At 47.1% G+C, this 57,671-nt stretch carries 43 protein-coding genes and 1 rRNA gene (1 of these 44 running past the window's edge); 14 read left to right on the forward strand and 30 right to left on the reverse strand.

Going from position 1 to position 57,671, the window contains the following annotated elements; translation table 11 throughout:
- Positions 1–325 precede the first annotated feature (325 nt).
- A 5S ribosomal RNA gene (gene rrf / locus ACXAGX_RS04485) occupies positions 326–441 on the forward strand.
- A 74-nt stretch (positions 442–515) separates the two neighbouring features.
- Here rrf and ACXAGX_RS04490 read toward each other — a convergent pair.
- The 16 genes from ACXAGX_RS04490 to ACXAGX_RS04565 all read right to left on the reverse strand — a co-directional run bounded on the left by ACXAGX_RS04490 (position 516) and on the right by ACXAGX_RS04565 (position 21,325).
- Positions 516–1,106 (reverse strand): EF-hand domain-containing protein, encoded by a 591-nt coding sequence (locus tag ACXAGX_RS04490; RefSeq protein ID WP_474836832.1) that lies wholly within the window; start codon positions 1,104–1,106, stop codon positions 516–518.
- 317 nt (positions 1,107–1,423) lie between these two features.
- Positions 1,424–1,642, reverse strand: coding sequence for a hypothetical protein (locus ACXAGX_RS04495; protein ID WP_474836834.1), 219 nt, complete (start codon positions 1,640–1,642; stop codon positions 1,424–1,426).
- A gap of 161 nt (positions 1,643–1,803) precedes the next feature.
- Positions 1,804–4,176, reverse strand: coding sequence for a DNA polymerase II (locus tag ACXAGX_RS04500; protein ID WP_474836836.1), 2,373 nt, complete (start codon positions 4,174–4,176; stop codon positions 1,804–1,806).
- Positions 4,177–4,181: 5 nt separating this feature from the next.
- Positions 4,182–6,074, reverse strand: coding sequence for a tetratricopeptide repeat-containing diguanylate cyclase (locus tag ACXAGX_RS04505; RefSeq protein WP_474836837.1), 1,893 nt, complete (start codon positions 6,072–6,074; stop codon positions 4,182–4,184).
- A gap of 86 nt (positions 6,075–6,160) precedes the next feature.
- Positions 6,161–7,435 (reverse strand): ATP-binding protein, encoded by a 1,275-nt coding sequence (locus tag ACXAGX_RS04510; protein ID WP_474820417.1) that lies wholly within the window; start codon positions 7,433–7,435, stop codon positions 6,161–6,163.
- A complete protein-coding gene (locus ACXAGX_RS04515; RefSeq protein ID WP_474820421.1) occupies positions 7,435–8,019 on the reverse strand; it encodes a chemotaxis protein CheC in 585 nt (194 codons plus the stop codon). The genes ACXAGX_RS04510 and ACXAGX_RS04515 overlap by 1 nt, the downstream gene beginning before the upstream one ends.
- The gene (locus ACXAGX_RS04520) at positions 8,016–8,381 is read right to left on the reverse strand and encodes a response regulator (protein ID WP_070126318.1); all 366 of its coding nucleotides are present in this window, start codon (positions 8,379–8,381) and stop codon (positions 8,016–8,018) included. The genes ACXAGX_RS04515 and ACXAGX_RS04520 overlap by 4 nt, the downstream gene beginning before the upstream one ends.
- Positions 8,382–8,678: 297 nt before the next feature.
- Positions 8,679–9,725 carry a protein-glutamate methylesterase/protein-glutamine glutaminase gene (locus ACXAGX_RS04525; RefSeq protein ID WP_474820428.1) on the reverse strand — a complete coding sequence of 349 codons (1,047 nt, stop codon included), beginning with the start codon at positions 9,723–9,725 and terminating at the stop codon, positions 8,679–8,681.
- Between the two features lie 10 nt (positions 9,726–9,735).
- Positions 9,736–10,350, reverse strand: a complete 615-nt coding sequence (cheD, locus tag ACXAGX_RS04530) for a chemoreceptor glutamine deamidase CheD (RefSeq protein WP_070126320.1) — start codon at positions 10,348–10,350, stop codon at positions 9,736–9,738.
- On the reverse strand, positions 10,343–11,179 hold the full coding sequence (locus tag ACXAGX_RS04535) for a CheR family methyltransferase (RefSeq protein WP_070126321.1): 837 nt from the start codon (positions 11,177–11,179) through the stop codon (positions 10,343–10,345). The genes cheD and ACXAGX_RS04535 overlap by 8 nt, the downstream gene beginning before the upstream one ends.
- A 15-nt stretch (positions 11,180–11,194) precedes the next feature.
- Complete coding sequence (locus tag ACXAGX_RS04540) at positions 11,195–14,116, reverse strand: PAS domain-containing protein (RefSeq protein ID WP_474836840.1); 2,922 nt, start codon at positions 14,114–14,116, stop codon at positions 11,195–11,197.
- 4 nt (positions 14,117–14,120) lie between these two features.
- Positions 14,121–14,618: a chemotaxis protein CheW gene (locus ACXAGX_RS04545; RefSeq protein ID WP_070126323.1), complete on the reverse strand. Its 498-nt coding sequence runs from the start codon at positions 14,616–14,618 to the stop codon at positions 14,121–14,123.
- Positions 14,615–16,552 carry a chemotaxis protein CheA gene (locus ACXAGX_RS04550; protein WP_474836842.1) on the reverse strand — a complete coding sequence of 646 codons (1,938 nt, stop codon included), beginning with the start codon at positions 16,550–16,552 and terminating at the stop codon, positions 14,615–14,617. The genes ACXAGX_RS04545 and ACXAGX_RS04550 overlap by 4 nt, the downstream gene beginning before the upstream one ends.
- Positions 16,553–16,572: 20 nt before the next feature.
- A complete protein-coding gene (locus tag ACXAGX_RS04555) occupies positions 16,573–16,938 on the reverse strand; it encodes a response regulator (RefSeq protein WP_474820441.1) in 366 nt (121 codons plus the stop codon).
- A gap of 79 nt (positions 16,939–17,017) precedes the next feature.
- Positions 17,018–18,187 (reverse strand): methyl-accepting chemotaxis protein, encoded by a 1,170-nt coding sequence (locus ACXAGX_RS04560; protein WP_474836844.1) that lies wholly within the window; start codon positions 18,185–18,187, stop codon positions 17,018–17,020.
- A gap of 573 nt (positions 18,188–18,760) precedes the next feature.
- Positions 18,761–21,325, reverse strand: coding sequence for a TonB-dependent receptor plug domain-containing protein (locus ACXAGX_RS04565; protein WP_474836846.1), 2,565 nt, complete (start codon positions 21,323–21,325; stop codon positions 18,761–18,763).
- A 464-nt stretch (positions 21,326–21,789) separates the two neighbouring features.
- Here ACXAGX_RS04565 and ACXAGX_RS04570 point away from each other — a divergent pair, with 464 nt between their 5' ends.
- Positions 21,790–22,764, forward strand: a complete 975-nt coding sequence (locus ACXAGX_RS04570; protein WP_474836848.1) for a LysR family transcriptional regulator — start codon at positions 21,790–21,792, stop codon at positions 22,762–22,764.
- On the opposite strand, the gene ACXAGX_RS04575 is transcribed toward ACXAGX_RS04570, so the two are convergent.
- The 3 genes from ACXAGX_RS04575 to ACXAGX_RS04585 form a co-directional block, all read right to left on the reverse strand.
- The gene (locus tag ACXAGX_RS04575) at positions 22,740–23,489 is read right to left on the reverse strand and encodes an endonuclease/exonuclease/phosphatase family protein (protein ID WP_474836851.1); all 750 of its coding nucleotides are present in this window, start codon (positions 23,487–23,489) and stop codon (positions 22,740–22,742) included. The genes ACXAGX_RS04570 and ACXAGX_RS04575 overlap by 25 nt on opposite strands.
- A complete protein-coding gene (locus ACXAGX_RS04580; RefSeq protein ID WP_474836853.1) occupies positions 23,477–25,675 on the reverse strand; it encodes a VTT domain-containing protein in 2,199 nt (732 codons plus the stop codon). Before ACXAGX_RS04580 ends, ACXAGX_RS04575 begins: the two co-directional genes overlap by 13 nt.
- A 308-nt stretch (positions 25,676–25,983) precedes the next feature.
- Positions 25,984–26,574, reverse strand: a complete 591-nt coding sequence (locus ACXAGX_RS04585; RefSeq protein WP_474836855.1) for a porin family protein — start codon at positions 26,572–26,574, stop codon at positions 25,984–25,986.
- 406 nt (positions 26,575–26,980) lie between these two features.
- On the opposite strand from ACXAGX_RS04585, the gene ACXAGX_RS04590 reads away from it, so the two are divergent.
- From ACXAGX_RS04590 to ACXAGX_RS04600, 3 genes are all read left to right on the forward strand, one after another.
- The gene (locus tag ACXAGX_RS04590) at positions 26,981–27,859 is read left to right on the forward strand and encodes an alpha/beta hydrolase (RefSeq protein ID WP_474836857.1); all 879 of its coding nucleotides are present in this window, start codon (positions 26,981–26,983) and stop codon (positions 27,857–27,859) included.
- Between the two features lie 310 nt (positions 27,860–28,169).
- Complete coding sequence (locus ACXAGX_RS04595; protein WP_474836859.1) at positions 28,170–31,211, forward strand: TonB-dependent receptor; 3,042 nt, start codon at positions 28,170–28,172, stop codon at positions 31,209–31,211.
- Between the two features lie 62 nt (positions 31,212–31,273).
- Entirely contained in the window at positions 31,274–35,614 is a 4,341-nt protein-coding gene (locus ACXAGX_RS04600) for an alpha-1,6-glucosidase domain-containing protein (protein WP_474836861.1), read from the forward strand.
- Between the two features lie 85 nt (positions 35,615–35,699).
- Here the strand turns inward: ACXAGX_RS04600 and cyoE are convergent, their stop codons facing one another.
- From cyoE to ACXAGX_RS04630, 6 genes are all read right to left on the reverse strand, one after another.
- The gene (cyoE, locus tag ACXAGX_RS04605; RefSeq protein WP_070126333.1) at positions 35,700–36,596 is read right to left on the reverse strand and encodes a heme o synthase; all 897 of its coding nucleotides are present in this window, start codon (positions 36,594–36,596) and stop codon (positions 35,700–35,702) included.
- A gap of 48 nt (positions 36,597–36,644) precedes the next feature.
- Entirely contained in the window at positions 36,645–36,983 is a 339-nt protein-coding gene (cyoD, locus tag ACXAGX_RS04610) for a cytochrome o ubiquinol oxidase subunit IV (protein ID WP_070126334.1), read from the reverse strand.
- A complete protein-coding gene (gene cyoC / locus ACXAGX_RS04615; RefSeq protein WP_474820487.1) occupies positions 36,983–37,585 on the reverse strand; it encodes a cytochrome o ubiquinol oxidase subunit III in 603 nt (200 codons plus the stop codon). The genes cyoD and cyoC overlap by 1 nt, the downstream gene beginning before the upstream one ends.
- Complete coding sequence (gene cyoB / locus ACXAGX_RS04620; protein ID WP_474820489.1) at positions 37,582–39,570, reverse strand: cytochrome o ubiquinol oxidase subunit I; 1,989 nt, start codon at positions 39,568–39,570, stop codon at positions 37,582–37,584. The genes cyoC and cyoB overlap by 4 nt, the downstream gene beginning before the upstream one ends.
- Before the next feature lie 2 nt (positions 39,571–39,572).
- Positions 39,573–40,511 carry a ubiquinol oxidase subunit II gene (gene cyoA, locus ACXAGX_RS04625; protein WP_070126363.1) on the reverse strand — a complete coding sequence of 313 codons (939 nt, stop codon included), beginning with the start codon at positions 40,509–40,511 and terminating at the stop codon, positions 39,573–39,575.
- A 183-nt stretch (positions 40,512–40,694) separates the two neighbouring features.
- A complete protein-coding gene (locus ACXAGX_RS04630) occupies positions 40,695–41,105 on the reverse strand; it encodes a hypothetical protein (RefSeq protein WP_070126337.1) in 411 nt (136 codons plus the stop codon).
- Between the two features lie 737 nt (positions 41,106–41,842).
- Between ACXAGX_RS04630 and asd the strand changes: the two genes are divergently transcribed.
- Positions 41,843–42,964, forward strand: coding sequence for an aspartate-semialdehyde dehydrogenase (gene asd / locus ACXAGX_RS04635; RefSeq protein ID WP_474820496.1), 1,122 nt, complete (start codon positions 41,843–41,845; stop codon positions 42,962–42,964).
- Between the two features lie 65 nt (positions 42,965–43,029).
- Here asd and ACXAGX_RS04640 read toward each other — a convergent pair whose 3' ends face one another.
- Positions 43,030–43,272 carry a TIGR03643 family protein gene (locus ACXAGX_RS04640; protein WP_474820500.1) on the reverse strand — a complete coding sequence of 81 codons (243 nt, stop codon included), beginning with the start codon at positions 43,270–43,272 and terminating at the stop codon, positions 43,030–43,032.
- A 185-nt stretch (positions 43,273–43,457) separates the two neighbouring features.
- Between ACXAGX_RS04640 and ACXAGX_RS04645 the strand changes: the two genes are divergently transcribed.
- The 3 genes from ACXAGX_RS04645 (at position 43,458) to ACXAGX_RS04655 (ending at position 46,203) form a co-directional block, all read left to right on the forward strand.
- On the forward strand, positions 43,458–44,498 hold the full coding sequence (locus ACXAGX_RS04645) for a PLP-dependent cysteine synthase family protein (RefSeq protein WP_474836863.1): 1,041 nt from the start codon (positions 43,458–43,460) through the stop codon (positions 44,496–44,498).
- A gap of 65 nt (positions 44,499–44,563) precedes the next feature.
- Entirely contained in the window at positions 44,564–45,790 is a 1,227-nt protein-coding gene (locus tag ACXAGX_RS04650) for a hypothetical protein (protein WP_474836865.1), read from the forward strand.
- A complete protein-coding gene (locus tag ACXAGX_RS04655) occupies positions 45,790–46,203 on the forward strand; it encodes a hypothetical protein (RefSeq protein WP_474820511.1) in 414 nt (137 codons plus the stop codon). The genes ACXAGX_RS04650 and ACXAGX_RS04655 overlap by 1 nt, the downstream gene beginning before the upstream one ends.
- A 36-nt stretch (positions 46,204–46,239) precedes the next feature.
- Here ACXAGX_RS04655 and ACXAGX_RS04660 read toward each other — a convergent pair whose 3' ends face one another.
- On the reverse strand, positions 46,240–48,321 hold the full coding sequence (locus ACXAGX_RS04660) for an EAL domain-containing protein (protein ID WP_474836867.1): 2,082 nt from the start codon (positions 48,319–48,321) through the stop codon (positions 46,240–46,242).
- A gap of 399 nt (positions 48,322–48,720) precedes the next feature.
- On the opposite strand from ACXAGX_RS04660, the gene cspE reads away from it, so the two are divergent.
- The 3 genes from cspE to dld all read left to right on the forward strand — a co-directional run bounded on the left by cspE (position 48,721) and on the right by dld (position 52,128).
- Entirely contained in the window at positions 48,721–48,930 is a 210-nt protein-coding gene (gene cspE, locus ACXAGX_RS04665; protein WP_474820519.1) for a transcription antiterminator/RNA stability regulator CspE, read from the forward strand.
- A 97-nt stretch (positions 48,931–49,027) separates the two neighbouring features.
- Entirely contained in the window at positions 49,028–50,338 is a 1,311-nt protein-coding gene (locus tag ACXAGX_RS04670) for a DEAD/DEAH box helicase (RefSeq protein ID WP_474836869.1), read from the forward strand.
- A gap of 56 nt (positions 50,339–50,394) precedes the next feature.
- Complete coding sequence (gene dld, locus ACXAGX_RS04675) at positions 50,395–52,128, forward strand: D-lactate dehydrogenase (RefSeq protein WP_474836871.1); 1,734 nt, start codon at positions 50,395–50,397, stop codon at positions 52,126–52,128.
- A 474-nt stretch (positions 52,129–52,602) separates the two neighbouring features.
- Here dld and ACXAGX_RS04680 read toward each other — a convergent pair whose 3' ends face one another.
- Positions 52,603–53,016 carry a Dabb family protein gene (locus ACXAGX_RS04680; protein ID WP_474836873.1) on the reverse strand — a complete coding sequence of 138 codons (414 nt, stop codon included), beginning with the start codon at positions 53,014–53,016 and terminating at the stop codon, positions 52,603–52,605.
- A 245-nt stretch (positions 53,017–53,261) separates the two neighbouring features.
- Here ACXAGX_RS04680 and ACXAGX_RS04685 point away from each other — a divergent pair, with 245 nt between their 5' ends.
- Positions 53,262–54,584: a mechanosensitive ion channel family protein gene (locus ACXAGX_RS04685; protein WP_474836875.1), complete on the forward strand. Its 1,323-nt coding sequence runs from the start codon at positions 53,262–53,264 to the stop codon at positions 54,582–54,584.
- 69 nt (positions 54,585–54,653) lie between these two features.
- Here ACXAGX_RS04685 and ACXAGX_RS04690 read toward each other — a convergent pair whose 3' ends face one another.
- Both ACXAGX_RS04690 and ACXAGX_RS04695 read right to left on the reverse strand, forming a co-directional pair.
- Positions 54,654–56,165 (reverse strand): acetyl-CoA hydrolase/transferase family protein, encoded by a 1,512-nt coding sequence (locus ACXAGX_RS04690; protein ID WP_474836877.1) that lies wholly within the window; start codon positions 56,163–56,165, stop codon positions 54,654–54,656.
- Between the two features lie 242 nt (positions 56,166–56,407).
- Entirely contained in the window at positions 56,408–57,412 is a 1,005-nt protein-coding gene (locus ACXAGX_RS04695) for an alpha/beta fold hydrolase (RefSeq protein WP_474836879.1), read from the reverse strand.
- 197 nt (positions 57,413–57,609) lie between these two features.
- Between ACXAGX_RS04695 and ACXAGX_RS04700 the strand changes: the two genes are divergently transcribed.
- On the forward strand, positions 57,610–57,671 hold the start of the coding sequence (locus tag ACXAGX_RS04700) for an SDR family oxidoreductase (protein ID WP_474836881.1). Its footprint extends 589 nt past the window's final position; only the first 62 of its 651 coding nucleotides appear in the window; it begins with the start codon at positions 57,610–57,612; the stop codon falls past the right edge of the window.

The raw sequence follows: 57,671 nt of genomic DNA on the forward strand, positions 1-57,671 counted from the left end.
CAACGTTGATAGGCAGGATGTGGAAGTGTTGCAAGGCATTAAGCTAACCTGTACTAATTGCCCGTGAGGCTTAACCATACAACGCCTAAATAGCTTTAGACTTTTTACCTCGCTACGCGAGAGTCGTGAAAAATGTCTTAAACGGAAGGGAACCTTCCTGAACATTTTTCTACTCGCTAAAGGGGTAGATTGATTAAGCATTAGTGTGTTGAAGTTAATGACTGACTAATTATGTAAGTTAGAGTAGCGTTACTCTGATTGATGAAAATATCGTTTTCCAGAATTGTTAATTCATTGATGGCTACATCAGTGAAAAAAGTTTTTGCCTGACGGCAATAGCGACGTGGTCCCACCTGATCCCATTCCGAACTCAGAAGTGAAACGCGTTAGCGGCGATGGTAGTGTGGGGCTTCCCCATGTGAGAGTAGCACACCGTCAGGCTCCCAATTCGAAAAAAAGCCCGCTCATCTGAGCGGGCTTTTTTTGTTTCTGTATGTTGTTTGGTCGACAAAAAGTTATTCTTCAGTAAACTCTTCGATGTAATCTGAATATTCCTGCTGCGTTATCTTCTCATTGTCATCAGAGTCCATATCAGAGAAGTCCAAATCCATTTCACTTTGCATTGCTTCGGCTTTTGTCAGCATACCATCCTGATTTGCATCCAACAGTTCAAACTCAGCAGAAGCGACTATTTCTGATTTAGTCCCTGGCTGTTTCATTACCATTTTCTTAGGCGGAACGGCAGTAGCATCTATATTACGCGTATCAACCAAGTCTTCAGTATAGGTCGTGGTTTCCATTGGCTCGTTGAGACCATCCATCTTGCGGTCTGCTTCCATCTTATCGAATACTTTATTGGTAAACATATCCGGGTTACTAATTAAGAAAGAATCAAATTCAGCCTGGGTAATCGATTTGTCACTGTTTTTATCGATAGCAATCATTTTATCAGCCAGTTGCGTCGTCTTGATTTCAGCGGACATCAGCTTACCATCATTATTTGTGTCCAGCTGACTGAACGTCTTAGCTATCTTGGATGGTGCGTCACTGGCAAGAGAAGCTGTAGAAATCGAGGCAATAGCAGCTGTAATCAGTAGTTTCTTCATGATCAAACTCCAGTAATTATAAATTATTTGTTCATATTTACTGGATACAGTTTTTATGCCGATAGCTAACTTACTACCTTTAATAGGATTTTTTGATTTCTTACTAATGTGTGGGGTAAGCGCTAGGAAAAGTATCCTCAGAAAATGTAGATGCTACACAGCGCATACAAGGTTTAACCAGCTCTGCTTAAATAAAGAAAAAATCAGAGATGTTAGAGCGAAACAACCGCTCTGTGACATCAAATATTTAAGAGTTGAGTGTGCGTTGAAACATCTTCAGTTCTTAATATTAAATATAGAAAAATGAGCTAGAGTGATTATTGATTCAGTTTGTGACCTTGTAAACTTTTGTGCTGGTAGTACACCCACTCTAAAGAAATAAATGCGAGTAAAATGGTCAAAGGAATTTGTGTGGTGCTGATAAAACCCATACCCTTGAAAAGGATGCTGGCAACGAATGCGAATGCCAGAAGGGTAAAGTGTTTGACGATAAAACTCAGTTCACTTGTCTTCGCTAATGCGTTTTTGTTATGCACATATCCTCCTGAACAAATCTAATACTAAATAGTTACATACATACGCTAGTGTTTGTAAGAGACGTTATAGCTTAAAGTTGGTGTGGTTAAAATTGTTCTGCGGTTGAAGTGCTGAAAGTGTCGGCTAAATACGGTCTGTTGCGTTGCGCATACAGGGAGGATCAGAAAAGACCGAGTTGCTGGTTATCGATATCTTCGAAGCGCAGTCCTACGGCGGGAAGTATGCTGTCGGCTATTGGGCGGATTTGCTTTTCCACATAGTGCTCATAGTCCAACGGCTGGTTCACTGACTCCACGGTTTGTGGGCCACCTAATGTCATCATATAGCGAACGGTTGTTCGATGTTGATAACGTAGTTTCTTTCCTGTTGCTATGTTAATTTCATCGGCCTGCCTGGCTGCTTTTACATGCGGCGGCTGACTTCGTGTGTAGCTCGATAGGGGCTTTCTGAGGCGTCTTGCATAAACCAGTTGCTCATCTTTTTGTCCTGCTCTAATTGCAGCAAGTAGATCCCTAATGTAGGTTTTCACAGGCTCATCAGCGAATATGCGGGTGTAGAGATCTTCCTGAAATTTTCGGGCTAATGCCGTCCAGTCTGAACGGACATTTTCTAACCCTTTGAATACAACCGTCTCCTCGCCATCTCTATCAATGAGCCCTGCATAGCGTTTCTTACTGCCTTCTACTGAACCACGGATAGTGGGCATAAAGAAGCGTCTAAAGTGCGTCTCAAATTCAATTTCCAGATGACAGGGTAGATTAAACTCCGCCTCTAAACGTTGCTGCCATTTTGTGTTGATAAGAGTCTGTAGTTGTAAGCCTATTTTTCGAGCTGCGTCGCTGTTGTGGTTATCGCCTATAAATACGAAGGTAGAATCGGTATCACCGTAAATTACCTCGTAGCCTTCGTCTTCAATCCATTTTGCTGTGGTTTGCATGATCTCATGCCCACGTAATGTTATAGAGCTGGCTAAACGCGGATCGTAAAAAGGACATCCGCCACTCCCCAGAACACCATAAAAGGAATTCATCAAAATTTTTATTGCCTGGGAACGGGCTGCATCTTTTTGGCGTTTAGCTTCATCACGCTGTCGCCATAGATTAGCAATAATGTCTGGCAAGAAGTTCTTCTGTCTGGAGAAACGCGCGCCACGGAAGCCCTCTATGGCATTTTCCGGGTGTAACAAGCCTTCGGCGAGCCCTAACGGGTCGATAAGAAAAGTGCGAATTATTGAGGGGTACAGGCTCTTAAAGTCGAGTACCAGTACATTGTCATACAGTCCCGGCTTCGATGACATCACGTATCCACCCGGGCTGGCCAATCCGCCGTTTTCTGGCCGTACCCCGCACACGTAACCAGCGCGGTGCAACTTTGGCAAATACACATTAATGAACGCGGCAACTGAGCCACCTGGTCGGCTCATATCGAGACCAGTCAGCGTGCTGCGTAGCATTAGGAAGTCGATAAACCCGGTTTGTTGCGCAATGCGATTAACCAGTACGCAATCCTGATAATTGTATGCCACCAATTGCTCTGGCTCATCACGATAGAGATACTTAATTTCTTCTAGTCTATCGTCACTCTCTATGAGCTTACCTTCTCCAAGCAGTGCATGAGCTACGTGATCAAGGGTGAAACGCTCAAATTGATAAGTCATGGTTTTAAGCGCTTCAATGCCATCAATAATACAGCGTCCGGGGATCTCTGCGATCACCTGGGCACCGTTATCCCACTCTCTGATACTCAGAGGTTCATTCCCTCGGCCTAAACGAAGTGAGACCCCCAGTCTTTTCGCCATACTGTTTAACACGGCCAAATCAAATTGTTTAACGTTCCAACCAAGAATTACATCGGGGTCGATATCTTGTATCGCATTGGAAAATGCCTCCAACACTGATTTTTCATCCGTTAAGTTTATTACATCAAATCGCGGGTCAATTTTTTTGACTGTAGCGGTTTCTGCGGTGTTGAGAAAGACACAGTTAAGTTTTTCAGAGGCGATTGCAATGGAATACAAACAGTGATGCTCATCGCACTCAATATCGAATGAGATAGCATTCAAAGTAGTGCGAAAGGGCGCGCCTTTTACTTTTGCATCTTCGATGGTACTCCCATGGCGTGTACCCTGAAAGCGGACGCTACCATAGGCAAAACGCTCCATTAAAAAGCGATCGACAGATTTGATGTCACCTTCGTAAAGTGGAATATACTGAGCTTCTGCGGCGCGGCGAAGTTTACTTTGGGTGAGATCGAGGTTGCTGCGAATTAACGTAACGGGTTTTTGTTCCAGTGTTTTAACTGAAACTGTTTCATAGGTAACGTTAAGGTTTTGCTGTAAGGCGATTTGTTTTATCTGGTCAACATGGTCGTTACACACAAAGCAAACGTTGCTCTGTGGTTCTGACAACAACCGTAGTGGGCCCGTTTCAGTGGCAACCCACAATTCAATACGTTCTACATTACCTTGCCGTACAGTACGTCGGGTTAATACGAAACCGTATCCTGTTTCTGTTCGCGTTGTGTGTAGTGCCATGTTGTTCAGGATGAGGTTTCAGTGCTGGCCTTTTTGCCTGTCACGATTTTATCTCGGCCGGTGCGTTTCGCTTCATAAAGGGCTTCATCGGCTTCGGCAATTATCTGGGTAAGACTTCGATAGTGCTGAGCATCGACAATGCCCACTGACAGCGTTACAGATAATGAGGGGATTTCCAGGCGCGAGGGCAGTTTTCTGATTTTATCAGCAAAACGCTTGAGCATATCAATCGATGCTTCGGTATCGGTATGAGGAAATAGGAAGAGAAATTCCTCGCCGCCAATTCGGCCTAACACGTCGGTTTTACGGAAATGCTTCTGCGCACAATCGCCGAACTCTCTAAGTACATCGTCACCAACTTGATGGCCAAACTTATCGTTTATTTGCTTGAAAAAATCCAGGTCGATCACTGCTGCAGTAAGATGATTACCATGACGGTGGGCAAGTTGATATTGTTGCTCAGCGTCTTCCATGGTTTTTCTGCGTGTCATGAGCCCGGTAAGACCATCGAAGTTCGCTAACTGCTCTAAACGATGTTTTTGCCGCTTACTGTTAAAATAAAGCCAGGTAAGCAGAATGCAAACTACAATCAACAGAGCGATAACCGCAATGGTAAATTGTTGAATTCGGTTTTCGTTAATTAACTGGTTTTGTTGCCTGAGGTTTTGCTCTTCTAATAACGCGTTTTTTGCTCGCTGCTGTTCTAAGTCAAACTGCGCCTGTAGCTCTAGAATACGACGTGAGTTTATCTCTTTTTGCAGCGTTGCCCGGTTTTGACGGTTTTGCAGTAAAACCGCATAGGCTGATTGATGATTCCCTTGCGACGCATAGGCACGGGCTCGGCTATCAGCAATGGCAATGCGTTGCGGTAGAAATGAGTCTCCTACAGCTAATGATGATGCTCTGTCGAGAAATTGTTGCGCAATTTCGGGCTGCGCTCTTTGCAGGGCGATATGGGCTTCTTCAATCAGCACCTTAATTTGCATAAAGGGGTTTGCCCCCTGAGTGAATAACACGAGTGCTTCATCAAGGTAAGACATGGCCTCATCAGACCTGCCTAAATCGATAAGCTCAGATGCGACGGCTTCGTAACTGAAAGCTGCACCTTGCAAATCACCTATGGAAAGGGCTATGCGGGCAGATTCTTCTAACAATGCAATGCCTTTTTCACTGCTGCCGGTAGCGAGTGTTGTTTTACCTAAGCCGAACAGTGTGTTGGCGAGTTCCAGCTTTACATCGTGTTCACGGTACCAAGTTTCGGCTTCTCGATAGAATTGCTCGGCCTGTTCAGGCTCTTCAATATATAAGTAAACCAGTGCAAGCATACTGGCAAAGTCAGCACGACTGAACATACCAAGTGGTTTTTCGAGACGTTGGTAACCTTCCTGGAAAAATGCCTGAGCTTCACTGTACTGCGTCAGCGTAATACTCAAATAGCCATTCACGCTAATAGCGTAATTGAGAAGACGCTGATCGTTATTCTTGCGCGCCCATTGCAGTGATGCTCTAGCCTGATTTACAGCGGCTTGTGAACGTCCTAAGCCGTTCAATGCCTTGGCCTGCGCTAATCGCAAATAATGATAGAGGGATGATTCGGTATCAAGCTTTAGGCTGAGGCCAGTTTCAGCAGCTGATAGGGCCTGTTCATGCAGGGCCAGCGCACCGTTGGCCTGGCTGATTAAATAATATCGCGTCGCCAGGGCTTCGGGAGTTTGGCGTTCTGTCGCGTTGGAATCGAGGTTTTCCAGCACTTCCACAGGGTTGTTTCGGATTTGTGCCAGCATCTCCTCTGTTTCCGCACTCCAGGTCGTGCCAAGTGCAAGTGCGGAAGGCGCAAAGATTACAATGAGAATAATGCAGCTACAAAAAAACAGGGACACAAATCTGGAATACAACATCGAAACTCCAGTCGATGAATAAAGACAAGCTATCATAGCCCGATATGAATATATCAAGAAATATTTAGCACGACAGGCAATGGATTTTAAACGATTGATTCTTCTTCAGGATCAATGACAGGTAAATTTACCTCGAACACCGAGCCGACCCCCGGTTTACTGCTCACGGAAATAGTCCCCTGATGTTTTTCTATGGCAGTATAAGCAACGGATAAACCCAAGCCTTGTCCTAATCCTTCTGGCTTGGTGGTGAAGAAAGGGTCGAAAACTTTCTTAATAATATGCTCTTCAATACCGCTACCGCTGTCGATAATTTTAATTTGAACACTTTGTTCATTACCGATGACGTTTACTTTCACGATGCCTTTTTTATCGATAGATTGCGCAGCATTAATTAGCATGTTCATCAGCGCTTGTTTAAGTCCGCCTGGCTCACAAAAGATCTTAACGCATTCAGGCTGGCAGCTGAGTTTGTAGGTGGGAATTTTGTACTGCACACTGACGAGCTCAATCATTTGCGACATGGTTTCGCTCAGATCCAACAATTGCCACCCTGATGACTCCTCAATGGCAAAGCGTTTTAGGTTTTCAACGATATCCCGAACACGCTCCAGCCCTTCTCTGGACTCATCTAGTAGAGGAGTCATGTCTTCTTTCAGCAGTTCAAAATGGTTTGATTCCAGCAAGTCATTTATAAAAATCTGGCACTTTTCGTCGGTCTGCGCAGCTTTATCAGCTACGCTTTCACAAATACTGATCAGGCTCTCGGCGTAGTCTTTTAATGTATTGAGGTTAGCGGTTACGAAACCGATGGGGTTGTTAATTTCATGGGCAATACCAGCGGCAAGTTGCCCTGTAGATGCCATTTTTTCGGCCTGAATTAATTGGCTTTGGGCTGAATCGAGCTTTTTGATCAGTTTAAGTTGCTCTTCATGCTCCCGTTTCAATGCAAGAGACAGTTCTTGTTGAGCGATGAAATAGCTAGCTTGCGCGGTAACATCCTGAAGAAAAATACAGGCGAGTTTTCCATGTTCGGGGGACGTTATCGGCACAATTTCCATGTTCTGATACATTTGCGTTTCTTCACCGGTGATGGGACGGCTGCTTTTAAACGGAAATATATGCGGGCGTTGCTCCCAATAGCTGAAGCTGGGGTGCTGAAGTACAAATACCGACTTTATCCTACGGCGCAGAAATTTAGCCTGTTCGGGAAAAAGTTCGGCGATCGGTTTGTCTGTATAATCGGACCGATGATCGCTTTCCATGCGATCAATAAAGAAATCATTGAGGAACACGATGTTGTAGTTCTCGTCAACGATACAAATACCAACGGGAAGTTTACCTACAAGCTGTTGAAACATTAACCGAGTAATTCATCTATCGTATCAGTGAGTTTTATCAACGACGTCCGATCGAGGCAGAACACCACGCGCATCGAAAAGGACGACAGCTCAATATCGAACTGTACCTCCATCACCAGACTATGTTGCCAGTTTAGCTCCACAAAAGAAGCCTTGTTCGGCGAAAACAGTGTAGGCATATTTAAGTTTGTCGCCAGTTCCAGCTGGTTGGAAAGACCTGCAAGACAAGCACCCGCAAGAATATTCGACAGTTCTAAAATGGTTTCTTCAACATCACTCTTGCTGAGAGGAGCCTCATATTCCAGTAAGCTGGCAACCTCGGTAAGGCCGCTTTCTGAAACTACCGCCATCACTTCACCCTGAATATCGCCAAGAAAGGATTGACGGGTGTAGTAGGCATTTTCGCTACGGTTGATGAGCGAGAATAATTCAGACGGTGTCACCGCAGAAATTTTCGGGATTGAGATACCGATTTTGGTTTCTATTAAGTGGGCGAGAGAGTTTGCGGCCTGGCCCATAGAAATGTTCATCAATTCCTGCAGGGCATCGCGCTGATCTTCATTGAGAGAAATTGTGTTGCTCATAGGTACCCCAGCTCAAACAACGTCATCGCCAATTCTTCATTATCAAGCGGCTTTCTGATAAATTTCTTCGCGCCTAGCTCCATGACTATGCGCTGCTTTTCTGGTTGAAAATCGGCGCTAATAACAATGACGTCCGGGCGGTCAGATTTTCCCGACAGGTATTCAAGCACGCCGACGCCGTCCACCTCAGGCATGGTTAAATCAAGTAACAAAAGTTTGAAAGACGTATTTTCCAGAAGCTCAATTGCTTCTCTGCCATTGGCAGCCTCTGTGACCGAAAACTCCAGTTCAGGTGGAAGCGCTTTGATCACACTTCGTCTTGAAAGACGAGAATCGTCGGCTACGAGTAGCGGAACTGCCATGTTTACCTCCGGACAATTTCGAACCTATCTTGAGTATTTGCGATATTTTCAATCCTGCAAGTTCAGGAGCTAAGAAAATTTCACAACCTGTGTTTCGTTTAAATCATTAAATTCAGTATAGGTCTTTAGTGACATTTGCGCCTTATTCTTTAGGCGTATACTCAGTGTTCTACTTTGCGTTAAAAAACACGCTAATCGTTAATATACAGATAGATTTCAATGTCTGCGCATTGCCGACCATAATGGGATATGGGCGACTATACGTTTCTAAATTGCTTGTCTGAATATCTCTGTGCATTACAAGCGACTGCCGGCCTGCATTTTTTCTAGTTGGTTTATGAACGCTTGCGCAATAGCTTCTAGTGGCAGCACTTTTTCTGCTGCGCCGAGGCCCACTGCGACTTTTGGCATGCCATACACCACACAAGTTTCTTCATTCTGACAAATGGTAAACGCGCCTTTTTGTTTCAAGGCCAGTAAGCCATCTGCACCATCTTTCCCCATGCCGGTTAATAAACTTGCTACCACGTTGCTGCCAGCCGCTTCCACCAGTGACGTAAACATCACATCGACCGACGGTTTATGCCCGCTCACCCGGGGGCCATCGCTAAGCCGGATTCGATAATCGGCACCACTTCTTATTATTTCCATGTGTTTATCTCCAGGGGCTAAATAACCATGTCCTGGAAGCAAACGCTCATCACCTTTCGCTTCAACCACTTTAAGCTGACTGCACGCATCTAGCCGCTTAGCGTAGGTTTTAGTAAAACCTGGCGGCATATGCTGCGTTATAACCACCGCGGGGCTGTTAGCCGGTAGGGCACTTACAACCGCTTTGATTGCTTCGGTTCCGCCGGTAGAAGCACCAATAGCAATAATCTTTTCGGTACTGGAATAGCTCAGTTTCGTTGTACATTTGGCCGCTTGAGTTGGTTTCTGCTGGCGCACTTTTGAACGCGCCGCCATGCGGATTTTCGAAAGGATTAATTCACGGTAATCTTCAATACCCTGAACAACACCTAACTTAGGTTTGGGGATAAAGTCTACGGCGCCTAATTCCAGTGAGCGAATGGTGGCATCTGCCCCCGCTTCTGTCAGCGTGGAGATCATGACGACGGGAGTAGGGCGGGCCTTCATCAAAACGTCGAGGAAACGTAGTCCGTCCACTTTTGGCATTTCAATATCGAGGGTAATGACATCTGGCGAGAAATCCTTGACCATTTTCTTGGCCACATAAGCATCGGGGGCGGCGCCAACGAGTTGCATGTCATTTTCGTTTTTTATTATTTCTCCCAGCAAATTGCGGATCAATGCTGAGTCATCTACTACTAATACTTTTATCATCTTGGCTCACCTAATCGAAAGCTTCAAAGTCAGTGTGGTCAGTCCCCTGTTTCAATTTGATACGGTAAGCACTTTCGCGGTCCATAATCGTCGAGTTATTGAATTTCCTTATCCGCTTTACCAATACCTGTCCTGAATCGGGAAAGAAATAAATTTTGCGGGCGTAATTGTCGAGCAGATCACTGGCAACGATGGGGATATTTTCCCGACGCAAGAACCCTGTAACAAACTCGGAATTCATTTTGCCTACGTTAGTGACTGAGATACCCGCTACAACATTGCCTCCTCCAAATACTTTTGCTTGGAGATGTCGTTTGTCGGCACCTTGTTTCATCATCTGGTTGATGAGCAGTTCCATGGCGTACACACCGTATCGGGAGCCTGCCGAGAACTCGCCTTCACTGCCCTTGTCACTGGGTAGCAGGAAGTGATTCATCCCCGCAATGCCATTATGTAAGTCCATCAAACATGCCGAAACGCAGGAACCTAGCACCGTCACCATCAGGGTATCATTCGACGTTGAGAAGTACTCACCGGGCAAAATTTTTACGGCCTGACGCACGAATCGGGGGTCGTAATACATATTGGCCGTGTGTGCTTCACCATCCTGATAGGTTTCAGCCATACTTTTTGCCTTTCCTTGCCGGCTTGTAAATCGTTTTTCCGACAGGGATAACCAGGTCTGTCGCCTTATTAAAGTTCTCCGAATGCCCCGCGAAGTAAAGGCCGTCGTCGGGTTGCAGCGCGATCATGCGTTTCAGGATGTTATGCTGTGTCGGTTTATCGAAATAAATCATTACGTTCCTGCAAAAAATCACATCAATCGGCGCCCGAATAGGCCAGGTAACATCCATCAGGTTCAATCGACGGAACGTAACCATTCTTCGAAGCTCAGGGACAACCCTCACTTTCCCTTTGTTTTGCCCCTTCCCCCGATGCAAAAATTTTCTACACTGCACCGCCGACAATTTGCTTATTGCATCGGCGTTGTACACACCCGCTTGTGCTTTCGCCAACACATTACTGTCTATATCTGACGCGATGATCGATATCGGTGTATCAAAACTTTCAAACACCTCTGCCACCGTCATCGCGATAGAATAGGGTTCTTCGCCGGTACTACTGGCAGCGCACCAAATGGTCCGTTCACCAGGATGCGAGCGCAGGTATTCTGCTAGTGCCTCGAAGTGATGCGACTCACGGAAAAACGAAGTGAGATTGGTTGTAAGGGCATTAATAAAATTCTCATCTTCTTCCGGTGTGCGCTTCAGATAAGTCAGGTAGTCATCGAAACTATTCAGAGACAGGGCCCGCAACCTGCGGGCGAGTCTGCTGTATACCAGTGAGTCTTTCGTGTCGGTAAGGTTAATCCCTGCCTTTTGATAGAGAGTGCGCCTTACCCGTTCGAAGTCCTCTTTGCTGAACGCAAATTCTTTCTGGGCGTCTTCTTTCATACCGCCCGTTCTCCTTTAGAAACTTTCCCATTCCTCAGAATCATCCGGTGCTGGCGCAGTGACTTCTTTGATCTTTGCTGCAGGGGATTTGCTTGTGCTGACTGTTGAGCCAGGGCGTCGCGATGACTTTGATGGCAATGCCGCAATGGTGTCATCTTCCATCACCATATCGGCTGCACTTAGTTTGAAGGTTGCCACACGGTCTGACAGCGAAGATGCTTGCTGGCGCATGCTTTCAGCAGCAGCGGCGGCCTGTTCAACCAAGGCTGCATTCTGCTGCGTCATTTCATCCATTTGGGTGACTGCTTTGCTGATCTCCTGGATACCATTGGATTGTTCAGAAGAAGCCGCAGCAATTTCTGACATGATGTCGTTGACCCGTTTTATCGACGTTACTACTTCACCCATGGTGTCGCCGCTTTGTTTAACCAGCAAATTACCGCTACCAATTTTATCTACAGAATCGGAAATCAACTCTTTGATGTCTTTGGCAGCTTCAGCAGAGCGTTGCGCCAGTGTTCTTACTTCCGATGCGACAACCGCAAAGCCGCGACCTTGTTCACCGGCTCGTGCAGCTTCTACCGCAGCGTTTAACGCAAGAATATTGGTTTGGAAGGCAATGCCGTCAATGACACCGATGATGTCAGATATTTTTTGCGCAGAGTCGTTAATGCTGGCCATGGTTTCCACAACACGCTGAATCATGTTGCCACCATTCACCGCAATGGTTGATGCCTGTGAAGCAAGGCTGTTGGCTTGCTCCGCGTTTTCCGCATTCAGGCGCACAGTGCCGGTGAGTTCTTCCATAGAAGAGGCGGTTTCCTCCAGACTGGAAGCCTGTTGCTCGGTGCGACTGGAAAGGTCGGCGTTACCGCTGGCGATTTCGCCCGAGGCGCCACGTATCATTTCTACGGCGTGATTGATTCGCGAAATAGTCACGCGCATATCTTTGATGAATTGGTTTATAGACTCGCCAAGTACCTTAAATTCACCTTCAAATTCGTGTTCGATTTCGCATGTGAGGTCGCCTTTCGCCAGTTGCGTCATCACTTGTTTGATGTCGTAAACAGCAGTGGTACGTGCGGTAATATCCGACGCGTATTTCACCACGCGGAACGGTTTACCATTCTGGTTTAAAATGGGGTTATAGGAAGCTTGTATCCAGATTTCATTGCCACTCTTGCCGATGCGACGGAATTCGCCGGCTTGATAAACACCGTGTTTCAGTTGATCCCAGAAAGAACGATAATCGTTGCTGTTGCGGATCTCCTGATCAACAAACATGCTGTGGTGCTTACCTTTAATTTCCGGCAGCGTATAGCCCACAGTGTTGAGGAAGTTTTCGTTAGCATCCAGAATCATGCCGTCCATATCAAACTCGATAACAGCCTGAGACTTACCAATGGCTTCAATCTGGCCTTCAAAATACGCGGTTCTCAGTTTCTCTTCAGTAATGTTTGATGCGTATTTCACAATTTTGAAAACGTTGCCGTCCATATCCAAAATAGGATTGTAAGACGCCTGAATCCACACTTCCTCACCGGCTTTGTTTATTCGCTTAAACTCGCCAGAAAAGAACTTGCCGCGTTTGAGTGACGCCCAAAACTCACTGTACTCTTCTGAACCGCGGGTTTCTTTGTCAACAAACATACGGTGATGTTTATCTTTGATTTCATCGAGTGTGTACCCAACGGTATTCAGGAAGTTATCGTTCGCCCACTGAATAATGCCGTCGACATTGAATTCAATAACAGCCTGCGACTTACCAATTGCCTGAATTTGACCTTCAAAATACGCATTTTTCAGCTTCTGTTCGGTGATGACGTTGGCGTAACTGACTACTTTGAAAACCTTGCCGTTCATATCCAAAATAGGGTTATACGAGGCTTGGAGCCAAATCTCGTTTCCACCTTTGGCGACATGTTTGTATTCACCCGATTTAAAACTGCCCGCACGAAGCTCGTTCCAGAAATTACCGTAAGACTGGCTAATTTTCTCGGACGGTTCGAGGAACATGCTGTGATTCTGGCCTTTCACTTCGTCGAGATTGTATGCAAGCGCAACCAGGAAGTTATCATTCGCCCAGAGAATGTTGCCGGTAGTGTCATATTCAACAACTGCCTGAGACTTACTAATGGCTTCTATCTGACCGGAGTAATCGGCATTTTTCAGTTTTTCTTTGGTGATTTCAGTGGCAAATTCAACCACTTTGCTCACTTTGCCCGCCGTATCGAAAATGGGGTTGTAGGAAGCTTGGATCCAGAATTCTTTACTGTCCTTACCGAAACGCTGATATTCACCAGAGTCGAGTTCACCGCGGCGAAGTTTGTCCCAGAAGTCTCTGTAGTCGTTATTTTGCACGGATTCGGGTTTCACAAACGCGCTTTGATGTTTGCCAATAGCTTCTTGCCGGGTAAAACCTGTGAGTTTGAGGAAGTTCTCGTTCACATCTATCAGTTCACCTTCTGGCGTGTATTCGGCTAAAGCCTGGGCGCGATGCAATGCGTCAAGCATACCGCTTTTAAGCAGCAGTTCGGTTTGATCTACCCATTCCACCATGGTGCCGATGGACTCACCTTCTTCGTCTTTCATCGGGGTAAGCGTAAGCTTAAAATTGACTTTGCCCACCAGAATGCTCGACGTCATTGGCTTTTTTAATTCGGCCAGAATATTCTTCTGGTGCATCGGATTTTTGTGGAACTGATCAATGCTCTCGCCAATAAGATTATCTGCTGAGAAATGGGGCAGAGCTTTTTGTAACTCTGCTTCATTATCTTTAAGCAGTTTTTTTACCGCATTGTTGGCATAAATAATGGTGCGGTCGGCATCAGCCATCATGATGCAGCAAGTCGATGCATCTACAGCCTGGGATTTACGTAGCAACTGAATCCGGTGTTCCCGTGATGCTTCAGTGTTAATCCAATCAAACATACCCATGGAGTCAGACCTCTTCTTTCGCAAGCGTCTTATCTACCAAACCAAGTTCTCCACTTGAAATAAGCTGCTCAATATTTACTAAAATGATCATGCGATCATCAACGGTAGCCAGCCCTTTTAAGAACCGACTGTCAAAAATAACGCCAAAATCAGGGGGCGGCCGAACTTCGTCTTCGGTAAGTCGCACGACGTCAGATACACCGTCTACCACAATACCAATCACACGATTGTGAACATGTAACATGATGACAATCGTGAACTCGTTGTAGGTGGGGTTCGGAATATTAAATTTGATGCGTAAATCGATAATAGGAACAATATCACCACGAAGATTCAGTACTCCCTTAATAAACGCCGGGGCGTTGGCGATGGGAGTGACCTTTTCATAGCCACGGATCTCTTTTACCGATGTGATGTCGAGGGCGTAATGCTCGTCGCTGAGAATAAAGCTCAGATATTCCTGAACATCTTTTGCCTGCATGTGGTCGCGGCCGTTACTCATGATGCTTTCTCCTCCTCATAAACCGGACGACAAAGATCGGCAATGGCGTCAGCATCAAGGATCATGGCAACACGACCATCGCCCATAATGGTTGCCCCTGAAATGCCGGGAACCTTGCGATAATGCTGCTCAAGACTCTTAATTACCACTTGCTGTTGGCCGAGCAAGGCGTCAACTTGAATGGCAAAACGTCGCTTACTGCTTTCGAGTAGCACCACTATGCCTTCTGTTGGGTTATCGATAGCGTTGTCTACGTGCATCATTTCGTGAATGGCAATGAGTGGCCAGTATTGTTCTCGAATCCAGAGCAGGTTTTCGTTGCCAATTAACTTGAGCTGTTCAGGCAGTGGCTGCAATGATTCGATGATATTCACCAGCGGGATCACGAAGGTTTGATTACCCACCGCGGCACAAATACCATCGACGATGGCCAGTGTGAGAGGTAAGTGGATATGGAAAGCTGAGCCATAACCTTTGGTGGATTCAATCTCGATACGACCACCAATGGCTTCAATATTTCGTCTTACCACGTCCATGCCAACACCGCGTCCTGATACATCTGTCACTTCAGCGGCAGTGGAGAAGCCAGGTTGGAAAATCAGTAGCCATACTTCGCTGTCAGGCATGTCTGGAGAAACGGGAAGGCCGTTTTCAGTCGCTTTCGCCAAAATCCGTTCGCGGCTTAAACCTGCGCCGTCATCAATAATACTGATAACAATCGAGCTGCCGCGTTGTGCCGCTCGCAGAATAACCGTACCTTTCTCAAGCTTACCGGAGGCTTTTCTTACGTCAGGTTTTTCTACACCATGGTCAATACTGTTTCTCACCAAGTGAGTGAGCGGGTCGACCAGTTTTTCAATCATGCTCTTATCAATTTCAGTGTTGCCACCTTCAATAATAAGGTCGACTTGTTTACCCAGTTTGCTAGATAAATCTCTCACAACCCGTGGGAAACGGTTAAAGGTCATATTCACTGGCAGCATACGCATCGACATCGCCGATTCCTGAATTTCTCGGGTATTGCGCTGCAATTCTACGATGGCGGTCTGTAATTTCTGGCCAACCGCGCCGCTTACTTCATCACCAATCATTGAAAGCATTGATTGAGTAATGACGAGCTCACCTACCAGGTTAACCATGGCATCAATTTTTAAGGTATCGACACGAATAGAAGACGCTTCTGCTTGTTTAGCTACAGGTTTTTTGGCTTTAGGGGCCTTAGCTTTTGCCTTTTCCGCAGCTTTCGCAGCGTCTTCCTGTGCTGCTTTAGCATCTTCGTTAACCGCTTCTAGTGGTTTAAAGAAGCCATATCCGGCTTTCTCTTCTGCCGTTGCAGGTGGCGCGGGTTCGTCATCGAAAAAGCCAAATCCGTCAATGTCGTCGTCTTTTGATGCAGCTTCAGCAGCAGGAGCAGGTTGATCCTCACTGGCTGCTTCAGGTTCATCATCAAAAAAGCCGAAGCCGTCAATATCGTCATCTGCTGAGGCGCTTTCTGTCTGCGTCTCGTCTTGTGCTTCGTCTTCACTGGGAGCAGCTTGACCATCAGCTTCGGCAAGGGCTTTTTCTAATGCCGCCACACCAGTCTCAATTTCTGATGTGGGCAGTTCGCTTTCTGTTTTGTAAGCGTCGAGGATTGTTTTTAGCAGGTCGACGGTTTCAAGGAACAAATCGACGGTAGGCACACTGAGAGAAATTGTTTGCTTACGGGCTTTGTCCAGCAGGTTTTCCATGACATGGGTAAGGCCCGTCAGTGCGTCGAAGCCGAAAATTCCGCTACCGCCTTTAATCGAGTGGGCCGCTCTGAAGATGCTATTGAGTTGTTCAAGATCGGGATCTTCAACATCCAGCTCCATAAGAAGCTGCTCCATGTCATCCAGGTGCTCCTGACTTTCATCAAAGAAGACCGCGTGGAATTGTTCTATATCGATAGACATATTGACGTTTCCTGTACCAACTAACCGAGGACTTTACCTACCACAGCCAGTAACTTCGCCGGGTCAAAAGGCTTAACCATCCATCCTGTTGCTCCAGCGGCTTTCCCTTTCGCTTTCATGTCGTCGCCCGCTTCGGTGGTCAGAACAATAATTGGGGTACGCCCGTATGCTGACATGCCACGCAGGTTTTTGATCAGAGTAAGGCCGTCCATGCGGGGCATATTCTGATCCGTCAATACAAAATCGAAGCGCTTGCTCTTGCACTGGTCCAGTGCATCCTGCCCGTCTACAGCAGTGGTGACTGCATAGCTGGCTGTTTTAAGTGTTAATTCGACCATCTGACGAATTGATGGTGAGTCATCAACAATGAGAATGTTCTTACTCATAATACTCCCGGCGTTCCTAACGTTTTGCACCTTCTCGTGCGCGGACAAATATTTTCGACTTGGTAAAGTCGCACTGGCGTTAAAACAACTCGATATCACCTGCATCTACGCTACTTGCTGACACTGGGTTGTGGTCAAGGTTGGCGCGGTTCTTCATGCTGCTTTGGAAGTCGTCCAGATTTTTATTAACCTGACCTGTATTCCGCTGCCCAAGCAATGGCAGTTGTTCGTTTACTATAGAAAGCATTTCTTCTGAGTAGGTCAGGTTCTGACCGTTAATGTCGCCAAACTGCATACCGCGAATCGCTGAACCAATAGCAGCATCAAGTTGCCCCGAAATACCTTCTAAAGTAGTGGTGGTTTCGGCATCGCTTTCGGCTTTAATGATGATGGCGTCGAGCTCGCCCTGAATGTCGCGCTTGGCAGTAATAATGTAACTGGTGTCCTGCGCAGCGAGGGTTCTCACATCCTGGGTGAGTTCATCGATTTGCACACCAATGTTTTCCATCTGCTTCTTAATGACGCCGCTGAACTGCGTTGAACGATTAGATAGCGCTCGTACTTCATCTGCTACCACCGCAAATCCTCGTCCGGCCTCGCCTGCACGTGCAGCTTCAATGGCTGCGTTCAATGCCAACAAGTTGGTTTGAGCCGAAATATCGTCGATATCACCCAGGGCTTTTAATACCGTAGGCATGGTGTCGTAGATGCGGTTAACTTTTTCTAAAATAGTCGTTGTGCCTTCAGAAATTTGCTCAGTGGAGGCAAGAAATTTGTCCAGTGATTTTTCTGTTTCATCAGCAAAGGTGCGCATACGGTTAGAGTACATTTCGCCACTGTCAGAGTCGGCTTGAATAAGGCGGGTAATACAGCCATTTTGTTCACCTACCAGGCGCTGCAAATTTAAAAATGCTTCGGTGAGTGTGGTAACAGCATCGTTCTGGGTATTTAAAATGTCACCCAGGTTTTTTTCGCACTCGGTGAGTATGCCCGACATGCGATCTGCCGCACTCGACAGATCTGAATCATCAGCGGAGGAGGAAAATACAGGTTCTGAGACACTAGCCTCAGAAGGTTTTGATGCAGTAGCGGATTCGGATGCCGGTAATCGTGAAGATAAAAACACCCCCGCAGCGGCAATGACAACAGCCAGATAAGTCAGACCAACAGAAACCAGAACGAGTCCCACAATGAGACTGACTATGGCTCCAATAATTGTTATGCGTGGTGTATTTGTAAGTTCGCCCATATTTAGTCTGCTACTCATCTAAATGCTTTTTGAAGGTTCTACTGCTGCACGTTACTGGCACAATTCAGGTTATTTGAATTCATGTGCACAGATATTCCGTCAATTGCCGACATTTCGAAGTTGTCTGATTTGTCGTCAGTAGTGCGTTAATTTAGTTATAGACAAGAATTTCAGTATTGAAAGGAATGAAGAAAAAAATTTCTTATTCGTCAGGGGCGTTTTGAGGTTTATGTTTAGAACGGTTTTGGTCGAATGTTGATGTGCTGTTGGGGTCTCGAAAATTATTGATGGTATTAGGGTATGTTGAGAGTGGGCACTAACTATTGATTTTTGCTGATTGATTTAGATTTTCGATGTTAGGTATGGCAATTACACACATTTAGAACGTATGTATACGTGTTTTTTTTGAGTTAAGCATGGTGTAAAGGCATCATACTGACCCCAAATTTTCCACATGGCACTGCATGTTTTGCGCGTTTTTGGTTTTGTAATGGCGTTTAAATTTATTCTTTTGAGCAAAAAATAAGGCCGACAAACGTCGGCCTTATCGTCCATTCATTCCGTTCTTAACGATTAGAATGTGTAATTTAACTTGGTGTAGTAGTAGCCACCTTGCCAATCGACAATAGAGCTAGCGCGGTAGATCGAACCACAGCACTCGTCACCCGTGGTATCTGGATCGGGGTATTCATCAAAGATATTCCGTGCACCGGCACTCAACGACAAGCTCTCGCTAATGTGATAGGTCGCTTCTAGATCGAACTGTACTTCTGCACCGTAAGTCTGGATAAATGTGCCGCCATCAGCCATGTTTTCGTATTCACCGTAGTAGTTCATACGCGCCACAAGGAGCCAGTCTTCATAGTTATGCTTAACCGACACCACAGCGCGGGTTTCAGGCATGCTGTTTTCAAAGTCGAATCTATCAGACGCGTTAAAGAAGCCTTCTGGATCAGCATCGATAGTACTGGTGTTGTAGTTCAGTGAACCCATGATGGTGGTTGCACCAATGTCCGACTCCATGTTGTACGTTGCAACAACATCCACACCTTCGGTAGTGGTATCAAACGCGTTCTGGAAGAAGAACACACCACCAATTGAAGCGGCACCCGCTACGCCAGCATTATCTAGCGCAAGGTAGCGCTCATAATCGGAAGGATCTTCAGCATCCGGGTCGCTAGATACATCCAACGTTGAAACGGAGTTCAGGCGATCTTCCAGTTCAATGTTGTAGTAATCGACTGTTAGCGTGAAGTCACCGTATTCAGCGGTTAAACCTAGCGTAAAGTTGGTTGATTTTTCAGGCGCAAGCGGGCTTGCACCCAAGGCCTGTGCAACGTCACTACTGGCCGGGAACAGGCCCGTTGCTACTGGCAGGCCATTAGGCAGGCGTGTTGAAACGTTGGTGGTACCTTGCTGACCCGGGGTTGGGGCACGGAAACCAGTACCGTACGATGAACGTACTGCAATTTCATCAGTGATCTGATAAATCGCGGCAACTTTATAAACCAGTTCCGAACCGAAGTCAGAATAATCTTCATAGCGTAATGCTGCTTGGGCAAAAATCTCATCTGTAATGTCGCCAGAAACATCGGCGTATACAGCGTAAGAATCCCGAGTGTATTCACCTGAGAACTCTGGTGAGTATCCAGGGAAGCCGTTTGAACCCACACCAACAACAGTATAAACAGGGTCATTTTCGTCGGCACAATCAAGCCCTGCTACGGTAGCGCCCAGGTCTGTAGGAACATCGCCGTTACAGAATCCCCATGGATCGGGACCTGCATAAGGACCCGCGAAGTATGAGTCTTCTTCACCGCCAGAGATATCATACGATTCATCCAGGTAGCTTAAACCGAAAGCGAGAATGTAGTTTTCAAGATCATAGGTGAAGTCAGCTTGTAATTGCTTTTCTTCGTTAGTCAGTGAACCCGGCTTGAAGGAAGTGGGCGACTCGTTACCCATTGACGGGTTAACTGTGTTAGATAGGGTGTAGTCGATTTCACTCGAACCAATACGACCACTTACATCGTAAGTCCAGTTACCGGTCATGCCTTTAACACCGCCAACAAATGAGTAGTCGGTCATGTCACCAAAGAAACGAGGCGTAAAGCCGCCGGGGAAGAATTCCAATGGGCTCCAAACTGTACCGTCTTCAAGACGAATATCTTCAATGGTGCCGTTGCCCGGATAGCGGTAGTAGAAAGAACCATCACCTTCAGTTTTGGAATAATTACCGAACGCATATAGCTCGACTTCATCAGTAATCGTGTAGCCTGAGTTAAAGAAGAAGCGTTGACCACTGTTATTAGGTTGACCCCAAGGCTGCACCTCATCTGACCCATGTATGGCATTCGCGCTAGCCAATGCATCGGCAATATATTCATCAGATTGATCGGTTACACAAAACCACTCTTCGCAATATTGCTCACCGCGGTAAGTCGCATCGGCGTCAGTAATTTCAGCTGAAATACTCAAGAAACCATTGTCACCTAACGCGAAACCTTTGTTACCACTAATAACGAATTGATCACCGTCGCCTTCGTAGTATTGGCCCCACTCTGCAGACAATGAACCGCCTTCGTCATTGTTCTTCAACTGAAAGTTGATAACACCGGCTATTGCATCCGAACCGTATTGTGCTGCGGCACCGTCACGAAGTACTTCAACTGAGCCAATTGCAGCTGTTGGTATAGTCGCAAGATCTGGTCCCTGCGTACCAGAGCCACCAATTTCTACCAGCGCGGCACGATGGCGACGCTTTGAGTTTACCAATACCAGTGTTTTATCCGTAGGCAGACCACGCAGTGTTGCCGGACGAATAAAGGTACCACCATCGGAAATAGGCTGGCGAGAAAGTGAATAAGATGGAACGAGTGTTTTCATAACATCGTTCATATCGGAGAATGCAACGCCTTCCATATCTTCAGCGGTAAGTACGTCTACAGGAACTGGAGAACTGGTTACCGAACGCGGAGCACCACGTGCACCAACAACCGCGATTTTCTCCACGTTGGCATCAGATGCCGCATCAGGAGTTTCTGTTTCTTGCGCATAAACCGATGGCGCCATTGCCATCGCTAACGTCATACCGGTTAATCCGGCATAAATTGACGCACTTAGTCTTTTTATTTTCATGTGTGTGTTCCCAGATTTTATTGCCTGATTACTTTTCTGTTTTAGGGCGCCGTTCCGGGAGTCGGTCATCGCGCCCAACCTTGGCTCACAGCAGCACCATTTGGATGCAACCAGTTGCAGACAGCGATGTGATGCTGCTTACTGCTGTGTAAAACCAGACTAAAAAATCGCGACTACTTCTAGGAAGAAAAAAGAATATTGAGGGCTATCGTAAAAATATTGAGCTAACTAAAAATCTTATATAAAACAGCGACTAATTAATGAGCGCTGCTTTTGAAAAAAATTTTCAGAGCGACACTAGCAACGAAAAGTTAACAATTTATATCTGTCTATATCTCGATTGGTGGCATGTAAGTTGCTGAACTATAAGTAAATATGCATGGTCACTTTTTGTCTAGCATGGAGTTAAACAAATAGGAGATGGCAAGGCGGTTTGTTCTTAGTTAGGTGTAAATAGGCACGTCATGAATTCTAAGCAATTACAGTATTTTCTGACCACACTACAAAAAGGAAGTATAGCGGCTGCTGCGAGAGAACTGGATATTGCGCAGCCTGCCATTAGCCAACAACTGGCAAACCTCGAACGCGAAATGGGTGTTTCCCTGTTACGTCGAAGTTTTAAAGGGGTATCGTTAACTGAAGCCGGGGAGTTGTTTGCAACCCATGCTCGGCGGCTGGTGGACGACATCAACGCAGCAAAAGCCGAATTACAACACCTGATTGCTGAGCAGTCAGGCGTTATCAGGGTAGGTATGTTGGCGTCTATGAGCAATGTGTTGTCTATGTCGCTACTTTCTGAAGTAAAACGGTCAGCCAGTAAACTTAAATTGGATATTAGCACTGGCCCGTCGTATTCGGTAAAGGGCTGGTTAGAATCAAATCAAGTAGATATCGCAATCACCTATGAACAGGATGTTGATCCTAAGTTGATGGTCTGTGAGCCACTCATTGAGGAATACATGCATTTGGTGGTGGGTATCAATGAGCAATCTGATACTTACCAGAAGCTTAAACATCGCGATGCGATTAAGTTTTGGGAATTAAGCCAATTTGAGCTTCTCACGCCGGGAGAAAGAGATGCGCTCGGTAAACTGATTCATGAATATGAGAAAATTACCGGCGTGGCGTTGTGTCACAATACCGCCTATTCCGGCCATTTAATGACAGGCTTACGTCAGCTATTGCAAGGCGAAGGGGCAATGATATTACCAACATCCGCCATTTTTCACTTAGAAGAAAGCGGGTTAGTGAAAGCGCTAAAAATTGAAGAGCCTGAAATGCGTCGAACCGTAACAATGGCAACAAATCGGAGTGCGTCATTAACCGATGCGAACTTGAAGATGCAGGAAGTCATTAGACGGGTGACGGCAATGGAGCAGAAGCTTCAGCATTGGCGAGGAGACTTGAAATGCCGTCAGCCTGCCATTGCTTGTGCTTGAGCGGTTTCTGGTGATATTTCCTGTTCAGGTAGTCTGATATCAATACAAACGGGCAAGTGGTCTGAGAGCAGGCGAGTTTGGTGATTCTTAAGTCGCTTCACCCTTCGGGTTTTTATATTCGCCGAAGTCCATACTCTGTCGAGAGAGAAGATAGGGAAGTTACTCGGAAATGTAGCGCCTACTTTGTGTTGAATCAAAACTTCATCAATCGCTTTGAATGCCTTGGTGAAAAACTGCCATTCGTTAAAATCACCGGCGAGCACCAATGGCACTGGGCGGTCTGTAATACGTTTTTCAATATATTCGTGAAGCTTGGCGAACTGCGAGCGACGCTCCTGTTTTTTTAGCCCTTTATGCGTGTTAATGACAGTAAGCGGGCCAGACGGTGTCAGCAGCTCAACGGCCTGAACATTCCGCGGTTGAAAACCATCCATGCTTACATCCAGCGTTTCGTTACTAATAACCGGGAAACGCGTGAGTACGGCGTTACCGTACCACCCGCTTTCCAATTCAATGGCTGGTGAGGGAACTAATTCAAATACCTGGCTGGCACATATATCTCGTACATCTGTGCTGATATCCCGATGTTCAGGACGAGTATCCATTTCCTGAAGCAATACGATATCTGCGCCAATCTCAGCCAGGTAACTTCCTATTCTGCGATAGTCATGCTTATTATCTCTTCCCACACCGCTATGAATGTTATAGGTAACTATGCGACACATTCTTCACCCTTAGTTTTATCTACTTGCTGCTGCTTACGAGCCTGATAAGACTTTGCCAGTTTTTGTGACCCCCAAATCATCAGGCCCCACAAAACGATACCGCCGACCAGGTAGCTGATGGTCTCAGGAGACGGGTTGCGGAAAATTTGTGTGATGGAATCTCCCACCAAACCTTTAGCAATCATGGGTGGGAACATGCCAAGGAAAGTACCTACCAAAAATTGCATCAGACCGATGGATGATATTCCTGCGACTAAATTAACTAAGCTAAACGGAGCGATAGGCAGCATACGGATGGCTGCCACTCCGACAATGCCACTGGTTTTCAGTTTGGCATCTACCGCTTCAACTTTAGGGCCGCCGATTTTCCGCAGACCAGCGTTACCGGCTACTTTACCAACACCGAACATGCTGGCTGAACTGAGGAGCGCACCGAGGATGCCATACAGCGGCCCCCAAATAGGACCAAATATGGCTGAAACCGCCAAGGACATAACGGTAACAGGGAAGAAGAAGAATCCGCCGACTACGTACACCATCAGTACGGTAGGCAATGCGAAGTAGGTGCCTCGACTTTCTTCTAGAAAAGCGTTGATATTGTCGGTAGACAGCCACGGAATGAAGTGGCTAGCGACGACCAAGGCCGCAGCTAACGCGGCAATCACCATCACGCCGATGCCAATCATAATTGTACGACGACGAGGGTTACGTATTGGCATGGCTTCACCGCCCAATGTTGGAAGAGGGGGAATGAGCGGTTCTTCCGGATCGGATAAACGAGAAAAGAAATTTTGCCCGGTTTCCTGATCAGTGAAGATTTCATCGTGAACCTGCGTAAGCACATAACCATGAGCAAGTTGGCCCTCCATCAAGGCCCTTACTGGGTTAGGTTCTTCCATGAGTGCTGCAACCTGATTAACCGTACGACCGGTATGTTCAGCCAATAGATCGTTGCGGATACGAGCCACTTCACGGCGATTCTCTTCATTGTTTCCAAACAGTACCATATCAATTTCGGTATCCAGTGACATTGAACGGTTACTGATGTTTGACGACCCAATCACTGCGTAGCGGTCATCGATAGTCATCACTTTCGAGTGGATACGTTTGGTTGCATGTTGGCCGTGTTCGTCTGTGATTGAAGAATAGGTCATCACCACACGTTCAGGATCGACACCTTTCTCTAAGATTTTCTTAAATTCAATACGGCCAGCCCAGAACGCCTCGCATTCAAACTTACCCTTAGGCTCGTAAGAACTCACGATCACAACGTGTAAATCTGGCTTTTCTTTCATGCGACGGTTCAACGCTTCCGCAATTTCTTGCCGCGAAGTGAACTGGTTTTCGATAAAAATAATGCGCTCTGCTTCGGAGATTAGATCCAGCAGCATGTGGCGTACTTCCTGAACAGGCTCTACCTCGTCCATAAAAGGAATGGTACGGGCAAGCGCACAGTCGACTTTGCGGAACCATGGCTCATAATCTTCTGGCCATGCTTCGGGAAGGGGAGAATCGATATCCGTTTTCGCATTTTCACGTATGGTAATGGGCTTTTCTTCTGCAACACGTAGCCAACGCCAGCGCACTAATTCGCTAAACCGCGCAACCACAGGCCCAGCAGAGACAATTTGAACATCGTGAAGAGGCGTATAAGGGCCATCAGGTCCGTTACGTTCTTCACTTTCAATGGGATGGTCGCGGGTGTCCCAGCGATTGGTGGAAATGTCCATGCCGCCAGAAAAAACCAATTCATCATCAATGACGATGATTTTCTGGTGCTGGCTGCCTCCCATGGGGATGGTGTCATCTAATTCCGTAAGCACGTTATCGGGCGTTTTCTCGTCCCAGACTTCTTTTGCCCACATTTCTCGTTGCGCAAAAAACGCCAGCGATGAATCCCAGCGTAATAGATAAATTTTCATGTCCGGGTTTTGCTCAGCCTTCCATGCAAGCAAGTCACTCACTACCGAAGGCGCTTCTGAATTTGCTTCATCTTCGCCACGCAGTAATCGAATGCGGCTATCGATATCCCAGCCGACAATAAAGATGCTGTGTTTCGCCTTCAAAATGGCAGAGTGAAGGGCTTTGTAGTAATTACCACAGTCAATCAATGGGGTCGCAAAGCTCGCCTGACTGGTTGCCCAGCAGTTTTCTCCCTGCTTGAATATAGAGTTAGTTGCTGACATTGTTCCTCCTCATGCCAACCCGGAATGAGTGTTTCAATTACAAATGAGTGGAAGGTTGCAGAATATGTTCCAGTTTCGAGAACACACAAAAGAAGTGTAAGCTGCTGAATTATCGTGACTAAATTATTTTAGTGAAAGTGTGCAGCGCGGTTCGATCCCGTAGGCAGGGAAACTTTTCTGCAGCGTTTGTAGAATTTGCTTACTGAAATTGTATTAGGCTGAGTAGTAAAAAGCGGGAAAAGTGTGGGAAGGTTAATTGCGGTTAAAACGAAAACAGGCCAGCGATGCTGACCTGCTTGATTCTACTATTAGAACCGGTACTCAACACCGACACTTGCCTGATTCAGATCTGTGTCAAAGTCGGTATCACTAAAATTATCCGCCAACTCTCCGGCGTCTAAATCAGCGTCATAAACGGTGTATTCAGCATTTACCAGGAAGTTCTTGGTAATGTTGTAGGAAAGACCTGCGCCAATGAAAAGACTTTCGTCATCATAGCTGCCAGAAACGCCACCGACGTTGTAGTCTGACTCCCACCACAGTTGCCCTGCTTTGGCATAAACAGAGAAGCGATTGGTAATTGGCAAGATACCCTTTACGGCTGCTGTGTAACCGTCTGAGTCTGCCCGTGACAGGTTGTTACCATAGTCACCGAAATCAATGTAAGAGCCTTCAACAGCGATGTAGCGGTTAAATCGATAGCCAACTAAACCCTGCCATACATCATTGTCATCGTCGAAATCGTCGTGACCATCTACGTTCAGATAACCGTAGTTACCGCCAACATAAAAGCCGGCGTCGTCTTGCCAGGGCGTATCCAAAGATTGTGCCTGAGAGCCGAAAGTAGCCAGAGAAGTGAGTGCAGCGATACCCGCGATTGCTTTTAATGAAATTTTCATTATCTATGTCCTCAAAATGAATGTAGCAGAAGGAATGCGCTGTAGTGATCCCAGAAAAATAAGAAGGATCAGAGAATGTCGTAAAGGCAAAAAGCGCAATCCAGTATCACTTAAACAGTATCAAGTACTGTGCCATACACCGATGTATGTAAAATGAACGATTTTAACCGTTAAACAACACTTCTTGTTTGCTTTGTGAACATTTGCGGTATTTCTAATGAAACTGCTTCAAACCAGATTGTATCTATTACAGGGAACATCCTTCCGTATTTGAAACAAATCTGCCATTGCTTTATTTTTCTCATTCAGATGATGCAGAATGCGCATATACCTAATCACGGACGACCTGCCCATGAAACGACTCTGCTTTTTTATATTGTTTCTTCACCTGAACGGAGACCTTGCGTTGGCTGATAATTGGACCCGCACTGAAATCGATTTATATCCAACGGCGATCCCCGGAGAAATTAGTCACACGACTTCTGAATATGTTGGCAGGCAAACGGTGGGCGATCAGTCTGTCGTGGCGGTGGACAAACCTGAATTGACAATGGTTGCTCCACAGCCGGAGGCCCGTAATGGTACGGCGGTGTTAATCATGCCGGGCGGCGGTTACCAGCATCTTGCTATCGACAAGGAAGGCTTTAAGGTTGCTGAGCGTTTTGCTGAAGTTGGTATAACCGCATTTGTTTTAAAGTATCGCATGCCTCTTGCGGCCAACATGGAAAATCCGTCAACCGGACCATTGCAAGATGCACAGCAGGCTATGACGCTAATTCGCAAAAATGCGGAAAAATGGGGGCTGAATAATGAACGAATTGGCGTTATGGGATTTTCAGCCGGTGGACATCTGGCATCTACCGTTGCAACACATTTCAAGAAACCGGTACAGGCGGTTCATAGCCGAAAGGGATTGCGTCCGGATTTTCAAATTCTGATATACCCGGTAGTTTCAATGACTGATGGCGTTACCCATGAAGGTTCAAGAACCTCACTGCTAGGTGACAACTACGATAAAGGAATGATTCAACGCTTCTCTGCTGAGATGAATGTAACGACTAATACGCCTCCCGCTTTCATTGTTCACGCTAACGATGATAAAGCGGTGCCAGTAACCAACGCACTTAATTATCACCGAGCATTGATTAACAAACGTGTTCCGGTGCAAATGTTACTCTTACCAGACGGCGGCCATGGCTTTGGAATGCGTCATCCCATCGACTGGTTTGAAGCTATGCTTTCCTGGATGAAAGCGTATGGCATTTTCGATGAGAAAAACTCTTAAACTACGCTCAGAACATCCAGTGCTTTTAAAATATTAAGTCGGTTAAGTTGTTAACCGACACCTTCTATTTGTTTTTCAGAACCCTCATCCAATAGGTTAATTCCCGGTTGATACCAACCCATTCGCCAATTTTTACGATTCTAAGACGCACAAATCAAGAAGTTAAAAATGTAAAATTTAAGTTATGAATACGTATGCATGATGTTGCTCTAAATTTCACCACAAGGATAAGATTTAAGCTGGAATAAAAAGTAGTGTCCGGAAATGTTCGCTGGTTTCCGGGTAAAAAATAACTATTGGAACGCCCAGCATGAAAATATTTAAACCTAACATAATTACCCTCGGCCTATTGGCCAGCGGTCTCATCCTCTCCAGTTCTGCGTTGCACGCTCAGCAGGCTGAAGAGTCCGAAACAGCCAATGACGATGAAACCATTGAGCGTATTGAAGTACGCGGTTTTAGCTCGAGTCTGATCCAGTCCCTCAATCAGAAACGGTTTAGTGATACGGTCACCGAACAGATTTCTGCCGATGACTTAGGGGGATTACCCGACGTGTCAATGGCCGATGCGCTGACTCGGTTGCCGGGGATTTCGGCTGTACGAACCGGTGGTCAGGCGGCAGAAATTAACATTCGCGGTTTGTCTGGTGACTTTGTTTTCTCAACATTAAATGGCCGTGAACAGATTTCTACCAGTGGTAGTCGCGCCATTGAATTTGACCAGTATCCTTCAGAATTAATTAATTCAGCGGCGGTGTATAAATCGCCAAAAGCCTCACTGATAGAAGGCGGCGTGGCCGGTACCGTAGAGCTGCAAACCGCGAGTGCGCTGGCTAATGAACAGACTCACACGTTTAATGCGAATGTTCGTGGCATGTTCAATGACAGGGCCAGCGAGATCCCTGATGCAGAAGAATATGGTCATCGCATTAGCTTTTCCTATCAGGGAAAGTTTATGGATGACACCGTAGGGGTATCGTTAGGTTATGCACGTTTGTTTCAGCCTAGCGTTTCAACCCAATTTATTGGTTTTGCCTACAATGGCGCTGTCGACGTAGATGGTATCGAAGGTGACAACGATGCCGCCGGTACTGACTGCCCTGAGTGCGAATACATTTCCGAAGGATTTGAAATGCAGCACAAAGGGGGAGAAGAAACCCTTAACGGTTACATGGCTTCAGTAGAGTGGGCGCCTACCGACAACTTTAAACTGAAAGCTGACGCCTTTCTCTCTAAATTTGACTCAGAAGCGTTCGCCCGTGGTTTCCGGGTAAAACTCGGCGGCATCAATGCCAATATTATCAATCCCGTGGTGGTAAATAATAGTGTGATCGGAGGCACATTTACCCGCTCTGATAGCAGCTTTACCCGGGTAGAGCTGGTGAATGATGACAACCAGGACTTCGATCAGGTGGCAAGTTTCGGCATTAAAGCTGACTGGCAGATAACGGATAATCTAAGTGCCCAGTTTGACGTGTCTAAATCCACCGCAGAAAGCGATTTTCGTAATGGTTTGCTTTGGTCTCTGGTTGCGGAAGACGCGAATGCCGCCAATCCCACCTTCGATGAAAACGTGCAAATCAGCTATTTGCTGAATGGGCTCAACCTGCCTGATCTCGCGTTCAATCAAACTGATGCGTTTACCGATTTAAATCGGGCGATGATCAGTAAATACGGGATTTATCCGTATGAGAACGAGGATGATTTGGATGCTTACCGTGCAGATTTCCAATACTTTCTCGACTTGCCTGTCTTATCTGGTATCGAGTTTGGCTATCGCTATTCGGATCGCGAATTCAGTAACGATCGCGCTATTTTCGAGTTCGGAAACGATGGCGGATTCTCAGTGAGTCAACCGCCTCTGAACATAACGGAAGGGATGTCTGAGGTAGTGGACTGGTCTGGTGCCTTTTCGTATTTCCCAAGCTACCTTTCTATCGATTTAAATTCGGCACTGAACGCCTGGTTTCCTGACGGTATTCCACAACCCGCGCAAACCTGGGGCCCTGGTGCCGCGGGTGTGATCAATGGCGATGGTACAAACGCCGCGTCGGCCTGGACGATACAGGAAAGTGGTGAAGTATTCGAAACTGTAAACGCTGCATATTTGATGGCGAAACTGGACACGGAATTGTTTGGCATACCCATGACCGGAAATGTGGGTGTCCGCTATGTTCGCACTAAACAAGCTTCAACAACGCTTCAGCGCGCAACACGCCTGGTTACCGATCCCGAGACCGGTGTGAGTGAGGAAGTCAGTGACCCTACCGCCGGCGCGCAAAACATTACAGATGAGTTGGGGCTGATTAATAACTTCTATCGCCCAACCATTCTGACCCATGAATTTACTGATGTATTGCCGTCGATAAACTTAAATTTCAAGCTGACCGACAATTCCCAGTTACGGGTTGCTGCCGCGAAAGTCATGGGGCGTGCGCCAATCAACCGTTTCGCAGCCAATGCCTCTACTACCGTGGAAACCATTACCGCGACGATGGACAGAGACTCAGGGGAAGTTACCTTGTCTCAACCTACCGCCCGGGTAAACGGTTCAGCACGCAACAGCCCTTATCTTGAACCGTTTTACGCGACCCAATATGACTTGTCTTACGAGTATTACTTCGACGAGACCGATGGTGCGCTGGTGGTAGCTGGCTTCTATAAGAACATCGAGTCATTCATCGAGAATATCGCCGTTGAACCCTACGACTTTGAAGGAAATGGATTCACCGTACCAGACTCGGTGCAGGTTCCCGTATACCTGGAAAGTGAATTTAGCGGGCAGGAGCCAGAGCTGGCATTGGATGCGGCCGGTGATCCGTTGTTTGTGACCGTGCCAACCGAAAATGGCCGTTACGAAACGGCAATTAACAATGCGGAAGGCGGTTATATTCGTGGTGTCGAAATTGCCTACACCGAGATCTACAGCATGTTGCCTGGCATGTGGTCTGGATTAGGTATGAGCGCCAGCTATTCGTTCACAGAAAGTGAGATTCAGCGCACATTGAGCGAAGGCGTGTTTGCCAGCCAATTGCCTGGACTCTCTGAAAACGTGATAACGGCGACGCTGTTCTGGGAGTACGAAGGTTTCGAAACTCGGGTGTCTGCCCGCTATCGTGATGCCTTCGTATCGCAGCAGGTAGCGGTAAATGATCAAACCGTAAACTTCGACGATGAGCTGGTGATTGACTATCAGGCCTCCTACGAAATTAACGACAATTTGAGCATGCTGTTTCAGGTAAACAACCTCACCGACGAACCTACCCGAAGCTATTTCTCGACACCGGAGCAAACAGGCACGCTGCAATTCTTCGGTACCCAGTATTACCTCGGTCTGACCTATTCACTGTGAGAACAATAATCATGAACAAACTGAATAGCGCCAAAGCGAATAGACCTAAATGGACATCAGATATGACCAGACTTACCAAACAGGTTAGCGGGCTGCTGGCCTGCATACTGACACTTTTTGTATTAACCGGTTGTGGCGGCTCGGATATTGAATCGGGTAGCAATAACCTGCTCACCTGCGACTCGCCGCTGATCCCAGATTCAACGGGTACACAGTGCGTCGCGCCGCCTCCCATCGAGTGCGACCCGCCAACCGTACCGAACGAAACCAATAACGCTTGCGTGGTGGGGGCCGATCCCACGTTACCTGCACCGGCATTCTTTCCAGGTGAATATCAGGCGGTGCTTTACTACAACCGCGGCTCTGTGGATGCCGATAACATTCCCAACGACCCGGCTTATGACGGCTGGCGTCTGCATACCTGGAATGATGAAACCTGTGATGCCTATGCCGATGCAGATACCGACTGGGCCAATGGCCGTCAGCCAACTGGCATCGATCCGAATTACGGCGCCTACTGGGTACTTGAGCTAAAAGGAAATTATGGCACCTGTCATAACTTCATTATCCATAAAGGCACCGATGATGCCGGAAAGGAAATGGGAGGAAGCAACTACGCAGGTTCGCTGGTCCAGGACGACGAAACGTTCACCCGCATGAACTTCACACTGTCTGGTGAAGCAATCATTTTCGAATTTCCGATTATTTCTTTAGGTGAACAACCCGTCGATGTTGAAGGTCTCGGAGCACATTGGCTGGATGTGAACACCATTCTGTGGAACGCGCCAGAAGGTGTAGAAACCGTTGAATTGCATTACAGCGAAACGGCAGGACTTGAATCTACCCTGGAAGATGGCCTTAACGGTGCGGTGCTGACGCTGACTGAAACCACCCTCACGGATGAGCAAATCGCGCTGGCGCCTCATCTGCAATCCATGCAGGCATGGCAAGGCGACTGGGATGAAGCTGCGGTGAAAGCGGTACTGAAAACCCAGACTGCAATCGGCGGCTACAACGATGAAGGCAAATTGGTTGCTGCAACGGGTATTCAGCTAGCTAACGTGCTGGACGTGCTATACACCAGCGGCGATGATGATGCCAACGAAGCCTCGCTGGGACCGGTTTATACCGACACCGGCATTTCTGCCGTGGTATGGGCCCCCACTGCACAACAGGTCAGCCTGCTGAGCTACTCTGACAGCAAGTCGCTGCAGAATACGTATCCGATGACGCTGGATGAGAATACCGGGATCTGGCGCTACGATGGCGACATGTCACTGGATCGTACCTTGTATCGCTTTGAAGTTACCGTCTATCACCCTGTTACCGGCGAGCTTGAAACCCTGGAAGTGACCGACCCGTATTCGGTTTCTCTCTCTACCAACAGCCGATTCTCACGTTTTGTGAATCTGTCAGATGACGATCTCAAGCCTGACGGTTGGGATACTCAATCGATTCCGACCATTGCCGATCCGGAAGATGCGGTGATTTACGAAGGTCACATCCGCGACTTCAGTATTCTTGATGAATCCACATCAGAAGCGAACCGGGGCAAATACCTTGCGTTCACGGAAGAAGGTACTGCACCGGTTGCGCACTTGCAGAAGCTGGCTAATGCCGGTATGACCCACTTCCACATGTTGCCTGCCAACGACATTGCCAGCGTGGATGAGAACCCAGCGAATGTGGTGAATATCAACGATACGATTGGCGATCTTTGTCGCCTAAACCGCAACGCAACCATTTGCGAAGAGGAGCCGGAAGGAACAGTAATTAAAGATCTGATGGAAAGCTACGATCCGGCCTCTGAAGGCGGTAAAGCCCAGGCGCTTATCGATCAAATGCGTGGCTATGACTCGTTCAACTGGGGTTACGATCCGTATCACTTCAATGTGCCTGAAGGCAGCTATGCCTCTGACGCCGAGGGTGTTCAGCGTATCGTTGAAATGCGCGCAATGAATATGGCCTTACATGAGATTGGTCTGCGGGTCGTGCTGGATGTGGTGTACAACCACACCAATGCTTCAGGCGTATATCCACGTTCAGTGCTGGATAAAGTGGTACCGGGCTATTATCACCGTTACGACGTGGAAACCGGCGCAATGGTACAGGAAACCTGTTGTGAAGATACCGAGCCCCGTCAGGCGATGATGGAAAAGCTGATGCTGGATTCGCTGCTGTTGTGGACCGAGCAGTATAAGTTTGACTCCTTCCGCTTTGACATCATGAGTCAGGCTACGGTTGATACCATGGTGCGTTTGCGTGATGCTGTTCAGGCTATAGACGAAGATAACTATTTCTACGGCGAAGGCTGGCTGAAAGAAGACAGAGGTTACGAGCAGGCCAACCAGATCAATATGGGCGGCACCCAAATCGGTACTTATAACGACCGCATCCGCGACGCTATCCGTTACGGTCATCTGTTTAACCCTGAAAGTGACGAAGCGCTGAGTGCACAGGATCGTCTCAAAATGGGCATGGCCGGTACACTCACCGACTATGTACTGGAAACGTCCGGTGGCTCTGCTACCACAACCAGTAGTCTGGGTGGTTACGGTCAGGACCCAGCCGACGTTATCAACTATGTGTCTAAACACGATAACGAAACCCTGTGGGATCAGTTTAACTACTCACTGCCTATGGATCTCACCCTCGAAGAGCGTGTTCGTGCACAGAACATCGGTATTACCTTACCGCTGATGTCACAAGGTATTCCGTTTCTGCAAATGGGGGGGGACTTCCTGCGCTCTAAGTCTATGGATCGCAACTGTTACGATGCCGGTGACTGGTTTAACTATGTGGACTTCACCTTCAATACCAATAACTGGAATATTGGTCTGCCGCTGGCAGTGGATAATTCCGCGCGCTGGGATGAAATGAGTGCGTTTATCTACGATGCTGAGCGTGCCGCCAGCATGGGGGAAATTGAATTTGCTTCCACGGTGTTCGATGAATACCTGATGATCCGCTCTGGCAGCAAGTTATTCCGCCTGACCACCATGGACGACATCATTCAGCGCGTGGGGTTCCATAACATCGGAGCCCGTCAGCAAGTGGGTCTGGTGGCCATGAGTATTGATGATGGCGTCAATGAAGGCAGTGAAACACCACTGACAGACATCGATCCTGCCGTTGATGCCATTATGGTTATGGTGAACACAGGCTACGAAGAAAAATCCATTACTGTCGCTACGGCAACCGGGTTTGAATTACATAATGTGTTGATGAACTCAGTAGACAATACGGTTCGTACCGCCACGTTCACGGAAGGGACCGGCGATGACGAAGGCAACGGTACCTTTACCGTGCCCGCACTGACCACTGCGGTATTCGTAAAACCGCAGATGGGGGCGCAAGGCTATGGCTTGTCAGCTTACGCCACTGCCGGTGCGCCGGATATTGTACCGTTCGGTGATACTGTTGCCTATTTACGAGGTGACATGAACGAGTGGGGCACAGAGTCACCGTTTACTTATCAGGGCGACGGCGTGTATACGGTTACGGCAACGCTAACTGCCGGCACCACCTACGGGTTCAAAATGGCCTCAGAAGACTGGGATACAGTGAACTTTGGTGCTGCGGACGGTTCTGATGGTATTGTCGCTCTTGGCGACGACATGGTACTGGGTGTAAGCAATACCAACCTGAGCTTTACGCCAGCAGAAACGGCACTGTATGAATTCCGTGTGGATGGTTCAGATACCAGCGTCCCAATCCTGACTGTCAACTATGACGAGCCATTTGCACCCACCACCGTTTATCTGCGTGGCGATATGAATGGCTGGGGAACGGACGATGCCTTTAGCTACCAGGGCGATAAAGTATACACTTTTGCTACTACGCTGGAGCCGGGCACCTATCAGTTCAAGATTGCGTCGGAAGACTGGTCTACGGTTAATCTGGGCGGAATGACAAATAACGAGTCAGATACTGCCGTTAACGTGGGTACAACCCAGTTCCTTGCCGCGACTAACGAAAATCTGGTGCTGACCATTGAGGCGAACAACAGCTATGTGTTTGTGCTGTCAGCGCGAAATGGTGAAATACCTACCATTGGTGTTTTCGAAGAGCAATTCTTTGGCGCAACGCCAGTATTTATTCGTGGCGGCATGAATTCATGGGGCACCGACAACGCACTGACGTGGCAGGGCGATGGCACCTATACGGCGGATATCGTGCTTAGCGGTGGTGCAACGGAGTTTAAGGTCGCCTCAGAAGACTGGAGCACGGTGAACTTCGGTAATCCAGATGGCGAAGCCTCAAACGAGGTGATGGTAGATGTTCCCAAAGTGCTAGGGGTCAGTAATAACAACCTGATGATTAATGCTGAAGCCGGCACCTACCGCTTCACGGTGTCAGGGCCAGATGGCAGTAAGCCTGTGATAACGGTAACGGTGCTCTGATATGTATCGATGATTCAGAGTGATTAGTGAGTTACCAAAACAAAAGGGCCGCTCAATTGAGCGGCCCTTTTTCGTATTTACTAGTCTATAGCGCTAAGGCGAACAGTTTAGGTGCTACATCGTGGTAGTCTACCGCCATGGCAATGCTGAGGATCGTGATGTTCAGTATGGAGAAGCCGAACACCTGACGCGCCCAGCGTGTCATGTCGATATCAGGGCGATAACCACGCAGTGCCATCAGCAGCCACCAGAAGCTGGTGGTACAGGCGACGGCCAGGAAACCAATACCTGTGTATCCTGCAATCGACAGCATCATGGTCACAATCGCGTATACCGCAATGTAAAGCACGATATGCAGTTTGGCTTTTTCGATACCTTCTGCAACCGGCAGTACCGGAATATTCGCCGCTTCATAATCTTTGAAACGGAAAATAGCGATGGCGTAAGAGTGGGGCATTTGCCACAAACTAAACATCACCAGCAGAATGGCAGCGGCAGCATCGAACTGGCCGCTTACCGCGCAGTAACCCACAACCGGGGGAACCGCACCAGACAAGCTACCAACCAGTGTGCCGTACACAGAGTTACGTTTCATATACAGGCTATAAACGCCCACATACACCACATAACCCAGTGCAGCGAAAAACACCGCAGTGGCGTTGGTGTACGCCACCAGCAGAGCAAAACCCATCACACCCAGCACAATGCCATGCCAGAATGCGGCTTTCAGCGACATTTCCCCGGTCACGGTAACCCGGGAGCGGGTACGTTGCATCTTGGCATCAATATCCCTGTCAATGCAGTTATTAATTGCACATCCGGATGCAACAACCAGTGATAAGCCAATCAGCGTTGCCGCCATCAGCATAAAGTCAACATCACCCCGAGATGCCAGCAGAAAACCACCGGCGACAGAGATTAGGTTGCCCATAATAATGCCGGGCTTAGTCACGGTTAAATATCGACGAAATACAGGTTTCATATTTCCAGTTTACCTCGCGTACGCTCAGAAAATGTACCAGCCAGCAGGCTAGTACATCATCATCGCGTTAGACTCGTAAATGATCCAGACAGACAGACCGACTACCATGAAGATAATCAGGGCACTGAACAGGAACGAGAACGTGCTTGCACGGCCATCTTCGGTAACGAAGTTCAGGTGCAGGAAGTATTTGAGGTGAACCCAAATCTGTACCAGACCTAAAGTAACGATACTCCAAATAGTGGTGCCTTTAGAGAAGTCGCCTTCCATAACCATCCAGAAAGGGATGACTGTCAGGATAACCGACAGAACAAACCCAATCACATAGGATTTCACATCACCATGGTCGTTTGCATGGCTAACAGCGTGAGAATCGTGCTGACTCATTACAGTGCTCCCATCAGATAAACTACGGTGAATACGCAAATCCAGACGATGTCCAGGAAGTGCCAGAACAGGCTTAAGCAGCTCAGGCGCGTAACAGTTTGATCTTTCAGACCACGACGCATCACTTCGATGATCATGATGGTCATCCAGATCAGACCAGAAGTTACGTGCAGACCGTGCAGACCAACCAGCGAGAAGAACGCTGTCAGGAAGGCACTGGTATCCGGGCCGTGGCCGTTTACGATCAGGTGATGGAATTCATAGATTTCCATACCGATAAACACCGCACCGAAAACCCAGGTCACAGCCAACCATAACAGCGTGCCGCCTTTGTTTTGCTTGTGCGCTGCAATCATGGCAAAACCGAAAGTAATACTACTTAACAGTAGTGCCGCGGTTTCAACTGCAACGAAGTCCAGCTCAAAGATGTCTTTACCAGACACGCCACCGGCAGTGTTCATAAACAACACTGCGTAGGTTGCGAAGAACGAGGCAAATAACAGACAGTCGGTCATCAGGTAAACCCAGAAGCCGAAAACGCTATTACTCTCGTGATGCTCGTGGTCGTGATCGTGATGCATATCAGTAGCTACTGAGCTCATGCGTTCACTCCTTTAGCATTAGCAGATAAATGCTCTGCTTCGATTTTCTCTACTTCATCAACCTGTACGTAGTAATCTACGTCGCTGGTGTAACAGCGCTTGATGAATACTGCGATACCGGCGATGAAACCAACAGCGGCCAGCCACCAGATGTGCCAGATAAGTGCAAAACACATTACCGTGAAGCTCATGCTCATGAAGAAACCAGCAGAGGTGTTCTTAGGCATGTGGATTGGGGCATATTTTTCAGGCTTCTGATACGCTTCGCCACGTTCTTTCATGTCAGTCCATGCATCAATGTCTTTGATGTGAGGAATAACAGCGAAGTTGTAGTACTGAGGCGGAGACGCAGTTGACCACTCTAGCGTGTGACCATTCCACGGATCACCCGTAGTATCTTTAAGTGCTTCTTTGTTCTTAAAGCTGATGAACAGTTGCAGCAACTGGAAGAAGATACCTGCAGCGATGATGAATGCACCACCCGCAGCAATGTACAGCCAGATGTTCCAGTCCGGGTTGTCAGTGTGGTTCAGACGACGGGTCATTCCTAAGAAGCCCAGTACGTACAGTGGCATGAACGCTACCATGAAACCAATCTGCCAGCACCAGAATGCTGCTTTACCGGTTTTCTCATCCAGTTTGAAGCCCATCGCTTTCGGGAACCAGTAAGCAAAACCTGCCAGGTAACCGAATACCGCACCACCGATGATGGTGTTGTGGAAGTGAGCAATCAGGAACAAGCTGTTGTGCAGTACATAGTCAGCACCTGGGATAGCAAGCAGTACGCCTGTCATACCACCAATGGTGAAGGTAACCATGAAGCCTAACGTCCACAACACAGGTGTTGTGATAGTCAGACGGCCACGGTACATAGTGAACAGCCAGTTAAACAGTTTAACCCCGGTCGGTACGGCGATAACCATCGTCATGATACCGAAGAAGGCGTTAACGTTTGCGCTGGAACCCATTGTGAAGAAGTGGTGTAACCAAACAATGAAGCCCAGGATTGCAATTGCACCCGACGCGTAAACCATTGACTTATAGCCAAACAGACGCTTCGCAGTGAAGGTAGAAATGATTTCCGAGAAGATACCAAATGCTGGCAGAACCAGAATGTAAACTTCAGGGTGACCCCATGCCCAGAACAAGTTGATGTACATCATCGAGTTCCCACCTAAATCATTGGTGAAGAAGTGGAAATCAAGATAACGGTCAAGCGTAAGCATCGCCAGTACTGCAGTCAGAATAGGGAATGACGCAGCAATCAGGATGTTACCCCAGGTACATGTCCAGGTGAAGATAGGCATTTGCATCAGTTTCATGCCCGGCGCACGCATCTTGAATACAGTTACCAGGAAGTTAACCCCGGTCAAGAGCGTCCCGAGCCCCGATATCTGCAAGGCCCATATATAGTAATCAACCCCGACACCCGGTGAATACTCCAGACCCGCCAGTGGCGGATAAGCAACCCAACCGGTTTTCGCAAACTCACCCACACCTAAAGACAGGTTGATAAGAATTGCACCACCAGCCGTCAGCCAGAAGCTCAGGTTGTTCAGGAACGGGAAGGCAACGTCACGTGCACCAATCTGCAGCGGAACGATGATGTTCATCAGACCCACCATAAATGGCATTGCCATAAAGATGATCATGATAACACCGTGCGCGGTGAAGATTTGGTCATAGTGTTCTGGCGGCAGATAACCTTCTGCGCCGTTTGTTGCCGCAGCAAGCTGCGTACGCATCATGATGGCGTCGGCAAAGCCACGCATAAGCATGATAAGTGCAAGCAGGATATACATGATACCCAGGCGTTTGTGGTCGATGGACGTGATCCAGTCGCGCCACAGCGGGCCCCATGCTTTGTATTTGGTGATCAGACCTGCGATCACCAGACCAAGTACTGCAACTACCCCAAGCGTAACCATTACGATTGGCTCGTGGTACGGTACAGCCTCAATAGATAATTTACCTAAAAAAGACATACTTACTCTTCAACCCCCATGTGATGGCCTTTGTGCTGCATCGCTTCGGCTTTTACGCCTGTAGCAGCATTAGCTGGCTTACCATAGAAATCCATAGAGCCATGATCTTTCATGTACTTCATGATGATTTCGTGGAACAGACCGTCGCTGACCGTGCTGTAATAAGTGACAGGGTGGTTTTCACTATCTTCAGCTAATTGCGTAAAGTTCTCAGAAGTCAGTGAACCGCCTTCTGATTTCACTTTCTGAACCCAGGCATCAAAGTCAGCTTCAGTTGGCGTTGCAATGGTGTCGAACTTCATACCAGTGAAACCTGCACCGCTGTAGTTTGCAGAAATACCTTTATAGGTACCCGGCTCATCAGCAATCAGGTGTAACTGAGTTTCCATGCCCGCCATTGAGTAGATTTGGCTACCCAACTGAGGAATGAAGAACGAGTTCATTGTGCCTTCAGAAGTGATTTTGAATGAAACTGGCTTGTTAGCCGGAATCACCAATTCGTTTACCGTTGCAATGCCTTGCTCAGGATAAATGAACAGCCATTTCCAGTTGAGTGAAACCACTTCAACGGTCATGTGCTCGCCTTTATCTTCAAGCGGAGCGTATGGGTCTAAGGCGTGGGTTGATTGCCACGTGATAATACCCAAAGCAATGATGATCAGAATTGGAATAGACCAAACAGTGGCTTCAATCTTGGTAGAGTGAGCCCATTTTGGTGTGTAGACTTCAAAATCGCGGCTTGCGCGGTATTTCCAGGCGAAATACAGCGTGAGTACAATTACCGGAATAACAACGATAAGCATGAGAATCGTACACAGAATAATCAGGTTCTTTTCTTCAATACCTACCTGTCCTTTCGGATCAAGTACGCCACCGCTACAACCGGCCAGTAACAGCACGATTGTGGCAAGAGCTAGTTTAGAAAGGTTACGAATAGACAAAAGCATTTTCCTATAACCCGGGTTCAACGTTATTGCCGCTGTGAGGCGACACGCGTAATTTTCCGATAGTGACTATCGAAGTTTTTCGAACAAGCGAACGCGACAGGAATCAACAATTGTAGTGACACGTGGCGCGCCGTTGATTACAGAGGTACCCGCAGGCACGTCTGTAATCACCAGAAATCACTTGTCAGAAGGTGGTGCTCGACTGCCGAACTGTTGCACAAACGGCTGTCGGTAGTCGTCATTAACGACCTTTAGCATTTGTCGGGACGTCACGATGCTCGCGCGGGTAAATAGCCCGGGACGAACAGGAATGCCCAACAAACATATAAGCAGGATTGCTGAAAAGAAGAACAACGACAGCGCTTCGTCCATCATTGCAAATGAATGGGGTTCAACAACTAGATTATCGTGCAAGGCACCGACGAACTCTGATGAGTCAGCCATGATGCCGCTAATAATAAGTGTAACGTTGAAAAGGAGAACCAGCGTCGCCAACCATAACACCACGCCAACACTTTTCGTGCTGTCGATTGCCGTACGGTTTACGAAAACCGCCAAGGCGTTTGTGGTGAAAGTAGAGGTGGCCATACTGTTAAATGTGTCCTCGTTTGGTCCGACGTAGTGTCGACAGAAAAATTCCATCGCACATAAAATTAGGTCTTCGGGCGTAGGAGAGTAGAGAAAAAATCGGTGCGACTCAAGAGGGGTAAAATGAAGATTCAGTAACGAAATAGTGTGCAGGTAGCTAGTGCATAAAACCCATTAACATTTTGTTTTCAAAAGTGACAATTTTGATCTGTATCAAAAAGTGTCAATGTGGATGATTTTTGACCATTGCTTCAACTAAAGTCCCATTGTATCGTAGCAAAAGCTAACCAAATTGCGAAAAGCCTTCCCCTTATAATCCTCACTTTTGTTAAGGGATTTACAACTGTGAAACAAAAGTTAAATGGTCTAAATAATCAGATAATCTTCTGAACCCTCCCAAATGAAACGCATAAGTCTGTTCAAAAAACACTCGTTAGTAAAGGTTTTGTGTTTGTTCCACGATTTTCATTATGAATTTGAGCGAGGACCTTCTTCGGTAGGTGGGTACGCAATCTTCCGAAATTGGCAGCTAAGTGGCATCTAAGTACTGCCGCAAACCCCCGTTCACCTGAATCTGTGAGCCAGGTAATAAAAAGCTACTGGCAAAGCGTAGACTTTCTTTATAGACTGCGGCCTTTACAACAGGTTTCCGATGAATGTAGCAAACGCATAAAGAGCCCATAAAGAGGTTTTGCTACAGGACAGGCATCGGAGAGGAAATTTAAAAGGGTTCGAGAATGTCTCAAAACAAAGTTGGTTTAGTTGGCTGGCGCGGTATGGTCGGCTCGGTGTTAATGCAACGAATGCAGGAAGAAAACGATTTCTCATTCATTGAGCCAACCTTTTTCACGACCTCTCAAAAGGGTCTGCCAGCGCCGGATTTTGCCGGTAAAGATTGCGGTGTGTTGGAAGATGCTTCCGATATTGAAGCGTTGGCGGCGCAAGACATTATCATTACCTGTCAGGGTGGCGACTACACCAAAGACGTTTACCCGAAACTGCGCGAAGCAGGCTGGCAAGGATACTGGATTGATGCGGCGTCTGCGCTGCGCATGAAAGATGACGCCGTTATCGTACTGGACCCGGTAAACCGCGGTGAAATCGATAAAGGCCTGGAAAATGGTGTTAAAACCTATGTGGGCGGTAACTGTACCGTTTCTTTGATGCTGATGGCGCTTGGTGGTCTGTTTGAAGCCGATTTGGTTGAATGGGCAACGCCAATGACCTATCAGGCGGCGTCTGGTTCTGGTGCCAAGCACATGCGCGAGCTGTTAAGTCAGATGGGCGCCGTGCATGGCAATGTAAAAGAGCTTGTGGAAGATCCGTCATCAGCGATCCTGGACATTGATCGCAAGGTTGCTGAATTTATCCGTTCTGACGACAACCCGACCGAACAGTTTGGTGTGCCGCTGGCAGGCAGCCTTATTCCGTACATCGATACGCAGTTGCCTTCTGGTCAGAGTCGTGAAGAGTGGAAAGCGCAGGCGGAAGCCAACAAGATCCTTGGCACTGAAGCGTCGCCTGTGCCGGTAGATGGTTTATGTGTTCGCGTTGGCGCCATGCGCTGTCACAGTCAGGCAATTACCCTGAAGCTTAAAAAGGACATCAGCGTTGAAGAAATCGAAGCGCTGCTGGCTAAGCACAACGACTGGGTAAAAGTGATCCCGGACGATCGCGATATCACCATGCAGGAACTGACACCAGCCAAAGTAACCGGCACATTGTCTATTCCGGTTGGTCGTATTCGTAAACTGACCATGGGGCCAGAATACATTTCAGCGTTCACTGTGGGCGATCAACTTTTATGGGGCGCAGCTGAACCCTTGCGTCGTATGCTGCGTATTCTGCTTGGCAAATAAACGCGGATGTAAATAAACGAAAGGCGATGAGGTTTCATCGCCTTTTTTGTTTGTATTGGCAAAACTCAGCGTTTGTATTGGGTAGGGCAATACGCTCGGGTAATGCCCGGTGGGCGGATTTTCAGATGTTTGGTTTGTCTTCCACTCATTCGCTTACGCCACATTCTGAACGACGATGACTTCATTTCTTTGCGCATCAGCTTAACCACCGCTGATTCATTCAGGCCGTACAATCGCTCAATAGCCTCAAATGGAGTGCGGTCCTCCCACGCCATTTCAATGATTCTGGATATGTCTGATTCTGTCATCACATTTTTCCGCGCCGAAAAAACAAAAGCATAATAAAAGCCGTTGCTGATTTCTGCAGCACTGAGCAAGGTTTAATAAAATTTAAGCTTTAACGAGACAGCACGGAATGAATATGGGGTAGAGTGCGGGCATTCCAATAAGGATGGCTTTATACTGCCGCCAGATTGATCAAAGGGAAGTTACTATGAGAGCCTGGGTTGCCGACGCCATCCAAAAAATTAATGCTGATTTTCAGCGTTCTGCAGACACACATCTAATTAAACTGCATGGCCTGAAATTAAACGGCATCGATATTTACCTGAAAGACGAAAGTACGCACCCTACAGGTAGTCTGAAGCACAGATTGGCGCGCTCTCTATTTTTGTACGCGCTCTGCAACGGCAAAATTAATCAGGGCTCCACTATTGTTGAAGCCTCATCGGGAAGTACCGCTGTTTCCGAAGCGTATTTTGCCCGCATGCTGGGTATTCCTTTTATTGCCGTTATGCCGAAATCTACTGCACAGAGTAAAATTAACCTGATCACCCGTTTTGGGGGACGTTGCCATTTTGTTGATTGTCCTACTCAGATGCATGATGAGGCACAGCGTTTAGCCGATGAATGCAACGGCTATTTTATGGATCAGTTCATGTTCGCAGAGCGGGCTACCGACTGGCGGGGCAATAACAACATTGCGGAAAGCATCTTTGGACAAATGTCTGCCGAGCCTCACCCAGAACCGCACACCGTGGTGATGAGCGCCGGAACGGGCGGGACGTCCGCCACAATAGGTCGGTTTATTCGTTACCGCGGTTTGAACACCCGACTTGTGGTAGTCGATCCCGAACATTCCGTTTTTTATGACAGTTATCGCACCGGCGATAGAACGTTGACCAGCGACCGTGGCAGTAAAATTGAGGGAATTGGCAGACCTAAAGTGGAAGCCTCGTTCCAGCCCGATGTGATTGACGACATGATAAAAGTGGATGACAGAGCGAGTATTGCCACCATGAGATGGCTGGCAAACATTGCGGGCATTAATGCCGGCGCCTCCACAGGCACCAATTTATGGGGCGCGTTACACGTTGCCGCTGAAATGGAAAAGAAAAATGAAAAAGGCGCTATTGTTACGCTCATGTGTGACAGTGGAGAGCGCTATACCGATACTTACCACAATGCCGATTGGGTTAAATCAACCTTCGGCGATATCACTGAATTCGAACAGCAATTAGCAAAATTCGCCTGAGCCGACTGGCAAAATCTACACTTTAGACAATACTCTTTTTCATAAGCGGTTATTAGAATAATTGAATGAACAGAGAGTTGAACAAGGTGCGAAGGGCGATTTTTTTCGTCAGCGTGGTAGTAACAACCATGCTGACGCCGTGCGCGAGCATGGCAAGTGAAGATTCCTCTATTGAGTTTTCTGGCTTTGCCCGGGTCGTTGCCGGTTACCTCGATACTGATCAAGCCTACTTTGAAGGCTATGAAGATGAGCTCACTTTTACTGAAAAATCCCTGGTCGGGTTTCAGGCAGATTACATTGTCACCGACAAAGTCTCTCTTTCAGGACAATTACTACTCCACTCAAACAGTGATTTCCAATCTGGTCTGGAATGGTTGTATCTGAGTTATGAACCGACACCCGACTGGCAATTGAAGTTAGGACGTCTGCGTACGCCTTACCTTAAGTATTCTGACGTTTTCGATGTGGGTTATGCTTATCCCTGGATTTCAGCACCCAGACAACTCTACGGCAGCTATCTTTTTTTTCCTCGCTATGAGGGTGTCAATCTACGTTACCGCTTCAGCATCAAAGACGTTTATATCGATGTAGAAGGATATTATGGTGAATTTACCGACGATATTATTGTCAATGGTGAGAGCTTCCATGTAAATGCCAAAGATATGTACGGTGGTATTATTGAAGCCAATTACAATGGCTGGCAGTTCCGTGTCGCAACTTTTGACGTCGCTTCTGTAAAGGCCGGCGCAACTGGGCTGGGGGATTTAAGAGATGGCCTGCAACTAGCTGGTTTTCCCGCATTGGCAGAGTATTTCAGTATCAACGGAAGTACTGATGCCATTTTGTATGGAGTAACTTACGATAGCCTTGACTGGTTTACCACGGCTGAATACGTCGATGTGGAATCCGATATTCCCATTCTGGCGGGAATTCAAAATTACTATGTCACCGTCGGAAAATACTTCGGTGACTATCAGTTACTAGTGACATACGCAAAAGCTGATCAAACTCTCACTGAACTTGATAATACGATTCCTGGCGGCGTTGACCCATTTCTCGATTTGCTTTCTTTGGGGGTCGATCAAGCGGCCGCTCGTTTTCCCACTGATGTACTGGATTCTGTAACGGTAACCGGCCGCTGGGATTTTAGTCCAGGAGTGGCTTTTAAAGCGGAAGTCTCTTTTCTCAACGGCGAGTCAGATAAAACATCTCTGTTTCAGTTAAAGTCAGGTTCCGAAGATTTCGACAGAAAAGCCGTGCTTTATCAGATTGGTGTGGAGTATGTATTCTGATGAAGCTGATTAATTTCTCATTACTTCTTTCTATGTTGATTGCTTCGTCACCTTTAGCCGCATCGGAAGAAATCGTTGTGGTTGCAAATCTGTCGGTCCCCGCGAAAATGGAAAAGCACGAAATCCGTAATTTATTTATGGGTGGAGCGTCGTCGGAATTTGAACCGGTCACACTTAAACCTGGGTCTCACGAGCGTCTCATTTTTAATGCAAGGGTCGTCGGCTTAACAGAATCCCGTATTCAGTCTTACTGGGCACAAATGCGTTTTAGTGGAAGAAATAAAGCACCTGTACAGGTTTCTACTATTGAAGCTATGAAGCAATTTTTGCTCGAGAATGAGGGAAGTGTAGGTTATTTACCTGCCGATGCTAAAGTACCTGAAAATCTAACTGTGCTTTATACATCGGGTTAAACTTTCGTGTGAGTGAGCGATATCCGAGTTTTAGAACTAGGTCGAAGTGAGTTCGGGCAATAGATTAATATCTGCCGCAAGCGTACTGATTGGTTCCGGTTTTCCGTAATAATAGCCTTGTAAGGTTTGGCATCCGTGCTCAATAAGGAAGGAGGCCTGCTCAAGTGTTTCCACGCCTTCAGCGCAAACCGTCAGCTTAAGGTGTCGTGCCATTTCAAGAATAGTCACAGTAATGAGTTCTGAACGCTGAGAAACCCCTATCTGACTAACAAATTGGCGGTCTATTTTAAGGGTGTCGATATTAAACTCGGTGAGGTAGCTTAAGGATGAATAACCTGTACCAAAATCATCCAGTGCGATTTTGCATCCGTACGTCCGTAAATCTTCGAAGAACTTATTACCAGCCTGAAAGCTTTTAAGGTAAGCCGACTCGGTAATTTCAAACTCAATGGCACTGGCGCGCTTACCTAACAGCTTGATTTTCTCCAGAACAAACCCGGTGACAGAGTCATCTTTTAAGTCATTGGCAGACAAGTTGAGCGATATTGAAGTGGACTCACCATATTGCCCAAGAATTTGATCGATATCGTTGCAGACTTGCTGCACAACCCACTGTGTGATGGCCGATACCTTGTTGCTTTGTTCGGCGATGGGAATGAACTCTGCCGGTGATACAATACCGAGGTGTGCGTTGTACCAGCGAATTAGTGCTTCGAAAGCGACGATATGACCGGACTGATTCACTTTAGGTTGGTACACCAGATAAAATTCATCGTTTTCCAGCGCGCTAATAATGCTGGTGGAAATGCGGATTATCCGATGGTTGTCGTCCTGCATCATGCGGGTGAACAGCGTGAATTGTCCGCGTCCATTTCTCTTTGAGTGATACATGGCAATGTCTGCATTACTCATCAATGTGGTGAGGTTATATTCACAGTCTTTCGCCAACGCCACACCAATGCTCGCCCCGGTTTCGAGCCGCCACTGATCAACAAACTGCTCTTCATTAATAACTGATACTAATCGATTCGCCACCTCTTCAACTTGTTCAAATGTGGTTTCCGAAGACAGAATAATCACGAATTCATCGCCACCTAAGCGGCCAACAATATCGTCCGTGCGTAGGTTTTCACTAACCAAGTCGGCAATTTTACACAGGAGTTTATCGCCAACATCGTGACCGAATGAATCATTAACCATCTTGAAGCCGTCGAGGTCGAGGAACAAAAGGGCAACATTACTGTTTTCCCGCTTGGCCCGTGATAATTCGATGCTCAGGCACTTCATCAGGAACTGACGGTTTGGCAAACCGGTGAGCGTATCGAAATTCGCTAGCTTCTCCATTTGTTCTTGTTGCCGAGTTAGCAGCTTGTTTTTCTGTCGATTCAGTTCGGCTTGCTTATTGATGTCTGACATCATGCTATTGAAACCGTGAGTTAAGGCCTTAATCTCCGTTTTGCCCTCAACATTGACTTCCACCGCGTAGTCCTTGGTTTCTTCTATGCGTCGCATCTCATCTATTAGTTCAAAAAGCGGAAGCAGGCTACGCCGTTGCAATTCAATCACACAAAACACGGCGGCAAGCAAAATGAAAATCACGAACGGCACAATGGACGAAATAAAGCGTTGCTGACTCGCTTTTAGTGACTGCTCTATCAAATAGGATATGACAAGCTTGCCCTGGGGAAGGGCAGGGTCGCCGATTATTCTTACCACTCTAATATGGCTTTCTTCTACAAAAAGGCCGTGCTGCAAAGAAAACAGTTGTCTATCAAAGGCCGGGTCGCTTTCGGACTGTTGCACCGTATGTTCATCTGATGCACTGCCAACATAAGCGGTGAGTAATTCGCCTTGCTGAGAAAAGACCTTGGCAAACTCCACGTTGTCGTATTCGTCTAGTTTCAGAAGAATGCTCAGTAAAGAAAATGTGTCCTCAGAACTCGACATAAACGGCAGTAAATCGTTAGCAAGGTTTTCAGAAAGGGCGTTCAGTTCCTTAGACACAAAATCTTCGTACAACCCTTCGTACACGCGAATGGAGACCCACATAACTAGTGCGCTGATAACAGTAATCGAAATGAGTGTGATGGCCGCAATTTCTGTACGAAGACTCTTCAATTTAACTCCGGAGGTAACGCGTTTTATTTTTTATTTATATTTTTCAGTATAGTCATTTGTGCAGGACTCGCCCGAAAGGGTGACTTTTTAATCGTTAATTTTTTGAGAAACTTAGCCGCGCTAATCCTTACGGATAATTGTTGTATGTCTAACAGACAAAAGCGGCGTTTTTAGCAGAATGATTAAAAAATAAACTGGCTATTCCCGACAACTACTGCTAACATCTTTTCTGCCTTTCGAAGGTTCTATTCAATTTGTAATGCTATATCTTTAAGTTCTTTGTAAGTCTTCCAAGCATCACTTCCAGAAATCTACAGATCTACGCTTGTTCCAAACCTGATAGCCCTTCTGTGCATCATGGGTTTTTTACCCACAATTTTTAAATTTCTGGAGTATTTTATGTCTACAGCAACTGGTACTGTAAAGTGGTTTGACGAAGCTAAAGGTTTTGGTTTTATTTCTCAGGCTGACGGCGGCAAAGATGTATTCGTACACTTCCGTGCGATCAAATCTGACGGTTTCCGTACTCTGACTGAAGGTCAATCTGTACAGTTCAGCATTGAACAAGGCAACAAAGGTCCGCAAGCTGCTGACGTTGTTGTACTTTAATTAAGTCACCACTTAATTAAAATTACGGGAGCTCTTATGAGCTCCCGTTTTTCTTCCGTAATACCCTTCTTCTCTATCTATTTTCTCTGAGGTTTACATGCAGTTTTCCCAACTGGGTTTAAGCGCGCCGTTACTTAAAGCGGTCACCGCTCTCGGTTATACAACTCCGTCTCCCATTCAGGAGCAGGCGATTCCAGTTATTTTGTCTGGCAAAGATGTGCTGGCAGCCGCTCAGACCGGTACTGGTAAAACCGCAGGCTTTGCCCTGCCCATTATGGAAAAACTGGCAGCGAGTAATAAGCCTCGTGGAAACAGCGTACGCGCACTTATTCTAACGCCCACCCGTGAACTGGCGGCGCAGGTTGAAGACAATATTCGTGGCTTTAATCAGTTTCTGAATCTGAAAACCACCGTGGTATTTGGTGGTGTAGGAATTAACCCGCAAATGAAACGACTGCGTGGTGGTAGCGACATCCTGGTGGCCACACCTGGCCGTTTGCTCGACCTGTATCAGCAGAACGCAGTGAAATTCGACCAGCTTGAAGTATTGGTTCTTGATGAAGCCGATCGTATGCTCGATATGGGCTTTATTCACGATATTAAGCGAGTACTGAAATTACTACCAGCGAAACGTCAGAATCTGATGTTCTCTGCTACGTTTAACCCAACAGTTACCGCACTGGCAGAATCTATTACGCAGTCGCCGGTTAAGATATCGGTGACGCCGCCGAACACGACGGTGGAAGAAGTACAGCAGCGAATCGTGAATGTGGACAAAACCCAGAAAGTGGGTGCGCTTACTGCATTAATAAAACGTAATGCATGGTCGCAGACGCTGGTTTTCTCCCGTACGAAACATGGTGCAAACCGTATTGCCGACAAGCTCACTCGCGCCGGTATACCCAGTGCAGCGATTCATGGCAATAAAAGTCAGGGCGCGCGTACTCGGGCGTTATCTGAATTTAAAGACGGTACGGTAAAAGCACTGATTGCCACCGATATTGCCGCTCGCGGTATCGATATTGCCCAACTTCCGGTGGTGGTAAATCTGGATTTACCGAACACCGCCGCCGATTATGTTCACCGTATTGGCCGAACAGGGCGCGCCGGTGCTAGCGGTCAGGCATGGTCACTGGTCAGCGCTGATGAACTGCAGGAGCTGAAAGACGTGGAAACACTCATTCAACAGCTACTGCCAAGAGAAACCCTAGAGGGATTTGAGCCGTCAGCAAAACTGGCTGAAACCAAGCTTTCTGCGCCGAAAAAACCTAAAAAGCCAAAGAAACCGAAACAACCTGGGGTAAAGAAAGAAGGCGGTGAAAAGCGCGCTGACAATGCTAGACCAGCACGTCGCAAACCGGCTCGCAGACGCCCGCAGCGTGCGGCTACTGGTTCGCACGCCAACTAAATTAGTGTATAGTGCGTGGCCTGAAATTTAGTCAGTAACCCTTTCCAGAGATCTCTATGAGCGGACAAATCGATACCCAATCTTTGATTGCCTCTATGGGCGATGTCGTCGGACAAAGCTATCTGCTAACCGATACCGAGAAAAAACAGCCTTACACCAAAGGATTCCGGTTTGGCTCAGGCGAAGCCCTCGCCGTAGTGCGACCTGCAACCTTGGTTGAAATCTGGAAAGTACTGAAGCTTTGTGTTGAAGCCGATGTTGCGGTTATCATGCAAGCTGCAAACACCGGTCTTACCGGTGGATCTACGCCAGACGGCAAAGACTACGACAGGCCGCTAGTGATCATCAGCACCATGCGTATCGACCAAATTCAGCTTATCGACGAAGGTAAGCAGATTGTTGGTCTGGCGGGCAGCACGCTGTTTGGTCTGGAAGAAAAATTGGCCCCCTATGGTCGTGAACCCCATTCGGTGATTGGTTCATCCTGTATCGGTGCATCCATCGTGGGTGGTATTTGTAATAACTCTGGTGGCGCGCTGGTAAAACGTGGTCCGGCATACACTGAATTGTCGTTGTTCGCGCAAATCGATGAGAGCGGCAATCTGTCACTGGTGAATAACCTCGGCATTGAGCTGGGCGATTCGCCGGAGGAAATACTCGCTAATCTAGAGCAGCAAAATTATGCTGCAGAAAGCGTGCAGTTCCCAGAACTGCGAGCATCAGACAACGAATATGATGAGCGTGTACGGGATGTAGATTCTGACACACCGTCACGGTTCAATAACGATGGTCGCCGCCTGCACGAAGCCTCAGGCTGTGCCGGAAAGCTGGCTGTATTCGCTGTGCGCCTGGACACGTTTCCTATTCCTGATAAAAAGCAGGTGTTCTACGTAGGGTCGAATGATTCTGCGATGTTCACTAAAATCCGCCGCGATATTCTGTCTACGTTTAAGAATCTGCCAGATTCCGGCGAATATCTGCACCGCGACTGTTATGACGTATCCCGTAAATACGGCAAAGACATGTTTATTGTGATCAATAAACTAGGCGCGAAGTTTATTCCTAAACTGTTTGCGTTCAAGCGTAAGTTCGACGCATTTACCGACAAGTTTGGCTTTTTGCCGAATAAAATGTCTGATCGCGTGATGCAATACATGAGCTATCTATTCCCTGGGCATCTGCCGGCGCGCATGGAAGTGTACCGCGATAAATATCAGCATCACTGGATTCTGGAAATGAGTAACGATGGGGTAGACGAAGCCCGCGCGTATCTCACCGAGTTCTTTAAAACCAACGAAGGCAGCTTCTTCGAATGTACCGAAGATGAAGCCGACAAAGCGATTCTTCACCGCTTCGTGGCGGGGGGCGCTATTGGCCGTTATCACATCATGAACAGTAAAGATGTCGGCGCCATGATGACCATCGATGTGGCGTTACGTCGTAACGATCCGGACTGGTTTGAAGTGTTGCCGAAAGAGATTGATGAGCAGATCGACACCAAACTCTACTATGGTCACCTGTTTTGTCACGTCATGCACCAGAACTACGTGTTGAAAAAAGGTGTAGACGCGAAGAAGCTGAAAAACCAGATCCTCGATACCTTCGATGCTCGCAACGCCGAATATCCTGCTGAGCACAACGTGGGTCACGAGTATTTCGCGAAAGACGCATTGAAGTCGTTCTATCGTTCACTGGATCCGACGAATAGCTTCAACCCAGGCATTGGTAAAACTACCAAGTTGAAAAACTGGGTTGAGCATAGCGATGGTTGCTGTGGCGGGCATGATTAATTGTCCTAATGGCTCTACTGAGTAGAAAATCCAACGGATCTTGGACATGCAGACAAACTGATAGTGGCGTGGCATGCACACAGAGGTAGAATTTAACCATGATCTATATTAATACCTTTCCGTACATATATTTTTTGATAGTTGTAGATATTTTTGTTATCTCTCTCAGTTTATATTTTTCAAAAAATAGAATGGCTGATTTATTACTCGTTTTTCTACTGTCAACAATCTCTAATTTCTTCTTTCCACCTTTGGGTTGGTATTACTGTTGGCATTTGTATAAAAAGAATAAAGATAGACAAATACAAACGTTCTAGACGCAAGAATGGACGGTTTCAATCACTTAACTTTATTTAGTTATTTAGCTGGATTAAGAATTTGATTGATAATATTCAAAGCTAAGTAAATCTCGTTAAAAAACAAAGGCGAACCAGTTGGTTCGCCTTTATTTTTCTTTCAGGCCGCTAAGCGGGGTTAAACTATCAGCGAATCATGCACCACCACTTTTTCCCAAAGCCCAGAGCACTCTTCCACAAACTTCAGATGCAGTGGATGAGTCTGATAAGCATCCTGATCTTCAGTGCTGTTAAACATCATCAGTTCAGATACATGAAAACTGTTGTCGATGACATCACGCACCATGGTGGATGCGGGTACGCCAACGAACAGTTTTTGTACCTGAGGAATGCCTACCAGCGTTTTTAATCCTGCAATAAGCTTGTCTCGATCGCTTTGAGATTCAGGATTGGCAAGCCAAAAGTAAACCATATGATGCACCTTCGGCTTATTGTGACCGTCTGGTGAGGCTTTGGCTGAGGCGGGTAACGCAGCAGTAACCGCCAGGGCGCCGCCCGTTGTCATTAATTTTCGGCGTGTAATATCGGTCATCATTGGTCCTTATTATTGGCTCCTGGCGTTCAGAGGTACTCTGCGATACGGGCTTAAACGCCTAAAATTTCACCTAGCCTGCTTTTTTCGCTACATTTCGCAATACTAACGAGGCAAACTGGTGATTCATCGACATAAATGGTCGTAGGGATAAAATTTTATTATCGTAAAAACGAAGATAAAGCTTTACGACAAATATAAATGCAGTTAAAAAGCCGCGTAAAGAAAAACCATATGGTGCTTTAATGGAAAACCTTGTTTCATCTATTCAAAACTATTATCAGCAGGCGCTGGAGCAAATACTCAGCCCCACGTTTCTGTATCAGGTAGGTGCACTGCTAATCATTTATCTGGTTGGCTGGTTGGCATCACGGAAAGTGCGGGATTTGTTTCCCATGACCCGGAACGAACCTCAATCCGGGGCGCACTCCCTACAAACGTTTGTATACCGGCTGGGGGGAACGCTATTTCCTGTTTTCACCATTACCTTGCTGAAGCTAACGAGTGTGCTGGGTAAACAATATCAGCTTGATGCCTGGTTGCTTGAAATCGCCATGATCATCGCGGTGATGCTGTTCTTAAACTCGGTTATCAGTAACTTTGTGGTTAACAAGGGAATTGCGGCTTTCCTGCGCTGGATTGGCCTGCCTATCGTTTTTCTGCATCTCATTGATGTACTGCCGAAGGTCATTGGCGCACTGGAAACTGTTTCGTTTTCAGTGGGCAACGTTGATATTTCAGCGTATGGCATTCTTCGCGTTCTGGTGTTTGGTATTTTGCTGTTCTGGCTTGGCCGCGCTTCCAACAATATGGGTAAAGACATTATCCGTAATCAGAAGAAGCTGGATGTTTCTACCAAAGAGGTATTTGCCAAGCTTTTCGAAGTGGCGCTGTTCTGCGTTATCTTCCTGCTGTTACTGAATATCATGGGTATTAACCTTACAGCACTGGCGGTATTTGGTGGTGCTGTGGGTGTGGGTCTTGGTCTTGGCTTACAGTCCATCGCGTCGAACTTTATCTCGGGTATCATCATTCTGCTTGATCGCTCACTGACGGTGGGTGATTACGTGGAATTAGACGATGGCAGTAAAGGTTTCGTTCGTGAATTCAAAATGCGCTATGCCGTGCTTGAAACCTATGACGGCAAAGACATTCTGGTTCCGAACGAAAAGTTCATTAATTCGCTATTGGTTAACTGGACCCACAAAGACTCTAAGCAGCGTTATCGTATTGATTTCTCAGTGGCCTACAGAACGGATATTCGCTCAATGGTGGAAATCATTAAAGATGCGGTATCTGAACATCCTCAGGTGATCAGCGGTGATGACGTAGCGGTGGAATATCGCCCCGACTGTGAAATTGACAGCTTCGGAGACTCCGGTGTAAACATGTTCGTCGAGTTCTGGATGGAAGGCGTTGATGATGGTCAAAACCGGGTAGGCGGCGACTTACTGCTGATGGTATTCGAAACCCTGCGTGAACACGATATTGAAATTCCGTTCCCGCAACGGGAAGTCCGTGTTATCAACGAAGATGCAATTAAACTGAGTAACACTACGCCGCAGTGATTCAGTGAACTGGTAAAGGGCCTGTGAGTTTCACAGGCCCTGGTTCTAAATTCTCAATCTATAAAGCAGCTACATCTTCCCGTAGCGTTCAAAGTTCTCATGCCAGCTCAGCGCTTCGCCCAGAATATGCGGGGTGTGCATGCCGCGGCCGGTTGCGCAGGCTCGCTCGAAGTAATCATGCAGGCGATCTCTGAAATCAGGGTGTGCACATTTGTCGATAATGAGTTTGGCCCGCTGACGAGGCGAAAGGCCACGTAAGTCCGCCAGACCCTGTTCGGTCACAATCACTTTGGTGTCGTGTTCGGTGTGGTCGACGTGTGAAACCATAGGCACAATTGACGAAATGGCACCGTTTTTAGCAATGGAAGGCGTCACAAAAATCGACAAATAGCCGTTACGGGCAAAGTCACCAGAACCGCCAATACCGTTCATCATTCGCGTACCCATTACATGGGTAGAGTTCACGTTGCCGTAGATGTCCGCCTCAAGCAGACCATTCATGGCAATTACGCCAAGACGACGGGCCACTTCCGGGTGATTACTGATATCCTGTTGACGCAGAATGATTCTCTCACGATAGAAGTCAATATTGTCGTTCAGTTCTTCCAGTGCCACGGGGCTCAATGAGAAGGCCGTTGCAGAAGCTGACGACAAGGTTCCGGATTTGAGCATTTTCAGCATGCCGTCCTGAATCACTTCTGTGTAAGCGGTGAGGTTTTTGTAGCCTCCCGTATCCAAACCTTCCAACACGGCGTTCGGAATGTTACCTACGCCGGATTGCAGCGGCAGTAGTTCTTTCGGTAAACGGCCTTTGTTTATTTCGAACTGGAAAAAATCCAGAATATGGTCGGCAATTTGTCGTGATGTTGCATCAGGAGGGGTAAAAGGGCTGTTTCTGTCTGGTGCGTCTGTTTCAACAACCGCGAGAATTTTTTCTGGCGGAATACGAAAATAGCTGTCGCCAATTCTATCGTCGGTTTTGGTCATCAGAATCGGTTTACGGTGGGGCGGTAGTGCGGTGCCGTAATAAATATCGTGCATGCCTTCCAGTTTCAGGTTCTGACCCTTGTTCACTTCAAGAATGATTTTATCAGCCTGTTCAATCCAGGTTTTATTGTTGCCAATGGATGAAGACGGCACCAGTCGGCCATCTTCGTGAATTGCCGTCACTTCAATAACGGCAATATTCAGTTTACCCAAAAAGCCTGACCACGCGTATTGCGACACTTCAGACAGGTGAATGTCGATGTAATGCATCTGACCATTATTGATTTGCTTACGGCAGGTAGGATCAGACTGGAATGGCAGGCGCATATTAATACCCTGGGCTTCAGCGAGTACACCATCTAATTCTGGTGCAGTCGATGCGCCGGTCCAGAGGTTAATCTGAAAAGGCTTTCCGGCTTTGTGTTCAGTTCCGGCACGATTTGCCAGCGCGCGGGGTAGAGATTTAGGGTAGCCAGCGCCAGTAAAACCACTCATACCGACTGTGTCGCCGTCGTTAATAAATGCCGCAGCCTGTTCAGCGGTCATTATTTTGCTTTTCAATTGCGGACACAAAACCCTGGATTCAGAAAACATGTTCACTCCGATCGTGTTTATACGGATAAAAAAGTCTATTCGAAGATGTGTGAGAAAACGGAATACAACGAATGAGAACGATATGTCGATAAAGCTTAATATCGATGTAAACTTTACACCGATATTTCGTTAACGGAATAAGACCTCAGTGGTATGTAGAGGATATTTCGCCGCTGATAATCGCTATTTCGCCGTAGTTTGACGATCTTGTGAAGTTTTGGTGAAGTCTTAATTAAGCGCCCCTATAGAGCGGGCGCTAATTCAACTGCTTTCAAAAAAGGGACTTTAAAAGTCGCAAAGTCTTCAATCTGTGGCAGGTGGCCCAACCCCTCTAGTTCAACAATAAAAAGCGTACTGTTTCGTTGTTTCACTTCGGCACCCAACTTGTCATAGCGACCGAGTTCGCGGGTAACCGTTTCACGTTTGCTTGCTCGCCCTGGCGCAGTACGATCCCGGGTACCGAGGATCAACGTAGAGGGGACTTTCAAATATTGAAAATCCTCTATTACGGGTTGGGTAAGAATCATGTCGTAGGTCAGTGCTGCCACTTTCGCTAACTGTGGCCAATCGTCTCCCTTTATCCACCCCTGCAAAAAAGCCGCGTGGCTAGCGTAGTCGTCGTTCCACTTGCCATCGTAATAGTTCTTTTGCTGATAGGTCACGATGTTCTCTGGTTTTTTATTCAACTCTCGTTGAAACGCCGATTCGATATCAGGGTAGCTTTCATAAAGCAGATAATTCTCCAGGCCAATGGAATTCACCAGAACCAGTTTGGCGGTGTGTTCGGGAAACAACAGCGCAAAACGGGTTGCCAGCATACCGCCCATGGAATGGCCCACTATCACACTCTGATCAATATCTAACTTTTCCAGCAGCCCGCGAGTATTGTTGGCCAGCGCAGCAAAGCTATATTGATAGTCAGTGGGTTTAGACGACTTCCCGAAGCCGATCTGATCTGGGATCAGCACGCCGTAGCCGTTGTCCTGCAGAAACTCAGCCGTTTGCTGCCAGTATGCACCATTAAAATTCTTACCATGAAGCAAGGTGACAACAGGCTTATTTTTTTCCGGCGGCAAATACATATAGGCCATGTCTAACGCTTTGCCTTGAGAGTTAAAGTGGTAAGTGTCGACAGCGAAAGGATAATTCAAATTAGACAAGCGCTTGTCCATCGGGGGAATGGTGGCAGCAATTGAATGAAAAGCGCTAAGCCAAAATAGAAGGGCTAGGGAAAACACACGAAACATAAATAGACTCCGAGACACAAATGAACTCATTTTTATACCGTACTCACCTAGAGTTGTTCACTTTATCGATAGATCGTCGTTTTCGGTCGTCGCATCGCAAAGGTTGATCTCAAGACCACTCGGTAAGTAACAAAGAGGTACTTATTTCATTTCGCTGCCTTTCAGGGCGGCAAAGGTCACATTATAGGAGTATGAAAATGGCGAATGTATTTGTTGTTGGCGCTGCGGGCAATGTGGGTACCCGTCTTGTTTCAAAACT

The organism is Alteromonas sp. ABV4_515, from assembly GCF_056160345.1.

Bases quoted from the DNA above. Each gene is read 5' to 3' on its own strand.
- ACXAGX_RS04585 (WP_474836855.1), bottom strand. From the start codon at position 26,574: ATGAAAATTTCATTAAAAGCAATCGCGGGTATCGCTGCACTCACTTCT.
- ACXAGX_RS04500 (WP_474836836.1), bottom strand. From the start codon at position 4,176: ATGGCACTACACACAACGCGAACAGAAACAGGATACGGTTTCGTATTA.
- cspE (WP_474820519.1), top strand. From the start codon at position 48,721: ATGTCTACAGCAACTGGTACTGTAAAGTGGTTTGACGAAGCTAAAGGT.
- ACXAGX_RS04550 (WP_474836842.1), bottom strand. From the start codon at position 16,552: ATGTCTATCGATATAGAACAATTCCACGCGGTCTTCTTTGATGAAAGT.
- cyoE (WP_070126333.1), bottom strand. From the start codon at position 36,596: ATGAAACCTGTATTTCGTCGATATTTAACCGTGACTAAGCCCGGCATT.
- ACXAGX_RS04540 (WP_474836840.1), bottom strand. From the start codon at position 14,116: ATGGGTATGTTTGATTGGATTAACACTGAAGCATCACGGGAACACCGG.
- ACXAGX_RS04505 (WP_474836837.1), bottom strand. From the start codon at position 6,074: ATGTTGTATTCCAGATTTGTGTCCCTGTTTTTTTGTAGCTGCATTATT.
- ACXAGX_RS04630 (WP_070126337.1), bottom strand. From the start codon at position 41,105: ATGGCCACCTCTACTTTCACCACAAACGCCTTGGCGGTTTTCGTAAAC.
- ACXAGX_RS04560 (WP_474836844.1), bottom strand. From the start codon at position 18,187: ATGGGCGAACTTACAAATACACCACGCATAACAATTATTGGAGCCATA.
- ACXAGX_RS04570 (WP_474836848.1), top strand. From the start codon at position 21,790: ATGAATTCTAAGCAATTACAGTATTTTCTGACCACACTACAAAAAGGA.
- ACXAGX_RS04645 (WP_474836863.1), top strand. From the start codon at position 43,458: ATGAGAGCCTGGGTTGCCGACGCCATCCAAAAAATTAATGCTGATTTT.
- ACXAGX_RS04535 (WP_070126321.1), bottom strand. From the start codon at position 11,179: ATGAAAGAAGACGCCCAGAAAGAATTTGCGTTCAGCAAAGAGGACTTC.
- dld (WP_474836871.1), top strand. From the start codon at position 50,395: ATGAGCGGACAAATCGATACCCAATCTTTGATTGCCTCTATGGGCGAT.
- ACXAGX_RS04515 (WP_474820421.1), bottom strand. From the start codon at position 8,019: ATGAGCAACACAATTTCTCTCAATGAAGATCAGCGCGATGCCCTGCAG.
- cheD (WP_070126320.1), bottom strand. From the start codon at position 10,350: ATGGCTGAAACCTATCAGGATGGTGAAGCACACACGGCCAATATGTAT.
- ACXAGX_RS04580 (WP_474836853.1), bottom strand. From the start codon at position 25,675: ATGTCAGCAACTAACTCTATATTCAAGCAGGGAGAAAACTGCTGGGCA.
- cyoC (WP_474820487.1), bottom strand. From the start codon at position 37,585: ATGAGCTCAGTAGCTACTGATATGCATCACGATCACGACCACGAGCAT.
- ACXAGX_RS04680 (WP_474836873.1), bottom strand. From the start codon at position 53,016: ATGACCGATATTACACGCCGAAAATTAATGACAACGGGCGGCGCCCTG.
- ACXAGX_RS04555 (WP_474820441.1), bottom strand. From the start codon at position 16,938: ATGAGTAAGAACATTCTCATTGTTGATGACTCACCATCAATTCGTCAG.
- ACXAGX_RS04685 (WP_474836875.1), top strand. From the start codon at position 53,262: ATGGAAAACCTTGTTTCATCTATTCAAAACTATTATCAGCAGGCGCTG.
- ACXAGX_RS04595 (WP_474836859.1), top strand. From the start codon at position 28,170: ATGAAAATATTTAAACCTAACATAATTACCCTCGGCCTATTGGCCAGC.
- ACXAGX_RS04525 (WP_474820428.1), bottom strand. From the start codon at position 9,725: ATGATAAAAGTATTAGTAGTAGATGACTCAGCATTGATCCGCAATTTG.
- ACXAGX_RS04575 (WP_474836851.1), bottom strand. From the start codon at position 23,489: ATGTGTCGCATAGTTACCTATAACATTCATAGCGGTGTGGGAAGAGAT.
- ACXAGX_RS04545 (WP_070126323.1), bottom strand. From the start codon at position 14,618: ATGAGTAACGGCCGCGACCACATGCAGGCAAAAGATGTTCAGGAATAT.
- ACXAGX_RS04510 (WP_474820417.1), bottom strand. From the start codon at position 7,435: ATGTTTCAACAGCTTGTAGGTAAACTTCCCGTTGGTATTTGTATCGTT.
- ACXAGX_RS04690 (WP_474836877.1), bottom strand. From the start codon at position 56,165: ATGTTTTCTGAATCCAGGGTTTTGTGTCCGCAATTGAAAAGCAAAATA.
- ACXAGX_RS04600 (WP_474836861.1), top strand. From the start codon at position 31,274: ATGACCAGACTTACCAAACAGGTTAGCGGGCTGCTGGCCTGCATACTG.
- ACXAGX_RS04640 (WP_474820500.1), bottom strand. From the start codon at position 43,272: ATGACAGAATCAGACATATCCAGAATCATTGAAATGGCGTGGGAGGAC.
- ACXAGX_RS04650 (WP_474836865.1), top strand. From the start codon at position 44,564: ATGAACAGAGAGTTGAACAAGGTGCGAAGGGCGATTTTTTTCGTCAGC.
- asd (WP_474820496.1), top strand. From the start codon at position 41,843: ATGTCTCAAAACAAAGTTGGTTTAGTTGGCTGGCGCGGTATGGTCGGC.
- cyoB (WP_474820489.1), bottom strand. From the start codon at position 39,570: ATGTCTTTTTTAGGTAAATTATCTATTGAGGCTGTACCGTACCACGAG.
- ACXAGX_RS04565 (WP_474836846.1), bottom strand. From the start codon at position 21,325: ATGAAAATAAAAAGACTAAGTGCGTCAATTTATGCCGGATTAACCGGT.
- ACXAGX_RS04695 (WP_474836879.1), bottom strand. From the start codon at position 57,412: ATGTTTCGTGTGTTTTCCCTAGCCCTTCTATTTTGGCTTAGCGCTTTT.
- ACXAGX_RS04655 (WP_474820511.1), top strand. From the start codon at position 45,790: ATGAAGCTGATTAATTTCTCATTACTTCTTTCTATGTTGATTGCTTCG.
- ACXAGX_RS04520 (WP_070126318.1), bottom strand. From the start codon at position 8,381: ATGGCAGTTCCGCTACTCGTAGCCGACGATTCTCGTCTTTCAAGACGA.
- ACXAGX_RS04490 (WP_474836832.1), bottom strand. From the start codon at position 1,106: ATGAAGAAACTACTGATTACAGCTGCTATTGCCTCGATTTCTACAGCT.
- ACXAGX_RS04670 (WP_474836869.1), top strand. From the start codon at position 49,028: ATGCAGTTTTCCCAACTGGGTTTAAGCGCGCCGTTACTTAAAGCGGTC.
- cyoD (WP_070126334.1), bottom strand. From the start codon at position 36,983: ATGAGTCAGCACGATTCTCACGCTGTTAGCCATGCAAACGACCATGGT.